This window comes from Acinetobacter calcoaceticus, assembly GCF_051947995.1.
Lineage (GTDB): Bacteria > Pseudomonadota > Gammaproteobacteria > Pseudomonadales > Moraxellaceae > Acinetobacter.
This window is the reverse complement of the sequence record NZ_JBLVVH010000003.1, coordinates 521,577-574,928: the sequence shown is the minus strand read 5'-3', so window position 1 is coordinate 574,928 and position 53,352 is coordinate 521,577. Positions and strand designations below refer to the sequence as shown.

The window sequence follows — 53,352 nt, the reverse complement described above, 5'->3', positions numbered from 1 at the left end:
GTGATGGCAGCGTGGACCTGATTCCGGTGACTGCAGGTGCGGCCTCAAATAAAGTCGTGTTAGGGCGCTTGCCAAACGGTCCGCTTAAGTTGAATCCAGAGGATTACATCAACACGACGTATATCGTGGTGAGCGATGATACCAAAGGCTCGTTACCTTATCTGGTGGCCAAGAAGGAACCAGTGGGCAAGACGAGCAATAAAATCACCGCCATCAATTACGATGATCGGTATTACATGAATGACAAGGACTATACCGATACCCCGATTGATGATAGCCCGATCTATATCCGTTATGACCAGCTCGATATCAATCTGGCTCGGTTATATCAGATGCAGAGAGGCGAGTTGCCAGTCTCTGGAGTCATTAACTTCGTGGTTGAGCCTGGCGTACTGGTGTGCAGTTCAAGTGCTTATCGACCATTAACAGAGCTCATTTACAGGCACTGGATGGATCAACCCTCAGTTAAATATGTTGTGAATGGATTACCTGATATCCCGGCTATTGATACTGGAGAGTTTCCACCAGATCTGGTAGTGAATCTCACCATTAAAGGTGCGGCTGTGGGCCGTGGTGGTGAGGGCGGTATTGCACATGCCGCTTATTATGGTGAAAGTGATTTTGAAAATGCATTCACGAAAACACGGCGTGATGGCGGTATTGGTGCACCTGGCTTACTGGTTCGTCATAACAAAGTAAACCTGATCATCGATGGTGGTATTGTTGCGCGTGGTGGATCCGGTGGTGGTGCCACTCCAAGTGGACGTAGTACACGATATAGCTATGCAATGCAGGGTACATGTGGTGGCGGCGGTGCACCGTTTGGCATGGCGCTGAGTTTTGTTCCAACGTCCAGCGAAGTACCGCAATTCAGGGGCTATTTTAACAACAATTACCAGACCGATAAGGTGTCTGACGCCCAGAGAGATATTCCAGGAAGAGGTTATCAAAGAGTGACTGGCGATTATGGATCACCGTTTTCTGGTAATGGTGGTGGCTGGGGCCAACGCGGTACCAAGTCAGTTAATACCGGGACTTGGAACTGGAACTATCACGGAACACTTGAGGGTGAGCCTGGACCAGGTGCACCGGCCATTATTGGTGCACCGCTATTGACCTTACAGATAATCAATGGAGGACAAATTTTACAAACGCTTTAACAGTCTTAAATCTTTTATAAGCACCCAAACGGGTGCTTTTTTATTGTCTATTGGAGACAGGAAATGCAAGAACAGGCAGCAAGCGCGGTTGAAGCTGCTACAAACACAATCGCAGCAACAGCATCCAAGGTTTCATATACATCAGCGGGGTTATCAGTGGCAGCGTATGCAGCAAGCATTGATTGGGCGGTATGGGCCTCAGTCTTTATCGGTGTGATTACTTTTTTCACGACACTGTATTTTAAACGGCGAGATGACAAGCGGGCCCAGGAGATCCATGAATTGCGGAAGAAGCAATATGAGCAGACCAAAGAACGGTTAAAAGGGGATTTTGATGACAAGTGAACAGACCCGGGCTTATCTGGCCTTTGCATTGGTTGGGCTGATGTTCGTCCTGGTGATTGCTCTTTTTTTTGTGGATATGCCACGGGAAAATAGCAACCTGATTAATACCGCCTTAGGTTTTATTGCTGGAGCAATGACAACGGCCTGTGGTTTCTATTTTGGTAGTTCAGAGCAGGAGAAGAAAAAAGAAAAAGATATCGAGATTTGATATTCAATAAACAGCCGCCTTCGGGCGGTTTTTAATTTTAACATCTCATGGTTTTTAACTAAAAAGTAAAATAAACTATCTGAAAATAAGGGGGAATAAATGAAAAAAATACTTTTATTAGCAATATTGTTGGGCTTAACGGGGTGTGGTGATAATAACCAAAGCAACACAACTCAAACTGGTACCCAAGCAAGTACATTACAGAAAGTGGAAGCGTCTCCAGCAGTAGCAAATTACAGTTTGGCAGCATCACCACGCGCAATGAATACTGTGGCACCAATGCAGGGTTGGTCAATTACTCAATCTTTTGTTGAGGGCGCTTCAACTTTAATAAATGCTGTTAAAAACTCTAAAGTATCAGCTGCATTGGTTTCACCAAACGCAAAACAGGTTGCAGAGGTTTTGCGAGGTGGTGCAGCAGGAATTGCTTTAACTATCGCAGTTGATCAATTGCTTGGAGCAGTTGATTGGGTGATGGATCCGGCAAATAATCAAATTAGGTATAAACCTAAACCAAAAGTTGGAGAACCACCTGAAGGCAAATATTTATGGCATGTCTCAACGACTGAATATGCTCAAACATATGCATATTCAGCTTCTGAATCATGCACAAAATGGGCATCGATTATAGGGCAGTTTTATTATGATAAACCTGCACATTTTGTTCGCGTAGAAGATATTAAAGAAGCGCCAAATTATACTGATGCATATGGTTATTGCATAACTTATCCGGAAGGTTATGGCAAAGAGCATAAAGTGTTTATGGTAGGTGATCTAGTTGATATAAATGCCCCTAAAGAAAAAACAATCCCACTCGAAACTGTAGCTGAACAAGTAATCTCCAATGCAGATGCAGATAGTTTAGATGCTCAGGTAGCGACTAATATTGCAGCTCAGAACATTCTTAATGATGTGGAGTTAGCTAAACCTGTTGTTCAGGAGTTGGAGAATAATGCTAAAAATAATTGTCCTAGTGGAATTATCAAAAATGGTAGTTGTTGGGTGTGTGAAAAAGAACTGTATTATCCAATGAGCAGGGCAACTCGTGATGCCAAAACAGCCACGAGAGGAAAGAGCTGTAAAGATGTAATAGATACAACGATTAAATCAGCTAATGCAACTCTATTTAGAAATTTGATAAATGCAAGAATCCAAGAAAATGCATGCTGGTCCCCTCCTGATCCAAACCATGCTACAGCACTTGTTGATGCTCAAAATGCATTACGTTTATGTGAAAACTAGTTATGAATGTAAATATTAAAGATCTTCTCGAAAAAATATTCCCTCCATTTCAATTAGGGGAAATTCGTTCATTATTTGAATGTGATTTTTATGATACTCATTATAGATATTTTGACCAAATTGATGAAGACTATTTATCTGCAACAGGGTTCTCAGCCGAAGATTTACTCCTTGAATATAGCTTTGATTGGCCTGATAGTTACCTTCAAATGGGACTAGAAGCAGCTCGTTCACGTTGTAGACCACAAGAAGGTATACAGACTTGGATGGATGTAAGTTATGAGTACTTATATTATTTTGGAGTTGATTGTAGCTACCTAAGCTCGAATGGTTTTAAATTCTTTTTACCCGCTGCTGTTTATCACTTCCTAACAACAGATGGAAATAAAGCTTTTATAGATAGCTTTGTTTTTCGATTACAAACACGATGGGAAGAAGATAATCACGTTTTTAGTGATGATCAAAAAGAATTTATTGAAGAGTTCTTGAGAGTAAATTGTTAAACCATAAAAGCCCTTCGGGGCTTTTTTTTACACCAAAATTTTACATAGCGCCTTTTGGCGCTTTTTTATTGCCTAGAGGAAAGCAAAATGGATAGAAAACCTTTTTTTGATGAAGCACGTAAATTGGCTGGCGGTAAACTAACACAGGCTCAGGTGGATGACTTAAACAAAGTGGTTGATGGTCTTAGTTCTTCAAAAGGGAAGACCACAAGCCAAGTTGGTATCAACCTGATTGTTAGTTTTGAAGATTTGAAACTTGATGCCTATGATGATGGTGTGGGTGTTTGGACGATCGGCTATGGTACCACTGTGTATCCAAACGGCGTAAAGGTAAAGCAAGGAGATACCTGTACCTTAGGCCAAGCCAAGGAATATTTTGCGCATGACTTAAACCGTTTTGAAAAAGCAGTAAATCAAAGTGTGAAGGTATCCATTAATCAAAACCAGTTTGATGCATTGGTCAGCTTAACTTACAACATTGGTGAGCAGGCCTTTAAAGATTCAACTTTGTTGGCCAAACTGAACAAGGGCGATTATATTGGTGCAGCTGACCAGTTCCCACGTTGGAATAAAGGTGATGGGCAGGTAATGAAGGGCTTGGTCCGTCGCCGTGCTGCAGAGCGTGAGATATTCTTAAAAAAGTAACACATCACTGCAGGCGCTCAGTGCTTTCATTATTATTTAGCGCCTGTATTCTTGTTTTGATACCAGGTTGCACTGCTCACACGATCAATAACAATATTCATGTAGGGATATGTGTAAAAGCCCTCTGAGGAGGGCTTTAATTTACTTTATCAAACCTTTAATATTATCGGCCAATTTTTTTAACTCCTCAGTATATTTGCTAATTTCAGACATTTTGTTATCAGTAGTATCAATATTTTGAATTTCTTTCTTCCCATTAAAATATGTACGAGCTAGCTCTTTTATAAGTTCTCTTCTTTCTTCTGATGTTAATTCACTTATGAATTCTGGTAACGCATTTAGTTCAAGATATCTTTGTTTGTAAAAGTCGTACAACTTTACATTCCGAGCTCTTTCTTTTATAACATATGTTAATAGGCCAGTCATTGATATAATGATTGTGATGAAAATGAAAATATTATAAATATCTCTAAATGCGTATTCAAAGATTATGGCTAATACCCCTTTCATAAATAATGTAAGAATAATAATACAGAATAAGATGATAATTATGTAGTTTAAATTTTCAATTTCATTTTTTAATTCCGATGCTTCGTCTTCAAATGCTTTAAGGATTTCTTTATTATTTCTTTCGCTAATACTAATATTAATATTTTGAGCAGTGTTTTCAATATTTTGCACAATCTCATTAGCTTTTTTAATATTTTCTTGTTGAGTAAATTGCTCAGCAATAGAGTATATTATTTGGTCTTTTTGAGTGTCGTCATAGTCATCTTTTACAATAAGATTTCTTAGAACAATCAGCTTCCTATATACTATGGTTTTTAAGTTTTTTGGAAGTGAGCTGAATTTTCTAAGATCTAAAATATCTTTATCTTTTTTAGATAGTTTATTGTTAATTTCACCAATTAATGTATTTAAGTAATTCTCATCATTAAAATCAATTAAAATAGGTATGGGTTTCTTAAAAAAATTTTCAAAATCAAATAGTTTATTGTTGATTATATCTAGTGCATTTGTTATTTTTTCAAATGGTTGATCATTCTCTATTAGCATCATAGTGCTTTGAATGTTGTCAATAATTTCTTCTAACCTATTGCTCATTAAATCATTGTAAGAATTATTGCTTAAGTTGATAAAGTTAATAAGTTTTGGAGATAGATTTATAATTTTAAGTCTTAATTCATCTAATCTTTTTTTAATTTTAAGCTGGCTTGGATGAAGTTGTTTTATTGCTTTGGGAATGTATACTAATGCTAAATCCTCCAATTCACCAAAAAACTCAGTAGTTGTTTTTGAATGTAAATTTGACATATAGTTTTTAAGTTTTGGTAAGTAATATTGGGCTTAATTTATATTCAATAATCCCTCCCATGTAAAGGGATTTTTACTCAGTTTATCACGAGACATAGACCAATTTCGATTCGGTACAAAGCATGGGCCAATTCCTATCTTTTTCTTCCCAAATTTCTGGTGAACGCATCCCATTGCTTTCATCAGCCATTCCTATTTTTTTATCTTATTGGGAAGAGAGGTTCAGTCAATCCTGAATCAACCTGATAAATGAGGTGGGCAGGTAATCAAAGGCTCGGTTCGTTCTCGCGCAGCAGTGCGAGAACTCTTCTTAAAAAAGTAAACCATATGTACCAACGACCTACTTGGTAAGAATCATTTGTATATTTTTAGACCGTACATGATCTTGGTATTAGACTCAAAAATTTATTAATTATCATGGTTTATGAATTTAAGATTGTGATAATCTTTATCCATTAATGAAGGGGGGATTATGAGATTTATTTTATTTTTTATATTAACTACAACAGCTTTCTTGAGCTATGGCGCAGAAACAAAAGTTGATGAGGAGTTGCTAAGTTTGGGAATAATAGATAAAAATTATAAGTATAAAAATATTGCTGAAGCAGCAACTTTCTTCAGGAACTTAGCAAATAGAGAGTCATTAAGTTTGCCAGTAATGCTTAATAGTGATGAAGAAGTGGTATCAATGATAGCGACACCTTTTCAAGTAATCTACTCTTATAGAATTCACAGAAAGTTTGATAACAATAGCTTGAAAGTTGTTGCGCAACTGTATAATAACCCTAAGAGAATTTCTGAATTATGTCAGCAAAATTATATTCATGAATTTCAAAGGGCAAATGGCTACGTTATCAAATTTATCTATTCAGATCTCAATGGAAAAATTATCACAGAAGCCAGGTTAGATAATGAAGTTTGCAATAAGTAATTAAATAATTCATAAAAAAGCACCTATAGGTGCTTTTTAAATGCCAAGAGCTATCCCTATTTTCTTCTAGTAATGCTTAACTAATTTTCAGGTTGCACAGCATATTCAATTAAAACCAATGTCAGTATTTCGGTTTGCTTGCAGTGTGTTCAAGGTTAATTCACTATTAGCAAATCATCCCATCTAAATGGGTTTTTGCTTAATTTGTCCCGAGACATGGACCAGTTCCTGTTAGGCACAAAGCAGGGGCCTATTCCTATCTTTTTCTTTCCAAACTTCTGGTGAACACATTCCATAGCTTTCATCAGCCTTTCTTTTTTCTTTATCTCATCGAAATCTGTTAATAGATCGTATGTATGGCCACTTTTGGGCTCTAAACAGGTCAACAACACACCGCACTTCTTGTATTTGATTCCTTCCTTAAAAATATGATTCAGCATCAATGTGGCTGCTTTCGCTAAATCTGGCGCAAAGTCTGTAGGTTCTGGAAACGTATAGCTGACCGACTTATTGTAAAATGGCACATTCGGATCAAATGGATTGGATTGCACAAAGGCGATAATGCTCCCACAAAGTAATTCCTCACTTCTCAACCGGGTGCATGCATCTTGAGCATACATTGAAATGGCTTCTTTTAAATCTGTTAGCTCAGTTACTCGAGATCCAAATGATCGGCTGGCAACAATCTGTTTTTTACTCGGTGGAGTATGTTCAATCTCAATACATGAGATACCTTGAAGCTCTGCAACTGTTCGCGCCATCACAATAGAAAATCGCTTTTGCATCTCACGTGGATCTGAGCTTGCCAGGTCAAGGACAGTATTAACGCCCATCGTCTGAAGCTTCTTCGATATTTTGCGTCCGACACCCCAAACTTCAGAAACATCGATATTCGCAAGGTAATCCTCTTTATTGCACAGATCCATATTCACCAGATCACACACACCATCAAAGCTGGAGTTTTTCTTTGCTATGTGATTTGCAATCTTTGCTTCGGTTTTTGACCGTCCTATGCCAACACATACTGGAAGGCCAATCCATTTTAAGATCTTCTGTCGCATGTCTTGACCATACTCGGTCATATCATAATTTTTATAATAGGCCGTTAGATCAAGGAAGCACTCATCTATTGAATAAATCTCTTGCTCGGCTTCTGTGACATATTGGCCAAGAATCTTGTGAAAACGGCGAGACATTTCAGCATAGAGAGCATAGTTACTGGAAAGCACTTGGACATTGTGCTTTTGAACAATATCTCTGATCTGAAATAGGGGAACACCCATCTTAATACCTAAAGCCTTGGCCTCATTGGATCTAGCCACGGCGCAACCATCGTTGTTGCTCAAGACAATAACCGGCTTATCACGTAAGCTTGGATTAAACATACGTTCGCAGCTGACGTAGCAATTGTTCACATCTACGAGTGCAAATACTTTATTTTCGGATTTCATGACTTTCTTGTATTCTTCAATACAAAAGTAACGACACCCCAGATTTCTAATTGTTGTCCATCGTTTAAATATATATTGCTGTATTCTGGATTTTCAGCTTTTAACCAGATTCCAGTTTCATCGATCATCAATCGTTTGACTGTGAAATCGTTATCAACCAATGCGACAATGATATCTCTATGCTTGGCTTCAAGACTGCGGTCTACAATGAGCTCATCATCAATATCAATACCAGCGTTTATCATCGATAGTGATGCTACTTTGACAATGAAAGTGGCGCACTCGTTCTGTATCAAGTGCTCGTTCATATCTATTTTTTTATCGATGTAGTCTTGTGCGGGTGATGGAAAGCCTGCCGAAACTTTCTCGATTGCAACAGAAATCTGCATTCGCATAGAGGGCTCAATAAGTGAAATAGACCCTATATCAGAGAAGTACTCACGCCTAAAATGGTTCTTGATTTCGATGATTTGGGATGAAGAGCTCATAGATACCTCTTGAATTTGTTACGTAATCAAGATGATAGACTATGGCCTACAAAGTTAACAAATTTTAAATTTTGTGCTTAAACAAAGGGAAGTCATAACTTGTCGCTTAAAAATGTGCATTTGGTCGGAATTTATTCATTTCATTTTTAGGTGCAGCGGTGTATTCATCGGGTGGCAGATCTACTAAAAAGTTACGTGCTTGATCATGACTGCAGGTAAGCCAATCTTTGCGACAACCCTTTGGAATCACAACAATAGACCTCTTTTCGTCTTCAGGTGCATGGAATTGCTTCATGAATGGATGCATATCAGCATTGATTGTTAACATGCTCATCGATACGACTGGTTCGCCGTTAACAACTGCATATTCATAAATACCGGCCACAGTGAAGGGCATATGATCCTGACGATAGATTCCATACCAATGCGATTTTCCAGCGATGTACTTTGGCTCGAAAATAGTCTCAACTGGAATCAAGCAAAACTGATTTTTAGACCATGCATGGCGAAAGCTTGGCTTTGTAGCCACAGTCTCGGAACGGGCGTTATATGTATTTTTTACTTTCTTAATATCACTCGCCCAGTTTGGTACCAAACCAAAGCGGGCAGATCTCCATTCAATCCCGTGCGCGGTCGAAATAAGAATAGGCCCGCCGTAGCCGGGATATAGATCCGCTTTGTAATCGAAAGTAGGTTCAAGCAGATTAAGTAGCTGTGCTCGACTTCTAGCTATAGGTTCGTAGTTAGCGCACATCTTAGGCCCTTTGTTATTGATTGTTATCGATCCTATTTATATTACTCTTAAGAATACACTAACAAAGTTTAATAATTTTGGTTTGTGGTTACATCTGTGGATAATTTTAAATTTACGCCATTTATTACGCCAAGAAAAAAATAAATATATGTAAATTGTTGAATATAAATAACTAATTAGGTTAATCAAAACAACGCAGCATTTCTTTTTCCTCTATTCTAAAGTACTAATTCAGCTTGTTCTGTAGCATAGCAGAAAATCAGCAATAGAGATGAGAAAAGCTCAACTGCAAGGATGGGGGATATGATGTATCGGTTATATAAAAGCAGGTATCTTGATCTAAATGCTAGGCGTATACTAGTGAGGTGTACTCGAATCACATAGGATCAAAAATGCTGATAAAATTTGCAGTTCGATTCATGGGTGTATTGCTGAGTGTATTGGCTTTGGTGGCCATTGTTATCCATTTTTTCTTTTCAAGTCATATAACGACGGATTTATGGATTATCATGGTGCCGGTGATCTTGGGCATTCCGATGCTCACTTCGGTCGTGATTGCCAGAGATGAAGAGTTAAGCCTGCACTAGCCATAACAATTTAATACCTTAAAAGTCCATCAAAAGGTGGGCTTTTGCTGTTTTCTATGCGATAACAGGATTTCCAATAATAAAGGAGTCAGAAGTGGTTATTTCCCAAATCATGACACGTTTAGATCAAGAATATGATGTATTCATTCAATCTCAGAGCTATCAGTTGCACAAAAATAGTGAGCTACCGCTTAAAGCCTTATTCTTTAGTGAAGCGCTAAAATCACTCAAATATCCGCATAACCATGTGGTTCCTTTAGGTGGTGGTCGCTATAAATTTTTGAGTTTTAATCATTTTGAATTAAATATAAATTTATTCGATACGCCACAATTTAAGAATAAAACAGGCTTTATCCATTGGCTTTCAAGCACATTACATAAAAATATTTATGAGCACTAATTAATTCTCATAGATTGATCACGCTTAAAGATAAAGCGCTCATCTTCATGTTGATTTTGAGCGTTTTTTTATGCGCATAAATAAAATAAACCAAGAAAAAAATGCTCGGACTATTCTTCATTTTTTCCGCAGATTTCTATTGCATACAGCGACTGCTTCTTTCGCTGAAAAGTCAGATCGAGTTCATTCGATTACTTAAAAAAAACATGGCTTACTTTTCATAACCGAACCGTTCTGTTTTGCATCTGTTTATCTGGTTAGCTTATTCATTAATCACTTTTGATGATGTGGCAAAGGAGAAAAATATGGACTCTATCCAGTTCTCGGATTGTGCGAAAGCTTGTCTGGTTTGCTCGTTGACCTGTACCACTTGTGCATCGGCCTGTTTACAAGAGGAAAAGGTCGAGATGATGCGGGAATGCATTAGCCGATGTCTCGAATGTTCGGATATTTGTATGCTATGTGCCAAAGCACTTCAGCAAGAATCACTTTTTCTGGCTGAGCTGTGTCAGGTTTGTGCGAAAATATGTGATCGCTGTACCGAGGAGTGTATCAAACACGCCTCTGAACATTGTCAGCAGTGTGCCGAAACCTGCCATCAATGTGCCATAGAATGTAGAAGGATGGCAGTAGCCTGAATTTATTCGGGCTTGAAGCTTGGATCAGACAAAGACTGGATCAGATTTAAAAAAATTGAGCAGGAGGTGAAGGGTCTGTCATGATTCTCTATGACAAGAAATGTTCTATCTAAAAGCTAAAAGATTGTCACCTTGAATGTTAAAAAACACTGTAAATTTCATGAAGCAAATGCGGATTGGTTAAAAGGCTTATCAATAGATAGGCTTTTTTTATGCATTCAAAAATTCAAGTTACATAAACTCCATGAAAGTGCTTGGTTTTTGATCAAAGATTACCTATGCAAACAGCCAAAAATAACAAGAATACTTAAGATAAAAACTTAATTATTAAACGAGAGCATTATCAAATGACGAATAACTTTGAAAAAAACTTTAAAAAATCTCCTGGCTTAACTGTTACAACTTCGATCATTGATCGTTTTAGTCCAAAGTTTTGGCGTGTTGATGGCCCGCAAACCATGTCTTTTGCCATTACCAATTTTGGTAACGGTTTTGAAGCATGTTTCCGTTCCCGTACCACTACTGATCTGGTGGGGATTAGCTGGGACTCTTATGATGCAAAAGATCATCAGTTTCTTGCCTACGAGACCAAATATGACTACAGCGGTACAATCTGGGATTTTGATATTGAACTTTCGGCAAGCATGCCTGCTTTAAATAATCCGGCTTTAACTCCGACATTGACTGTGCAATATCACGACAACGGGGTAGATAAAGTCGCCTATATCGTGTTGTTTAATTATGCTGATCAACCAGCCTCAAGATCAGCACATATTCATATCAACTGGGATACGGTCAAGGCGGGATTCTCTGCAACGGACCAGTTTCCTGTGAGTAACATTCAGCGTATTTCTTTTTCCGGTTTTACAATGAGTTACAACGGACACTCAACGCTTCCCTTGGCGCAGGCAGAGGATGGTTATATTCGGGTAACCAACTCCGTTACCACAGGTCCGAATGCCAAGCAGACTTTAAATCGGGTCTCAGTCCCTGCACATGAGTATGGCATTTGTACCAGTTATGATGATCATTATGATCTCAATCCGCAGCGACTGGTGGATAATATGGCGGCTTTGGGATATCACGGTCTGATCAACCATTATTGCGGTATGTCGAAATATCCTGAAATGTCATGGAAAGCTGATCTGAACAAATGGCAGATCCCGGATCCATTACTAAGCAATGCAGATGTAGTCAATCCATGTACCCGTAAATGGCATGAGCATTTTTCCCAGGCACTCCATTGTGCAGCGATGCAGCCGATATTTGGCGTAAGCTTTGAAATGTATTCATTAGGTGCAAATGAGTTCTGGGCTCAGCGGGACTGGAATAATAATCTGGGACGTACAGGTTATGAGCCACCAAGCTATTTTTTTAGTCCATGTGACCAAAATGCACAGGCTTATTTACATAAAGCCTTTATTGAGTTTGCAGATACCATGGCTGCTGGTGGGTGCGACGTCAATATGCAGATTGGCGAACCGTGGTGGTGGTATAACCAAGGCACCGATCTTCCATGCGTCTATGATTATCCGACCAAACTGGCCTTTAATGCGGATACCGGTTTATATGCACCCAATTTAGGTACCATTTATGAAGCGATGAATAAGACCGGAACGCCGTATGATCAGTTTAAAAGCTGGCTAAGAAACAAGTTAGGGCAAACCTGTCAGGATATTCGTTCTGTACTTAAGGCAAAATATCCTCAGGCAAAAGTATGTCCATTAATTTTCTTTCCGACCATTCGCACTCCAATTGAAACTCTGGTAACGGATATCAATTATCCGCGTGAACATTATGCCTATCCGAATTTTGATTATCTGATGACGGAAGCCTATGACTGGATTTTAGAAGCACGTTTGGGATTGGCACATAAGGCGGTGGCAGAGATTCCGACTCAGGATCTAAACTATCCGGAAGATAAGGTCGCGTATTTGGCTGGATTCGTGCCTGACTCGTCCATTGCACATTTATATGGATTTGACGCAAGCAAACCTTATCGCACACCGATCTGGCAGCGAGTTTTTGGGGATATGCAAAATAATCAATCCTTGGGACTCATGAAACAATTTATCTGGGCCTATCCTCAAGTTATGGCAGATTCCGTTACGATTGATATTGCCCAGGCGCCAAGCGTTTTCTTTGTAGGGCAGAGCTTATATACCCCAATTAGTGACGATACGCCGTATCCACCTGAAATTTATTTATAAAGTTAAGCTTATAACGAAAAAGGCTTTGTGACCCAAAGCCTTTTTTGACTTATATGACTCACAAAGATGAATGGCATTGAACCATCTAATGTCGAAGACTGAACTTTACGAAATAGACAAGAAACTGAAAAAGAAATTGTCACTTATTCAAATGAAAACTGGTATACACTCACTTGTATTACTTTCCAGAATTTAAACGATCCTTATGAAAAACAAGATTCTATTCTTTGGTTTGATTGCAATCCTTTTTACAGGTTGTAATAAGCAGCCTGAAGTAAAGAGTGAAAAGGCTCAGGAAAGCTTCGAAACAGTTGATAATAAAATTTCTGAGTATATGGATATCTTGGATAATCCTGATACGCCAAAAGAACAGCAGACCCAAGTACTTTGTGAGGATTATCCAAAGTTGTATGAATCGAAATATATTCCAGCCTTGTTAAAGGTCGCGCCAAAAGATTATACCAAAGAGAAATTGATGAATGATTTAAAAATATCGACAGATTACTATGCTGAAAAGCTGGATATTATCTGTAAATAAACAATAACGAACTGCAATAAAAAAGCTCCAATTTGGGGCTTTTTCTCTGTACAAAATTTGATATATTCAGCTCATAACTAGAAATCAAGCCTATTGAGGGGACAGTATGAGTGAAACCCAACACCATCTGAAAGAAAGTACCACCAATACATTTGTGGCATGGGTTGTGATGATATTGGGATGTATTGCTGGCATTGCTTTTATTGTACTTTTCGGCCAAACAGAAGTTAGAGATGATAATCTTGATATCGTTCAAGTCTGGTCTGGAAAAATTATTGCAGTCGGTATCGGCATTATTATGAATGGACTATTGTTCGGTTATCTGCTTTTAAAGGTAAGTAGTATTTTGCAATATTATGAGCAAAGAAAAATAACAAATATTGCAGACTAAGTGCGATCCGCATACAAACAACAGAAATTTCTTGTTATTTAAGCGTGTTATATCTACCTCTAAATACTTGGGGCGATATTTCTATGTGGACGATCATTATTACGCTGGTCATTGGCTTATTGATCATATTATTTGCCAGAAAATTCCAAAATAATGAAAGTTTATCGACCTCAGCTTCAGAGGATGCTTCTTTCGCGGATAATGTTTTATATACTTTCGAGATTACTGGTGAACAATCTTATCAACATCATCTCACAGAAATTGCGCGCGTCGCAGATCCGGCTTCTAAATTGATTGAAGTAACCGCGAATGTTCGATCTGAGCAATCAAAGCAATTGGACTGTCATAGCATTCGGGTTGAGATTCAAGGTTTGCTGGTGGGCTATCTTAAACAACAGGATGCAAAGCAACTGGCTGGTCATACTATTGATAAGAAAGTTTCGGCCGTGATCAGTCGGGGAAAATTAGATGACGATAATGAAGAGCATTTTGGCGTAAAGCTCGCCCTAAAACGGTTAGACGATTTACGTTAAGTGGCTCTAATCAATCAATCTGGTCCATAATTTTCATGTTATGCGCCAAAATATGTCGTTTAGTTGAATTTGATGACTTGAAAAAGTGGAAATAGAACATATTATATTTTTTTCTTATTCTGATATCACAGGCGGAATACAGTGAACGAAGAAATTTTGTTACCTGCATCACGAGCTACTGCAATTTCTAATGCCAATGTTAAAAAATTAACTGTAGATAAAATTCTCTCCAAGATTTCAAGTACCATTAAATTAAGAGCCAATGATGGCGACCGCGATGCCTTACAACAATTCTCAAAACATGAAGTCAGTAGTGAGGACGCAGATATCGTTGTGACTGAATTAAAGGCTGCAGGTTATCGAGTTTTCCTGAATCCGAACTTTACCAATACCAATATCCAGTTCCAGCTTGAGTGGGACTGATAGAAAAGTTAAAAAAGCCCTAACTGTTTAGGGCTTTTTTTATGTGATTTAGGAAATATTTATTTCTATTTTATGTCCACTCAATTATGACGTGGTGGTGAAAAGATAAGCACATTATATCCCAAAGTGTTTAGTTAATATGTTTATAATGTTGAAAACTAGGCCATAGAGTAGAAAAATGAGCTTAAAAGGGGTGATGCTTGTAATTTTAGGGATCATGTTATTATGTATGGGCCATCTGTATCTGGACTATAGACAAACAGGAGGCTATCAGCGCAATAGTGATGGTTATTATGGTTATACTTTTCCAGCGGACAATGGCTTAAAGAAGGTAGAAGATTGTAAGCTGGCAAATACCGAATACCCCCGTGAAGCATCTGTGTCTAAAGAATGGATGGAAGGGTGTAAGAAGTACTTCGAAATCCATTAAAAAAGCACCCGAAGGTGCTTTTTTAATATTTTATTTAAACTTTGTTTTCGTGTTCTGACGTAAGTAATTGAAAATCATGACCTGATGGCGCTTGATAAATTCTTAGCCCAAACTCCGGAATAATCGCAATCAGATGATCGAAAATATCTGACTGGATGGCTTCATAAGAGGCCCAGGCAATGGTATTGGTAAATGCATAAATCTCTAATGGCAGGCCTTCGCTTGTTGGCTGCATTTGACGTACCAGAATGGTCTGGTTTTGTGCAATGCCTTGATGCTGACGTAAATAAAATTCAACATAAGCACGGAATGTTCCGAGGTTGGTTAAGCGGCGCTGGTTATAGCGTGACTGGTTACTTAAGTGATTATTGAACTCTTCAATTTCAGATTTCTTTGCATCCAGATATTGATCAAGTAATAGAAAATCTTTCAGCTTTTGCTGTTCTTCATCACTCATAAAATGAACGCTACTTTGATCGAGGAAAAGAGAGCGTTTAATACGACGACAGCCTGACTCACTCATACCACGCCAGTTTCTAAAGGTATCCGTCACCAGTTTATTGGTTGGGATAGTGGTAAAAGTCTTGTCAAAGTTCTGTACGGTCACCGTATGTAATGACATATCAATTACATCGCCATCCGCATTTAACGATGGCATTTCAATCCAGTCCCCGATACGTACCATGTCATAAGAAGCAATTTGTACGCTGGCCACTAACGAAAGGATTGTATTCTGGAATACCAGCATCAGGACTGCGGCCATCGCACCAAAACCGGCAAGCAATGTAAACACATCTTTCTTGAGGAAAGTCCCTAAGATCATCAAGCCACAAACGACAAACAGGATCAGTTTAACCAGCTGTAAATAGCCTTTAATGGGCTTGTTTCTGGATTTTGGATTGCGCTGATAAATCAGGTTGAAAATATTTAAAGCTTCACTCACGGTCAGTGCAAGTGTGAGGAAGATGAATGCCTGTGCACCCATTTGAACCAAGCTGACGACTTTCTCGGGTAAGTGAGGAACGGTGCTAATCCCATTCATGATGACGATAGCTGGAACAATATTTGCAAAACGGCGGCTAACACTATGTTGGGCAAATATAGACTGGTTCGGAGACTTAAATTTTGTAATTAAATGGCGAATCCCACGAACAATAATTCTTTTGGCAATAAAGTTTGCAAGCGCTGCAAATAAAATTAAAACAATTAAGGCCAATACCATCTCAAGCCAGGGATAATGACTTAACTCAACCCGAATATCACGGATAAAACCTAAATAATCCAAACGAATACACCTTACAATTCTTTTAAGACAGGATTGTAAGGTGTATTTGATATTTATAAAAATCTGATCACAGTTTATATACGTTTTGTAAGGCGTTTTTACATAACGCCGTGGTGTTTTACCACATTAAGTCATCAGGAATGACATAAGCTGCGTATGGATCTTCCTCATCCGTAGCCTGGTCATTGTTCTCGGTATTGTTGTTCACCAAGATAAAACCTGACATCTTTTGATCAATCTTGTCCGCCAGCGCTTTAGGCAGGTAAGCATAACTGTCCTGATCTTTGGCAATCACCAACGACCCTGTAACAAGTGCGTTATAAACCTGCTGTGAAAGATAGACTTTCTTGATTTTCCCTTCATCAATGAATTGATAGGTGACGTCGCCGCTAATGTCTTTCACTTTATGCTGTTTAATCATCTGGATGATGGATGCTTTTAATGCTTTCTCTTCCAGGATCTTCTGCTTTTCCAGATTCAACGCCTGATCTTTGGCTAATTTTTCTTGTTTGGCGCGATCAATTTCAGCCTTCAAAGTCGCATCATCATTTTGTCCGGTCCTTTGCCCGTGTTGAGCCTGTTTAGTCAGTTTTTTCGCTTTTTTATTATCCACCAAACCTGCTTTTAATAATTGGGCCTGCAATGCATTTTTAACCATAATTCAATCCAAATGTGAGCTTGATGAAGAACGAAAATAGAAAATCCAGTATGTCATACTCATCCCCAGACTTAAGCCGGCCGGAATGAGAAAACTATTTAATTTTAAATAAGGATAAAGCGCACTCGCAATGAGTCCACCTAATAAAAAACCGATAAAAATGAGTAGATGTAGAAAAATCCGACGTTTTTCCACATTTAAGCCGCGGGCTTTATATCCCAAAGACAAGCCGATATCGGTCAGAACACCTGAAAGATGCGTTGTTCGGATAATCGCACCTTTGTAATGGCTTACCATGGCATTCTGAACACCCATTGCTACACAAGCCCACAGCAAGCCATAACGGGGGAAATAAGGCAATAACAACCAGGTCAGCAACAGGAAAATGGCGACCAGACTGAGAGGGAGTCCATAACGACGACCGAAAGCGACATTGCCATTACCCAAGATCAGACCGCTATAGAATGAACCTGTGATAAAGCAAAGAATGACGAAGCTGAGATAGATAAAGTGTTCAGGCTGCCATTCCAGCAAACTCATGGCCAGAATGCTGACATTGCCTGTCATGTGTGAAACAGATTGGTGTAAGACGGTAAATAAGCCTAAAACGTTTACCATCCCTGCATTCAGTGCAAGTAAGAAGGCACCAAGTTGAATCCAGTTGGGTAAACGTTGAAGTGGCATATCAACCTATGAATTTGGACGGTCTCTGAAATCAACGGCAGCAGTAAAAAGGACATCAGTTGATGAGTTTAGTGCTGTTTCTGTTGAGTCTTGCAATACGCTGATAATCATACCAATCGCAACGATTTGCATTGCAACTTCAGATGATATACCAAACAGGCTACAAGCAACAGGGATCAAGAGCAAAGAGCCACCCGCAACGCCTGATGCACCACAGGCTGAAATAGCGGCAACTACCGATAAAATGATCATGGTACTTAAATCAACTGGAATACCTAGCGTATGTACAGCTGCAAGCGTCAATACGGTAATCGTGACTGCTGCGCCAGCCATGTTAATAGTCGCACCGAGTGGAATAGATACACTTGCAGTGGCTTCATGTACACCCAAACGGTGAGCCAGATCCAGATTCACCGGAATATTGGCTGCCGAGCTACGCGTAAAGAATGCGGTAATGCCACTTTCTTTCAAGCAGGTAAATACTAATGGATATGGGTTTGCTTTCATGGTAATCGCGACCAGAATCGGGTTGATTACAAGTGCAACAAAAGCCATGGTGCCAATTAAGACGAACAAGAGATGGGCATAGCTTTTTAATGTCGCTAAGCCTGCATCGGCAAAGGTGACGGCAACTAGGCCGAAAATACCGATTGGTGCAAAGCCAATGACGGTATGAATGATTTTGTTCACCGCATCGGCAACATCTGTTAAAACCTGTTTGGTTGTATCTGAGCTATGACGTAATGCCAGACCTAAACCGATTGCCCATGCCAAAATACCGATAAAGTTAGCTTCGCCAATCGCTTGTACAGGGTTTGCAATAAAACTTAACAGTAAGTTTTTCAGGATTTCTGCAAGACTACCCGGTGCCTGAAGTCCGCTTTCAGCAGGTAAGTGTAAAAACAGCTGGCTTGGAAACATGATACTGGCAGCTACTGCACTAAATGCAGCCAGAAGCATGCCCACGATATACAACACCAGAACGGGTCTGATATTTGAGCTTTGACCAATCTGGAAATTTGCAATCGATGAAAGAACTAAAACAAAAACCAGAATTGGCGCAACAGACTTTAATGCTTTAATGAATAATTCACCCAATAAACTTAAGTAGGGTGTAAAGTTAGGAAAGAGCAGAGCTACTCCAATCCCTAGAAAAATAGCGATAATAATTTTGCTAACTAAACTCAAGCGAGATAATACATTAAACATATAAAGGCCTTATAAACCTATGCACGGTTTAAGGTTAAACAAGCGCGGTATTCTATACCTAAGAACCGTGAATAATAAAATTTTTTTTGCAATTCAATAACTTTAAAAATATCGTAAAAATTAAGACAATGTTTTTAAAAAAAAATTAAGAAAACATGACACATCCTTTTGTCTAAAAAACAATCTGGTAAAACTGCTCATTCTGCAAGCATATCAGGCGAAAGTGTTTGTATTGCTTGATAATGTGATAAAAAGATCTGACCCGTCAGTTGCTTCGTCAGTTCTGATTTAATCAATCTGTCCATCACAAAACTCTTTACTTCTGACAAATGCAATTGAATGTTTAACTGTGCCAATTCACGGTTAAGCTCCTCCAGCATTTCTAAAGCACTCAGGTCAATATTACTAATACTTGAGCAGTTAATCACGACATGCTGTAGCTGATTATTTTGGCTGACTTCAGTAATCACATGACCTTTTAACACATGCGCGTTTAAAAAAGTCAGATTTTCATCCACACGAAATGCAACTACAGTTGGGGTCGTAATGACATCATAGCGTGATACATTTCTAAAATGCTGTGTCCCTTCAATCAGACCAATCACGGCAATATGCGGACGGCTAATTTTCCACAGCAGTAAAACAAAGGTTAAAATAATACCAATAAGCAATCCTGTCGAGATATCTATACAGGTTACACCAAAAAAAGTTGCCCACATGGCAAGGCCATCTGCTTTTGAATACTTCCAGGTTTCAATAAAAGGAGTAATGGTCACCAGTTTCCAGATGGAGACAAAAATTGTTGCTGCCAGTACCGCCAAGGGGAGATTTTGGAAAAACCCCGTAAAATATAAGCTGACCGCAATCATAAACAATGAAGAAAGTACACCTGAAATTGGAGTCTTCGCGCCAGCATCCGCATTGACCACGGTACGAGATAAACTGCCCGATACCGCAAAACCTGAATTGATCCCTGCTGCAATATTTGCCAGACCTAAAGCTATCAGCTCCTGATTGCTATTTAAATCGTCACGTTTCTGCAAAGCGGTTGCCTGAGCAATCGCGAGTGATTCAACAAAGCTGATCATGGCGATCATAAATGCACTGGGTAAAAGCTGCTGGACTAAACTCAGGTTCCATGTGGGGAAATGTAAACTTGGGAGGCCTGTCGGAATGACACCGACCGTTTGAATACCCAGATTATTTTCATTCCAGAAGCTGAGCAGGACTATAGAAAAGATGACCAGCAGCAGAGGAAGAACTTTATTTAAAAATTCAGAACCTATAAATTTTGGAAGTAGAACAAGTAATAAAACCGAGATCAGGCCAAAGCCTACCCCTGATAGGGTAATCAGATGAAAATTTTGAGATAAGCTGACGATAAATTCTGGAATGTTGGTGGCTTTTAAGGGAATGTCGAGTAGAAACTTGAATTGTCCCAAAGCGATTAACAGTGCCGAAGCAATAATAAAACTCTGAATCACAGGATGGCTAATCAGCTGGATTAAAAACCCGAAACGCAGTATGCCCAGAACCATCGAAATGATACCTACCAAAAGTGCCAGTAGGCATGCAGCTTCAATATAAGGCGCGGAGCCGACCGGAAATAATGGATTTAATGCAGCAAAGACCATCATAGAGATAATAGCGACCGGCCCTATGGACAGGGTTGTGCTACTGCCCGTAAAGGCATAGATAATCATGGGCAATATACTGGCGTATACCCCCATTACTGGTGGCAGCCCGGCCAGCATGGCATAAGCCATACCTTGGGGCACGAGCATTGCCAGTACGATAAGTGCAGCGATTAAGTCTGACTTAAAGCTTGAAAAATGATATTCACTTAGCCACTTACGTGCAGGAAATAGTCTGGAAACATTTGGAGAGAACAATTTCATGCATCATAGTCTAAATCATAAATTCATATATATTATGCAGAAAAAATGCTAAAGAGTGTGATGATGATTGTAATTTCTTCAATACTTACGATTGAGGACAATAGTGCTCATATAAAGTATTTAAAATAGCTTTTAGTTTGGGGTCGAGGATCGAATAGAAAATCTGTTTACCGTCACGACGGGTAGATACCGCATTGCTTTTCCGTAGCATCATCAGCTGTTGAGAAAGGGTAGGTTGGAAGATTTGTGTAATTTCTTCAATCTGTGAAACATTCAGCTCTTGCTTTGCTAAATGGCACAAAATAATTAACCGATCGGTATTAGCCAGAGATTTTAGTACATTGACAATTGTACCTGCAGACTCTCTCATTGCGTCGATCTCAAAATCCTTTTGCATACTTATACTCGTTACATTACAGCCGTGGCTAGTATAAAGTCAGCGCAAGGGAAAATTGTAGTAAAACTGCATAATTGCAATGGTTTTTAATGAAAATACATATAAGAAAAATTGATAAATAAAGATAAAATGTTGCCTGTTTGTTGATTTTAATTGAAATTGTGCTGTAGTTACTTTTATTGGGTTTTTAATGTGCTTTCTATCTCATTTTGAATATGGAAGGCATCTTTTTAGGCTACTCTATTCTTTAGTTAAACTGAAGAATAAAATTAAGTACTTAATATATTTAATAAATATAAAAAACTAGAAAAAAAGATTGTGCTTTGCTGAAAAGTATATATAATGAAAAACAAGACAGAACGATCTGTCTGCATAAGAAGGATCGGGAGTGCGAAAGTACAACCGCCAGAGGGTAATAATATTTATTATTCTTTTTACACTCAGACGCAAGCGTGAGCCACAATAATAATTATAAATCACGCTTTATTTTTTTCAATTCTTTATTCAAGTTTTACTTCACTTTATCGCATTATTATCCCTCTAGTCATAAAGGGATAACATGATTTACGCAAACTCTTTTTCGAAGTTGATCAAATGTTCAACGCGTTTCCAGTATTCATCCATTTCTACTGAATGCTTGTTGACATGAGCCTGAATCGTCATACCATCCAGGATACTCACAATCAAAGTGGCCAGATGAGTCGGATTATGAATTTCCAGATGGATCAGCAAATTTTGAACCAGTGCAGTTAACCATATCTTATATTGCGTTGCAGGTTGCAAAGTCGATGGATAGATCTTGATCACTTCTTCTAAAGCTTTCTGGAACATACATCCATTGAAGTCTGCACTATTAAACCATGCTGCATACCATTGAAAAATTGCTTTAAGCTGGCTTAGGTGATCTGTCTGGTCACATTCTGCTAACGTTGCATTAAGAGAAGTCTGAAGGTTAATATTACGTTGTATCAGGCATTCTTCGATAAGCTTTTCCTTTGAAGGGAAGTATTTATAAAAGGTCATCTTTGCAACGCCAGATTCACTGATAATACGGTCAACACCGATCGAGTTATAACTGTGCGAATTAAAAAGTCTTAATGCAGTGTTAATAATATCTTCTTTTTTTGACATATAACGCCTCAAGTTAGCCCATCACCAAGAGCACCAGGTTGCATTTCATCATGCAATTTTCGCTGGGATTCTACATGGTATTTAAAAAATATCATAGGGGAAAATAATATTATTTATTTAATTGATGCTTTGAGCTTTGATTTCAAGGGTAGTATAAAAATTAAAGATATGAATAACGAGGAAATAATCAGAAAACGGTTTATTAAATCGAATTGTTGAATGAATTCATTGTTGAGAATCAATGGATGATAATTCATCTAATTGTTTTTGCAGGATATGTATTTTTATTCAAATAATCTTGAACATTTGGAAAATAATGATAGGGCTTTAATTCCTGTTTGCTATGAATTATTTATTTTCCAGAAAAGGATTTTTGAAAAAACATTCAAAAATTGAGTTTTTAATAAAACTGTAATATTTAAAAAGTCAGTTATTTTTAGTTAAAATAAATAACTGACTTTAATCGCATAATTTTCTTTTTTACGATTTTTTAGATTGTGCTGGCATGCTGGCGATCAGCTTGACAAAATTCTGATAGAGCATGGATGGTTGGTTAGGTGTATAGACTGATCGCTTAATATTACCCTTGTCTGTTTCTATTGAGAGCTCAACATTCTGGGCTTTGCTTAGCTCATATAGGAACAAGCTCGGCACAATAAAGCTATTTGAGGAGCGTCTTGGAATCAGACGGTTAATATTTTTTTGCTGGGTTGGGCCAGCAGCCGGATAGGAGAATGCTTTGCCATCGATCAGGAAGGTAATCGCTTTAATGTCATAGTAGTCATAACTGCTATTGAGCACCGTTTCAACTCTTAATTGCTGTTTCTGTTGCTGATCCCATTCCACAAAGACATTGGGGCAAAGTTCGTTTGCTTTACAGTTTAAAGAGCCTGCTGTGGCTAAATTGCCTGTTGCGTTTGTAGATGAGTCGGGCAAAGTCGAGCACCCACTCATCACAATACAAAGGCTCAGTAAACTTAAGGTTTTTTTCATCTTTTCGACTCTCTAGGATGACTCAATATTTTTCAGTGTCAATGATGTAGTTGTGGACCAAGAAATTCAAATGGTTTTGATACTTTAAATTGATTGGTTGCATCGCCAGCAAAGGTATTTTGCTGATCTTTGCCAAGATCAAGTTTACGCGTTAAACCATCTTTGAAGTTGATTTTCTTTAAATCCACCCAGAACACATTGGGTGAAACTGCCGATTCAAAGAAGTAAAGCTGCTGCTTATGGTCCGCAACCGTTCTCCAGCGGGTTGAAGAAATATTCGGCTCTTCTGCTGTATTTAATCCATAAGGTACGGAGGCATTGCGGATAACGCTAAATACCGAGGCCAGTGCATCTTTGGGATTGTCATTTTTGGGAATGGCATTGATATAAAAAGAGGCACGGGCAAAACGGTCAGCCGCACGGTTGGTACCCGGTAGCATCACGGTTCCACCAATTTGCTGCCAGTATGTATTCAATGCAAGTTGTTGATCAAAGACGGGGGAATTGGTCATGACCTGATATTTTTTATTATGATGAATCACTTGCTTGCCGCCAATGTACTCAATGATTGCACTGTCTCCAGTTTTATCTGAAATGGATAAATGTAAGGTCGTGAGGCGTTGTTCACCCGGGACACTGTCAGTAATCAGGTCAAATGGTTCTTTTTCTAGCGCATTAACAGCTTCGGCGACGGTCGCATAATTATCCAGGACATATTGCGCCCAGGCAGAAATACTCAGTTGCGGTTTATTCGATTTCTTGGTGTCTGGATATTGAGATTCAACCAGCCATAAAACATTGGCGACCAATCCGGCTTCATTCATGCCGTCTGTTGTTGAAATATCATAGCCTGTGGCAATTACACTGCCATACTTTGCTTTCCATTTTAAAGATTTTGGGCCTGCATTGCTGTCTCGAACTACGCCGCTGGGTAAAATCCAGAGATTGGTGCCGACATCCACTTTCCAGTCCATCGATCGGGCAGTAATAATATGATCATTATTTCCGAGATAAACTGCACGGGTACAGGCATGGCTGGTTTGCAGGATCAGGGAAGTGGCGAGAAAAGAAAAACCTAATATTTTTTTAAACACAAGTGTTACTCCTTGCAGTTATATAAGCGTGATTTCTATTCAATGTTTTTGTAATGAATTAAATTTAGTCTATTAAAAAAATGATTTTATTCAAGCAATAAAATGTAATCAATATGAAAAGTAGGGAATTGTTTTTCTTGGCCCTAATTGGCAGGGCACGATATAGAAAAAGCCTTCTTTATCGTGCCAGAATGTTAGGGGCGGTATGAGTTAATTGGGCGGTAATAGCATTACAATGGCATTGTTAAGTAACAATGCGAGGTCTTCCAGAATTTCCGCTTGATTAAAACGTTCATCCAGTAATAGGCTTTCCCCATCTGCAATCTGTTTTAAATAAGGCATGCATGCTGCAGAGATACAAACTGTATCGCCATTGGCCCAGAACTCAAAAGAATCACCCTGTTTTCGGTAAAGTAATCTTGAGGCAGGCTCTAAAATAATCTGGTAATCTGCACCAATCACTTCCGCCACATCATTTGCATCTACTTCTTCAGGTTCCGGAATATTGTTTGGATAGCTTGCTTCACTCATGTAGGCCATGATGGCTGCATCAAACTCGGGTGCTTGAGTGAGGTAGTCTAGGAGTTGGGTTTTTAAATAAGCAAACTCAGTGCTATTAATTTCACCTAGATGTGCTGTCTGTTGACGGGCGATATCTGCCAATGGATTCTTGAGCAGAGTGTTTTCTGCAAATTTATCACTGACCTGATCAATCATTTCAGAAAGATTTGGCATACGGAAGCCAAAGGAGAAGGTTAAGCAATCATCTTCAGCAACGCCGTAATGTGACAAGCCTGGTGGTACATAAAGTAAGTCGCCTGGTGCGAGTACCTCATCAAAATGCACATCCATTTCAGCTAAAAGTTTTAATGGCTGGTCAGCAATGAACTGGGTAGATTCGTCACACATTTGTCCAAGTTGCCAGCGACGGTGACCGTGACCCTGGATCAGAAACACATCATAAAAATCGAAGTGTTTTCCAACTGAACCGCCTTTGGGCGCATAAGACACCATGATGTCATCACGACGCCATTGCGGGATAAACGGAAATTTTTTCCATAACTCTGCGATATCGAAGGAGTAATGGTCAACGGCTTGAACCAGTAAAGTCCATAGATTAGGCAATTTCTGGAAGTCACCTTTGGTGAGTGGTGAAGACTTGACATGCCATTCATTTGGATTCTTGTTTTTTTGACGAATCAGACGGGCAGTGACATGTTCTTCCAGAGCCAGCTCTTGTACGTCTGCTGGTTCTAATAGGCCAATAATTTCAGGCATGGCATTACGAACCAGTAAAGGTTTTTTTTGCCAATATTCATTAAGAAATTGTTCTGCGGTAATGCCGCCGAGTACCGCTAAAGATTGAGACATGGGAAATGAAACCAACAACATTTAAATTGGTGTGTATTGTCCCTTGAGTTGAATGTTGGTGCAAGTCTTGTGTCAAGCTTCTAAAAACACTGCAAAACGGTAATAAAAGTCCAAGAATGTACTTAATCTTGATCAATTGAATGCGTATTCATTCACAGTCTTTCAAAAAAACAGTATGCTTAACAGGCGAAAAGGAGCATACATGTATCAAGTACTGGCAAGAAAATACCGTCCACGTAATTTCAATGAGTTAGTGGGGCAAAACCATGTTTCTCGTGCGTTAACCAGCGCATTGGAACGCGGTCGTTTGCATCATGCTTACTTGTTTACAGGAACGCGTGGCGTGGGTAAAACCACAATTGCCCGTATTTTAGCCAAATGCTTAAACTGTGAAACAGGGGTAACCTCAACGCCGTGTGAAGTATGCACCACATGTAAGGCTGTAAATGAAGGCCGATTCATTGATCTAATCGAAATCGATGCGGCCTCACGGACCAAAGTGGAAGATACCCGAGAGTTACTCGACAATGTTCCTTATGCCCCAACGCAAGGTCGTTTCAAGGTTTACCTGATCGATGAAGTGCACATGCTTTCGACGCATTCGTTCAATGCCTTGTTAAAGACCTTGGAAGAACCACCTGAGCATGTCAAATTCCTGTTTGCAACGACAGATCCACAAAAATTACCGATCACCGTGATTTCACGTTGCCTGCAATTTACCTTGCGTCCTTTAGCCGTCGATGAAATCACCGAGCATTTAACCGCGATTCTGAATAAAGAACAGATTGAAGCGGATCAGGATGCGATTTGGCAAATTGCTGAGTCTGCCCAAGGTTCTTTACGTGATGCATTGTCATTAACAGATCAGGCAATTGCCTATGGACAAGGCGCCGTACATCACCAAGATGTCAAAGACATGTTGGGCCTGATTGACCGGACCATTATTTACGATCTGATTCTGGCCATTCATCACAACCAGCAAGCGCGTGTCAGTCAGCTACTTCTACAATTTAGACAGCAAGCCCTTGATGTGTCTCTGGTGCTGGATCAACTGGTTTCAACCTTACATGAACTGGCTTTGTTGCAATATTTACCAGATCTTGCGCTGAAATATAGTGAAGAAATCAATCAGAAAATTTTGCAGCTTTCCAAGTCCATTTCTGCTCAGGACTTACAGCTTTATTATCAAATTGCATGCAAAGGGCGTACCGAGCTACAGCTGGCGGTGACGCAAGAGCAAGGCTTTGAAATGACAGTGTTACGCTTATTGGCATTTAGACCGATGAGCTTGAATGAAGTCACTGTAAGTGCAACGCCTGTTACCCAGATTGCAGCAACAGAAGTTCAGCAACATATACAACATGTAAATACAGAAAATCAATTTGCAGTTCCGCAACAAGCAGCTAGTGTTGAACCTGAACCTGAACCTGAACCTGAACCTGAACCTGAACCTGAACCTGTTGTGCAAAAACCAGATAGTAATCTGAAACCAGATAGCAACTTGATGGTATTTGATGCGGAAGCGGGTCAGTTGATCGGTCTGGAAACTTCAGTACAGACAGAAATCGTTCAATCAAGTATTACAGATTCGGAAGAAGTTTTAATTTTTCCGGTTGAAGACAATATTGAAGTTTCTGCTCCCGTAGATCAGCCGCAACCTGTAGTGGAAGCAGAGCCTTCAGTTGCTGTTATCAAGCAACAGGTTGTAGACACTGTGGTTGCAACAACCACAAGCGTAGTGACTGCTGCTTCAGCAATATCAGACGATTTAATGCCACAAGATATTCTCAAGTTGCGTGAGCAGACTTTGGAGGGCGAGTGGAATCTGGAAAAATGGGAATACTGGTTTAGAACCAGCCAGCTTTCACCCGCCGTGCAGGAGCTGGCACAGCATGGGGTGATGCAAGGGCAAATTAACGGGACCTGTGTTCTTGTGATTCCTCAGGAGTATGAAGGCATGCTGTCACAATTACAGCATGGTCTGGAAGATGCTTTAAAAGCGCAATGGCCTCAAACGCATTTTAATGTCCAATATGGCGCGGTTGATTCTAATACACCGTTATTGATGCAGCATCAACGTAAGCAAAAAGCCTTTAATCGTGCTGTCGAGTTGTTACATCAAGAACCGACGATTAAAAGTCTGGTAGAAAGCTTTGATGCGGAATTGCACAATATTCAATTGAAGCCTTAAGTTTTAATAAAAAGGCAAAGTCTAATCGCTTTGCCTTTTTTATATTAACTTTATTCATCAGGCAGCAAATATTGCTCAAGAACTTCCCGCATTTTCTCCGGAATGGCGGTACTTTTCCGATATTTACGATCAACAAATACATGCACAAAATGACCTTGTGCCGCTGCTTGCGGCTGACCCTGTTTAAAAATCGCCAATTCATATCTAAGAGATGAATTGCCAATTTTTCCGATCGCTACACCGACTTCAATCATTTCCGGAAATGACAGCTCCTGTAGAAAGCTACAGGCTGAATCTACCACCAGACCAATAATTTCACTGTTGTGAATATCAAATCCGGTTTTTTGTATCAGCAATGAATTGGCAGCGGTATCGAAATAACTATAGTAAGTGACATTATTGACGTGACCATAGATATCATTATCAGCCCAACGGGTCTGGATCGGGAAAAAGAATTTAAATTGTTCTCGTGTTTTTAAAATGGGTTTACTCATGCATAAATCGCCTGATAAATCTGTAAAGCATCTTGTTCGGTCATTTCTCTTGGATTATTTTGCAAGAGGCGGGTTTGTAGCATGGCATCTTTCGCCAATTGGGCAAGTTTAGTCTCAGGGACATCCAGATGCTTTAATTTCAGGGTGAGGCCACTTTGATCCAGATGATTTTGCATATGATCAATAAACAAATCACATAAGCCATCGGTACAACCTGTACTTCGTGGATCTAACAGTTGCATGAGCTCGGCATAATGTTGCTTGGCTTTGGGGGCGTTGAATTTTAATACTTCTACCAGTACTAAGGCATTGGTATGCCCATGTGAAAGATGGAAATGTCCACCCAAGGGATAGGCGAGTGCATGTACTGCACCCACGGGTGCATTGGCAAAAGCCTGACCTGCCAGCATTGAACCTACCAGCATATTCTGGCGTGCCTCCAGATCAGCACCATTCTTGAGGACTTTAGCCAGATTCTGATTCAGTAATTTGAGTGCATTTTTCGCCAGCATATCTGCATAAAAGTTTTTCTTAATATTCGAGGTATACGCTTCAATCGCATGAACCATGGCATCGATACCTGTTGCCGCCGTGATATGGGCAGGGAGCCCTTGTGTAAAAGTAGCATCTAAAATGGCAACATCGGCATACAGAATCGGAGAAACCACGCCCATTTTAGTGGTGGCTCCTGTGGTGACAATCGAGATTGGAGTCACTTCTGAACCTGTACCTGCGGTGGTTGGAATCAAGATAAGAGGTAAGCGCGGCGCTTTTGCTTGGTTCACACCATAGATTTCACTCAGTTGCTGTTGTTGCTCTGGGTGTGCAAGTAAGGCGATGATCTTGGCAACATCCATGGAACTACCGCCGCCAAAGCCTAGAATGACATCAATCTTTTCCTGTTTGGCAAAATCTACTGCTTCTAAAACGATATGTTCGGGTGGATCGGCCTGAATATCTGAATAGATGAGATGTGCCAGATCAATTTCTTTTAAAATCTCAAGAATAGGTTGATGCAACTGATGCTGAATCATGCCGGCATCGGTCACGATCAGGGCTTTATGATAGTTGTGTTGGGTTAAAATGTTTTTAAGTTCTTGTATCGAACCTAGGCCCGCAATGATATTGGGAACGGTTTGAAATTGAAACTGGTTCATACATACATCCTTATTTTTCATCATTAATACAACATTTTTTATAATGTAACGATAACTCATTGCTCAAATAAATTAACATAAGATGTTCTTGAACAGTGTAATTTTGAGCTCTTTATAGCAGCCCGAATATTGTATGGTCTATCTATTTTTTACTTTAACTTTATAAAATTAAATGAATTTATTATTTTTGTTTCAACAACGCGAGCTGTTTAAGGGCTCCTTGTAACTTTTAATCCAAACATTCTGCATCCAGAATTTCTTTAAATTCATCTAATGAATGCGGTGTTATTTCTCATGAGTATCGATTAGTTACTTGATATTCCATGAGCAGTACGATGAGGGGGAAGTAGAAGACTTCAAATGCAGGTTAAGCCTGTTCTAGCTGTAATAACTTACAGCCACAGGAAAGTGAATCATGAATACGGGCAACCGATCGACCACCAAGCTGGGTCGTGACATCACCGGTGATGATAATAGAAACACCACTATGCTTAGGACAGGTTGCTTCATCTCCAATACACGCGATCGCTTTTCCGTTAACTAAAAAATTATTATTGCCTGTGATGACTTCACCACCACCAGTTGTGGGACACCCTACAACAATATATCGCGTTGGCATAATAAGATTTACTCACGGTATCAATTTACCGCACCATATTAGCAAAGAAATATAGACAGTTCTGTCTACTGACCAGCCAGTCTAAAATGTTATACCAAAGTTTAAGGGAGCTGAGTAAATGGTTTGATTTTTATGTCCTAGATTGTGAGAAAAGATATAGATTAAAAAAATGCCAATCTAAACAACTGGCATTTTTGCACATCTTTGTTTGGATGATTTTGTTTTTCAATTGCTGGAACATTACCACTCAGAGTTTCACCTAGGTCATGTACCAAACACATCTTTAGCACTCTTGGAAAATCTAAAGCTTTTAATTCCTCTTCAAAAACTAAAGCGAGTAGCGAATGGACTGTTGCTTGGGAGGGCTTGTATGAGTGTAAAAAATAACGGTTTCTAAGCATGCTAGATTTCAAGGTTTCGATGATGAGCAATTATCCGTTGATAGGTATTCCATCCCATCCTTAATTCCAAAAAAGTACATATTCATACAGAATATTCAATAGAGATCAACACTATTTCCTTTCAAATCAAAGCAAGTTTTGACAAAATACGTGATGTCACTATGGTCAATTCATGCATAATGACATTTACTTGTTTTACCTCTATTGGTGCAGAAATTTTGCATACAATCTTTGGGTCTCCTAAAATACGAATCGTTGGAATTGTTTGGTAATGAAAGCACAATATAAGGTGTTATGTGTTTGTTTGGGCAATATTTGCCGATCTCCAACTGCAGAGGCAATTCTCAGACATTACTGTGATACACATGGTTTGGATGTGTTTGTCGATTCGGCAGGAACCAGTAATTATCATCCCAACAAGGCGCCTGATGCACGCAGTCAACAACATGCAATGCAACGTGGTTATGATTTGTCCGCATTACGTGCAAGACAAATCAACCTGAATGATTTCATGGAGTTTGATCTGATTCTGGCAATGGACCATGAGAATTTTGATGATATTCAGGTTCTCATGCGAAAAGCAATTCAACAATTTGGTGCAGCACAGATTCGGGCAAAAATTGCCTTGATGAGTGAACATGATCCTCAATTTAACCAGCAAGCAGTTCCTGATCCTTATTATGGTGGAGCAGAGGGTTTTGACCGGGTACTGGATCAGTGCGAATCAAGCAGTCAAGCATGGGTTGATATTTTTAAAAAGCAGATAAAAGCAGGGTCATAGGATTTAATTTAACATGCAAGTACAAGAGCAGGTTTCGCTTAAAAGTTTAAATACATTAAATCTTAATGCTATTGCTTCACATTATGTACAGATCAATCAGGCAAATGAGGTGATTGCAGCGCTAGATTTTGCAGAACAACATCAACTCAATGTGCTGGTATTGTCTGGCGGAAGCAATGTGTTATTGCCACAGCATATACAGGCCTTGGTGGTTCATTTAAATATTCAGGGTATTGAAGTTGTTGCTCAGGATGCCGACACGGTTAGCGTTAAAGTGGGTGCAGGTCAGGTCTGGCACGACTTTGTTTTATATAGTACCCGCCAGCAATGGTTCGGTTTACAAAATCTGGCTTTGATACCGGGGTTGGTTGGGGCCTCGCCAGTCCAGAATATTGGTGCCTATGGCGTTGAAGCAGGAGAGTTTATTGACTCTGTTCAGGTATATGATCGTCAACTGAAGCAGTTTGATTCGATTCCGGCTCAGGCATGCCAGTTTGCCTATCGTCATAGCATTTTCAAGGATGATCCTAACCGTTACATCATTGTGAGTGTGACTTTTAAATTACTGAAAAAAGCAGATCTCAGATTGAATTATGGGGATTTAAAACAAGCAGTAGGTGATCAGCTCAGTGCAGAAAATTTGCAAAATCAGGTCATCCTGATTCGTCAAAGCAAGTTACCCGACCCTAAAGAATTTCCTAATGTGGGGAGCTTTTTCAAAAACCCGATCTTGTCTCAAACTGAATTTGACAAAATTACTCAACAATTTCCAAACATACCGCATTATCCGCAGCCGAATAGCAATGTTAAAGTGGCAGCAGGCTGGTTGATTGACCAAACAGGCTGGAAAGGTAAACAATTAGGGCCAGTTGGCATGTTTCATAAACAGGCCTTGGTTCTGGTCAATTATGCCGATGCAGCACTGACTGATGTAAAAAATACCTATCAGGCCGTACAAAGTGATGTAAAACAAAAGTTTAGTATTCAGCTTGAACCTGAACCTGTGTTATATAGTGAACATGGTTTAATTCAAGCCCATCGTGGATGAGGAGATTTATGGCTAAAGTGCATTGGATGGTCAGTTTAGTACGCGTAATTACCATATTATTCGTGCTATTGGGCTGTTTTGTACTTTTTTTATATTCCCCTTTTTATTCCCAACTGGTTGTCAAAGGGCTTAACCGCTTTGTGCCTGTAGATGTGAATGAGGTTGCAGCACAAAGCCAGAAGCCAGCAGCTTTGAGTGAGCATGAAACTTTGGAACCGGGTTCGAATCTGTGGATTGCTCGTCAGGCTTACCTTAAGTTGATGGAAAGATCCTTTCAGTCAGAGCATTCTGAAGATTTAAGATTGATTCAGGCACGTTATAAATTACTGCAAGCATTGATTGTTGAAGAGCAGGAAAAAGAAAGTGCTGAAGAAAAGAAGCAAGCGAATATTCCATTGATGGGTGAGCGAGTTGATCAGGATCAGGCCAGTTCAGCGGTCACCATTACAACGCCATTAGATTTTCTACAGTGGAATACACCGGATAATCAGGCTTTGATGGGTAAATATATTGCTTTTTTAGAAACGTATCCCATCGAATTGCCTGTGAATGAAGACGATAAAGACGAGACCAATAAAGACCTGATTGAGCTGAAAAAGAATAAAGATGGTGCACCGGAATCACAAAATATTTCCCAGCCAAATGCCATTGTGGTGCTGGGTGGCGGTTTAACACTCGGCGCGAACGGTAAGGATATCGTGGTTAACAATTATACCCGCTTACGTTTGGAGAAAACGCTTCAGGTCGAGAAGCAATATGCGTTACCCATTGTCTTGAGCGGCGTTGAAGCGCCTTATATGCAAGCGTGGTTAAAAGAGCGGGGTATAGAGGCAAAACTCCTTGAAAATAGGAGTATGAACACCTGCGAAAACACCAGATTCAGCTCGTTATTGCTTCAAAAGAAAGGCGGAGCGCCAACGGTAATTCTGATTACCGATGAATATCATATGCCGCGTACCCGCCGTTTATTTGCCTTAAGCGGTATTGAAACGGTTCCTGTGATTGCACCTATGCCAACGACCTTAACAGACTGGCGTCCGAGCGAACAAAACTATGATCACAGTCGCCGAGCGAACTACGAAATGCTGGCCACAATTCGTGATATGTTGATTGGTTCAAGTGATTGTCGAGAGATACCCTAATGTCCAATATTCCTTTTTTAAATCCGACAATTCTAAAACAACTGGATTTACCTGTTCCAAATCGTGAAACCACGCCGCAAGTGCTGGAACCCTTGGATTTATCGGCCATAGTTGAACCATCTAAACCATTACAGGCCTATCGTAAACTCTATGGTTTAAATGTACTGGATTGCGAGCATTGGCAGGGGTATGTGGAAATGCCGTTGTACCGTTTGCATGTACAGGTGTTCCAGCCGAAGCAACAAAAGATTCAGGGTACCGTTTGCCTGTTGCATGGTTATCTGGAACATAGCGGCATCTATCAGCCGATTATCAAGGAAATTCTTGAGCAGGGTTTTAGCGTGCTGACCTATGATCTTCCTGGACATGGTCTGAGTAATGGCTCACCGGCCAGTATTCAAAACTTTGATCATTATCAGCAAGTCTTGCATGCGGTTTATGATGCAGTGCGTGGCGCCAGACAATTACCGAAACCGTGGCTGGGAATCGGGCAAAGTACGGGCGGTGCCATCTGGATGCATCATTTACTCGAATTTGCTGAACGTCGCGAAGATCCGATTGTTGATCGGGTATTATTGCTCTCTCCATTGATCAGGCCTGCAAAAACGGCATGGTGGCATAACTCGGTCGGGCTGGGCATCATTCGCCGTATCAAGAGTCAGGTACCACGACATTTCCGTCGTAATAATCACAATCCCGAGTTTCTGCGTTTTATCCGTTTAACCGATCCTTTACAGCCTCGTATGATGGGTATGGACTGGATTCTGGCGATGTCGAAATGGATGCTGGAAATGGAACAGCGTCCGGCTTGCCGTATTCCGGTATGGCTCGCACAGGGTGCGCTCGATCAAACGGTGGACTGGCGTTATAACATTGAATACATCCGCCGTAAGTTTAGACTACAGACCTTGTTGATGTTGGAGGAAGGCTCACATCAGCTGATCAATGAACGTGCAGATATTCGTGCCGCGCTCACAGGGCTGATTCCGGCATTTTTGCATGCCAAACCTAACCATTATTATTATTGATTTCGCTTTTTTAGCCATTATTTAAGTGATAGAATCTCGAATATTATAAAAAATATCAATGAATTAGATATTCGGGGAAATCATGAAAAAAGGTACATTAAGGGGTTTTTGTGTCTTGATTCTGCTCGGTGCGACCTTTCCGGTTTGTGCTGAAGAGCTCTATAAATGTGTAACCAGTCAGGGTACAGCCTATCAAAGTCGGCCATGTGCGATTCAGTCAGGCCAGAAAACAGCGTGTACAGGTTCGGCGGCTGATGGCTTTACCGGCGATTGCCGTCAGCTGGAGCAACAACGGCAGCAGGCCATCATGCATGAGAAAAATGCTTATACGCAGGATCTGGCAAGCAACAAGACCAGAACAGTGACGTCGAGATCCGAATTTCAAAAAATCATACTTGAGTTCAGCCAATGTAAACAACGGATTCAGGCATTGCAGAGATTCGCCCGTTATACAGATCGGCCAGCGCAATTACTGGAAAATAATCCTCAGCGGTATGCCGCAAGAGTGTGTACTGAAGATGGCGGAATTTATCTCAGTTGCAATGCCGCTACCAATACTTTGGTGACTCAGACCAGTTCCACCTGTTCATTTAAGCGTTAATGACGGGTCATCTTAACGTTATTCATTTTCAAATACTAAAATAACAAGGAAATGCGCAATGAGAGCAGCATTGATGGTCATCGGGGTAATTTTCGCCGTTTTCTTATTGTTAAATCGTTGCTCACAGCACGAGTTAACATCAGGACAGGTTGCACAGAACAATCCAGTTGAACAACGTCAGACCCTTTTGGATCAAATTGTTTTACTGCAGCCACTGAAGCAACATGCGATTAAAGATTACGAAACGATTCAGCAAACGGCGAATGCAACTGTTCAGCCCGAAGAAATGCTGGCTACAGTCAGCAGCACGTTGTGGTGGAAGCTTCGGGAGATCGTCGAAAAGCAGGCTGATGATGAAGGGCAACGGTTATGGACAAAAGCTTATTTACAGCAACTTTATGATGCTAAACGGAAAGGCAATTGTTTCCCTATCGCATTTCCTTTGTATGGTAAGACGACGATAGATGAACGAAGAAATTTACTCAGTATTGCTACGCAGCAACAGACCGCTGCCGCACTGAATTATATGTTAACCCATCAAGGTTCACGTTCAGTGGTGGAGCGTATGCAAGCCCCGCCAGCATGGAATCAAATCGCAGATAAATTAAGACAGGATTACGCGGCTGATGCCGATCTACTCAATGCCGGTGAAACTGCGCCAGACAAAAATAAACAGTGTGACGTTGTGATACGAACGTTTGAATATATTTTATCTCTGCCTGTGGAGCAGCAAGGTCCGGTGATTCGCTGGATGCTGGATCGTCATATTGCGGTGAGTGTTTTTTAAATGAAACGATTGAATAAAAACGCTCAGCTTGGGGTTAGCATGAACTGGATTCGAGTTGTATTCATGTTTGCTGTAAGTACGATGTTAATTGCGTGTGGTCAGGTGAAGCATGTGCCTAAAGCTGGAGAATATGGCGAAAATCTGGTCAATTCGATCCTACTCACCCCGAGTGAGATTCAGGCCTTGAACAAGGCAGTCATTGATCCTCCAAAAGATACCTTTCAGCGACCCAATGTGGGGATTAGCTTTCAGGCTGATGCAGCCCAAAATCCTTATCGTTTTGTACTTGTGGTGAAAGGGACCACGCTGCAAGCCGGAAAAACCGAGTTAAAGTGGATAGGGGGTGTTCAAAGTGAAACCTCAAATGGCTATCATCCCGAAGTTTTTCAGAGCAATGATTCGCATCGTTATGATGCCAATGAATCCATATTATTGGTGATTAGCTCAGATCCATTTTCAGTAAGTGAGGCAAATAACGGAATCAATTATGCGGTGCATGCCGAATTGATGGAAGCCTCGAATCTTCAGTTCCAGTCTGTAGAAGTACAAATCTGGCAGGGTAAGGGCTCACAATACAACTGGACTGCTTATCTGAAATTTCTGCTGATCCTGATGCTTGCAATCTTTGGCATTTATCGCTTGATTAGCCGGTAATTGATTTTTTATACAAGCCATAAAAAAGCCACTTTACAGTGGCTTTTTTACATAAATTAGAAATGATTTGGGTCGGCAAGTTTCCACATGCGATAGTAGAAATTGTCTTCATCTTTTAAATCGCCCAGCAACAACTCATTTTCTTTTAAGAAGAAATGGATCTGTGCATAGTTTTTAATTTCACGATCATTCATACGTTGGGCTAAATGATGTGCCTTAATTTCCGAAGGGTGATTTAAGCCAGCAGCTGCAATCATTTCAGAAAGTGCATGTAAGGTGTTCTTATGGAAGTTAAAGACCCGTTCAGCCTTGGTTGGGACATCAATCGCTTTCTGACGGTCTTTATCTTGGGTCGCAACACCGACCGGGCATTGATTGGTATGACAGCTTTGCGCCTGAATACAGCCTACCGCAAACATAAAGCCACGTGCTGAATTGACCCAATCGGCACCTAATGCAAAAGTACTGGCAATATCGAAGGCACTGATCATTTTACCACTGGCACCAATCTTGATCTGATCACGTAAACCGGCACCGACTAGGGTATTATGTACAAAACGCAAACCTTCTCTTAAAGGCGTACCAATATAGTCACTGAACTCGATTGGTGCAGCGCCGGTACCACCTTCTGAGCCATCAACCACCACAAAATCAGGAATAATTTTTGTTTCCAGCATGGCTTTGACAATGCTCATAAATTGCCACGGCTGACCAATACATAACTTGAAGCCCACCGGTTTACCGCCAGAAAGTTCACGCAACTGCTGGATAAAATGCATCATTTCAATCGGGGTATTAAAGCTTGGATGCTTAGACGGTGAAATACAATCATGGTCACGCGAAATACCACGAATCGCAGCAATTTCTTCAGTAATCTTATGCTTTGGCAAAATACCGCCATGACCCGGTTTTGCACCTTGAGACAGTTTCACCTCAATCATTTTAATTTTCGGGTTTTTTGCCTGTTCAGCAAACTTTTCCGGTGAAAACAGGCCATCAGGGGTACGGCAACCGAAGTAGCCACTGGCGATTTGCCAGACAATGTCGCCGCCATTTTCTAAATGATAAGGACTTAAGCTGCCTTCGCCTGTGTCGTGATAAAAATGACCCAAAGCTGCACCTTTATTGAGTGCACGAATGGCATTTGCACTTAAACTGCCGAAACTCATCGCAGAGATATTCATAATCGAGGCACTATAAGGCTGGCTACACTGTGTATTACCAATCTGTACGCGGAATGTCGCAGGGTCGGAAGGCGGACAAGGTGCGATCGAATGAACAATAAAACGGTAATTTGGATCATATACATCAATAATTGAACCAAAAGGTTTATCTGCATTTTCATTCTTGGCACGTTGATAGACCAGACTACGTTGCATGCGTGAAAAGGGTAATGCATCCTGATCAGATTCAATGAAGTACTGACGGATTTCCGGACGGACATCCTCAAAGATAAAGCGGAAATGTCCAAGAATTGGATAGTTTCTTAAAATGGCATGTTTCTTTTGCAATAAATCATAAAGACCTAGCAAGCTGAGTAAACTAGTTACTAACCATAGACTATTGAGTAAGGTGTCTGAAAGAAAATAATAAATACTGTGTGGTGTATAAATTGTTTTGAACCAGGTAATACTTAAAGCAATGAAAATACAAAGAAACCAAACAGAATGTCTTGAAAAGAAAGTGTTAAGTAGTTTATGTCTTATCGCTTGTGCTGGACTAGCCATCGGCAGGAGATTCCTAAAAATAAAGCAATGGACAAACGATGCCAAGAACCAGCCTGAACCACAAGTAACGAATTGTTAGATATGAGAATTATTCTCTTATGAAGGGTATTTTATCGGTTTAAATGTGAGCAAAAAAACACAATTTAAAAATGAAATTTAGCGACTATAAGTATTACAAAATATGAAATTATTATCATAAAAATAGTATATAACACAATAAAAGTAAGAATGATTACAAATAGAAAAACTAAATTTTAGATAATAAACATGCATACAAAAAAGTGGAGGACGCTCGAAATGCCACAATATTTGCGTATTGCTGAAAAAGTTTATAAAAACCTTAAAGACGAAAATAAGTTTACGCAAGCCCCAGTCGAATATATCAATGATTTACTCAAACAAATTCGTAAAGCGCTGAAGGGTACTGATATGAAGCTTATTTATAATTTTATTGAGTTTAATTCTGGCTTTAAGAACCAGCTTATAGAGGGTTACCTGAATATCGATGTCAGTCTAATTCCAAATTATAAATATCAGGATGAATATGTGCTCTGGCTCGCAGGATTTATTGAAAAAATTACCGTCGGTGGTAAAAAAAGGATTCCTCCTATTGTCGACAATATTCCGCCCGAATTTACCGTGACTAGTGATCTCAGGCAGATTGATGTGATGAGCACAGATAAAAATAGTGAGCAAATTATCTCCTCTTTTAAGCGTGGAGATTTTCTAAATGGCTTCAATCAACACTAACTTAAGTGTTACGATCATGAAGGAGGATTGGATCCGTTCAATACTCCTTTCATACATAAAAATCAGTTGCAGATAAGAAATAAAGTAAACTTGTAGAATTTATATCTGTCTGATTTTTAGTGTAAATTTTTCACTGTAGCCCAAAGAGACCAACAATGCCAAAACGTGAAAAAGTATTAACCATATTTGAAGCTTTACGAGAAAGCCATCAAAAGCAAAGAGAGCTTTCAGAGAAATTAGTCAAAACTTCGGGTGATAGTCCCGAAAGAAGAGAGTTGTTTGATTTATTAAAAAACGAACTATTTGCACATGCGGTCGCTGAGGATCGTTTTCTGTATATTCCGTTAATGATGACAGATGCGGGGCTGAATATTACCCGTCATGCTTTAGCAGAGCACCATGAAATGGATGAGTTACTCGAACAACTGACAGAAACTGAGTTTAGTAATCCGGGTTGGCTGGCAATTGCCAAGAAATTATCTGAAGTGGTTCATCATCATCTTCAAGAGGAAGAACATAGTTTCTTCCAGCAAGCGGGTAAGATTTTAGCAGATGATCAGAAACTGGAATTGGCACAAAAATATCAGACCGAATACATAAAGTATTTAAATAAAGACAAAGATAGCCTGACCTAAATGTAAAAAGTTAATATATTTAGACCCTCTTTATGAGGGTTTTTATTTGAATAAATTTCTCGATCTATTTCAATATATTTCCCGCTTTACTTTAAACCAGTGCCATTAACTTAAAAAAAATTCTTATAACGGTTTTTAACAAAGAAGTTATCTAATCTGAAAATGTAAATAGTTCAATGATTGAAACTTCTATCAAAGTATAAAGTTTCAAATAAATTATTTTTTAAGGAGAATAACCATGATAAATAATGACCAATATGATCGTGAACGTATTAAAAACGCATCTGACGAAGTAAAAAAAGAGCTTAATGCAGATCCAATCACCGGAGAACCGGGGTCGCATCCTGTTGGAACCGGTGTCGGTGCAGCAGGTGGGGCAGTCGCAGGTGCAACCATTGGGAGTGCGGGTGGTCCCGTCGGTACATTGGTCGGTGGCGCCGTGGGTGCTTTCGTTGGTGGATTAGCAGGTAATGCCGTAGGTGAGGCAATTGACCCGACTGTAGAAGATGCCTATTGGCGTGAAAATTATCTGAACCAGCCTTATTATAATGAAGCAAAAGCCAAATATCCTGATCTGGATTATGACCGAGATTACCGCGGGGCTTACCGTGTTGGATATGAAAAGCGTTATGGTTATGATCCAGATGTGGCTTTTGAAGACGTTGAACCCGAGTTAAGAACCCATTGGGACCGAGAAGGAAAAGCGGATTCCCGTTTGTCATGGGATGAAGCGCGCCATGCATCGCGAGATGCCTGGAACCGGACGACAGATCTGTCCAAATAAGAATGTAGAGTTGAAGTCTCTAAGCCTTGTTCTTTATGAACAGGGCTTTTTAGTTAAATTGCAAATAGTACAGTTAAAAGAAAACCGCCCGTACAGGCGGCGGCTGAATCATTTCAGCTAATCATAGAAGTGTGAACGGTCAAGAGCCCACTTCTATTTTCCTGAATCAATGGCTTTTATTATAGGATTCCATAAATTCGTCTGACTTAAAGTAAGAGTTAATTAATTCTCCACTTTTAGAATATTCGGGTTGTACAGGCACGATTTTCTTGGCTTCTTTAGGCTGGGTATATTTGAATTCTGGCGGGATTTCTTTACGAATAGGTGGAAGCTTTTTCTTACCGTCCGTGGTAATTCTTTGGATAAAACCTGCTAACCAGAGGATAAATTCACCCTCATTCTTAATCGTCGGTATCAGGCTAATATCTAGCTGAATCTTACATTCAGCATTCGGCTTGTTCAGGCATTCTTCAAAGTCAATAAAGTTATATAGTAATTTTAATTTAGAACCTTTTAGCTCTTTACGGATTTCGATCATTAAGTTGTTTAAATTTTCTAAAGGATCCTGATTAAAGTCTTTATTTTCCTTTACTTGTCTATAAACTTTTTCAGCTATACGTAAATATTGTGGCATATCTTACTCTCCCTAAGCCCAAGCTATTTAGTAATTATGAAGAATTTTAGGTTTCTTATTGTATCGGTTAACCATGTTATTGTGAGTAATAAGCGCTTTATGCAACAGCAGCGTCTCATTAACTAAGGAAATAAATTTAAATTGGTTTAAATACGGGAAGAGTCTTTTATGTAATTAATTATGTTTTTATAATTTATGAAGAAACAAGGCCTAATACGATTACTGCTCATATTAGACCTGTTGATTATATTGATTCAGCAATATTCATACACCAGTAATGCCGTAAATTTTTGCTCTTTTTCACTTCCATATGCGTGGCTCATAAATTTTATATTGACTTGATTATTCTGGCTGAGCTCATTCCTAAGCCAATTGTTAATATTATGTTCTAGATCTTGAATGGAAGCCGATTCAAAGGATTTTACCTTTGCCATAATTTTTCTCCTTTCTAAAATATTATTAAAGTATCAGCATAAGAGACGTGGAATTAATTTGTTTATATCATTTGTTTTGGTTTTGAAATTTGTTATAGGTTTCTATTAACTTGTTTCGAGATATATGCTTCGAGATGTTTAATTTTTATAAAGACAGGGAATGGTTATATTTTTTAATGGGTTAGGTTTGTTGTGAATGGCTGGTTAAATTTTTTATAATTACATAAGATTGCATTTCTTAAGAAAAGTAAAAAAAGTAACAGGGAAATTTACATGAATATTGTTCAGTATAGAGGTTGCTTAAATACATTAAGAGGTGCCACATGTTAAAAACGATTCTGACTTTAGGAACCGGTGTTGCTTTAGGTTGTTATTATAAATCTCATAAAGATAAAAATAAGTTGTCTGATGAGAAAAAAGATGATCTGAATTTAGGTGATGATGTGAAAGGCAAGAAAGTGCTGAGTAAGTTCCTAAAATAATCTGAATAAGAAGCTTGTGATCAAGCTTCTTTTATATTAAACCTAAAATTTTAATAAATATGAAGTTGAGTATAAATATAAGGAAATAGTATGAGTGCTAAAGAAAATCAATTAATCGGTTCTAAGTCCCATTATCGCTCTGAATATGTGTTGGACAGCATGATAGATATCGATGAATGGGAGCGAGATTCAACCAAACATCACAAATCTTTATCTGAGCGTCGAAAAAGCCGATTGGAGCATGAACGTAAAAAGAAGAGTGCGTGGATGAAGGATGAATAGAGCGGTTTCTTTGAATTTCATCTAGTCACTCAGTCAACCAAGTGAGAGGTAATGATAATGAAGAATTTATGCGTGAAAAGTCTAGCATTATGTTGTGTATTTGCTTTTGCAGGCTGTGAAAAAAAACGGGATGCCGATGATCCAATGACCAAAGGTGAAACAACGACTCCACATTCTATGGAGGCGGCACCTGTGAGTCCTAATACTGAAATCCATGATGACATGCAACACACCTCAGCGCCAGCGCTGATTGAAGAGCAGGCATCAGGAGTTCAGACCGGGAATGCCACTTCTCATTCAGGTCAAACCCCGGCATCCTAAATCAAATACGCGGGCTGGAAAAATGGCTAAAGTAGAAAATGCTACTTTAGCTATTTTTAATCTTTATATTTAATCAAAATTAGCTAAAGCATGAATAATGTATTTTATTGTGATTTCATTCGCATTAAACCTTGTTAATGCTGTATTGCTCACTTATTGTGTAGTGTTTATGTATATGAAATTTAAGGGCTATTTCACAAGTTAAAACAATATTAACAATTGATTACTGTAAATGCTGCAAAATTCCTAAATAGAATATAAAGGAATAATGTCATGCATCAATATTTAAAAATAGCAGAACAAATTTATGAACAAGTTCAATCAAAATATGGCTTCACAGATGATCATGTAGAAGATCTTAATAATTTAATGATTGAGTTAAGAAGTGTGGTTAAAGGTTCAAATTTTAAAATGCTTTACAATTACATTAATTTTGAAGACTTGTTAATGAAGTCAAAAGCATTATCTATCAATCTGGATGTGAGTATTTTACCCAAAAGTAAAAATAAAGGTGAATATATATTGTGGTTATCAGGTTTTGTAGGGAAGATTATTGTTTCCACTAAAAAATCAGAGTCAAAATTAAAAAATAAGGTGGTTATGCCTAGCTACTATTATGATGAACAAGGAAATATTGTAACCAAGACTAAAAATAGTGGTGAAGAAATTATTTCATATTTTAAGCATAAAGAAACAAGTTAATGCTATAGAGGAATCTTTCGTATTTTGCCCCGATTATTTTGAAACAGGAGTTTTTAAGATGTCGAAACAATATATGTTAAAAGAAGTGGATGCCAGTAGTGAAGCGGGTGACAAGATTATTGTAGAGCAGATTTATGAGAAGTTGCCCGCAATGGAGGCGAATAGAAATGAGTTTTCCTGGTCGCCGATGTTTAAAGTGGTCATTACAGATAAAGTGATCCAGCTAAATGATGACCTGACTTTTACGCATCCGCGCACAGGAAAAGTTTTCCGTTTAAGCCCTTAGGATGACCCGCTTTAGCGGCTTAGAAATTTGGCGCCAAGTTTATAAGCGAATTGAATACTTCAGCATTAATTGATGTGTGGTGTGTTTAAAGATTCTGCCCAATCTTTGCCTTTACATCGTGGACATTCTTCTGCAAGATGCTTTAAGTGCTGGGTTCTACCACAATACATACAAGAATAAAAAAGCGTTGGGTTTAAATAATCTGTTTTTTTATAGTGATTTGGGAAGAGCGGTAAACCCCATTTTGTTTCTTCGGTGGCATAAAACAAAATACTTAAGCAGCCATCGGTCTCAAGTAAAGCGACTTTCACTTGGCCGAGATGCTCAACACTTTGCTGGCGCAATTCCGCAAAAAATTCATCATGAGAATATTTTTCTTTTCTCATATCCTGTATCACCATTAAACCATTTTCCACAATACAAAGCGGTTTTCCTTCTAGAAGAATTTCGATTTTTTTGCTTTTCATCATGGCCCAGGTCACAAGCCGATATAAGATAATAATGGTACACATGACCACAAATGCCTGAGCAATCGGCGCATCATCTATAAACATTGGATCGCCAGCAGCGCTGCCTAGACTGAGAATGATGGCGACTTCGAAGATTGAAAGTTGTCTGATGCCGCGTTTACCAGAGAGTTTTAAGAAAATCAGGATAAGCAGAAACATGACACAACAGCGAATGATGATTTCTATCACCAAACTCCACGTTGTGTCGTGGATGAAAACACCGATAAGATCCATTTTTATATACTCTTTCTTATAATTTGTAAGTGATTAATATTCTATGCAATAAAAATGAGCTTATATTTTAAATAAGCTCATTTGTTGGGTAGCGGAGGGCGTTATATTTTATCCCAGGCATCTTTGATCGCTTGCTTGGCCTGTTCCCATTTTAATCTTGACTCAGCTTTCAACTCTTCCCAAGATTCTTTGAGATTGCCCTCAACATCTTCAAATTGCGTGTTACGGTCGTGCTCAGCGCGTGCGCGACTACCTAGCTCATAAGCTTTAGAAAAATCCCGGTCATAATCGAGGTCTGGTGTATCCAACGAAGCTTCTTGATAATAAGGTCGAGTCACATAGCTTTCGCGCCAATGATCATTTGGATCAATACTGACACGTGAAGCTTGGTTATTCTGATCGGTAATATTCTGATTTGTCATTATCGTTCTCCAGCAAAATTTCCAATGTATATAAAATTTAGGAGAATATTAATTTATTCTCCTAAATATTTATGGATCTCAAAATAATCAACGTTTATTTCTGCTGATTATTTTGGTTTGATCCTTGATGGTTAGAATCTTTTTGGTTAGATCCTTGTTGCTGACGGTTGTCATTTTGCTGCTGTTGCTGCTGACGGTTGTCATTATTTTGGTTTTGCTGATTTTGTTGGTTTTGCTGTTGCTGCTGTTGATTATTGCGTTCTTGATTGCCTTGATTATTTGTATTACTCATGATCGTACACCTCATTTGGTTGTTGATATTATCTGAGTAAATCAGATGGTTTAATTAAAACATATTTTTATTGGAACAAAAGCCGGAGCCTGTTTCACTATATTTAAATGTAATACACTCTTATGAGTTAACTCATGTTTTTTTAAGAAGTTAAAGCTTTTAATCTATTTTTGTTGAAAACAGTCTTAATATAAGTTGATATTAAAGTAACATAATGCAACATAAAACTGAGTCCCTGCTTTCTTATTTATCTTTTTCTTTGATAATTTTAACAATATTAGTGCATATGTCATTAAGTAATTTTTCTAGCTTTTTCTCAGGTGTGCCTTTATATAGCTGTTTGAAAGTATAGGTTTTATTTTTATATTCGATACAGTAAAAGAAACTCCCTACAGGTTTCTCTTTGGTTTCAGAGCCTCCCGGCTTAAGTAATCCAGTACACGAAATATAAATATCGGATTTAAAGATTTTCTTTCCTTTTCTAATCATTTCCTTGGTTACTTGAGTTGATTCAGCACTATATTTTTTGATCATTGCTGGCGAAATTTTAAGTACTTTCTCTTTTACTTTTAGGTTATAACAAACTAGGCTGCCCATTAGAATGTCACCTGAAAATGGACTCAAAGAAAATTGATAAGATAAATAACCTGCGGAAGCACTTTCCAGAAAGAAAATAGAAAGTTTTTTTTGGGCGAGTAATTGACATGACTGCTTAAACATAGCGTTCTCGAATAAAAGTAATACTTTAAATTATTAATTATTTTTGAATCTTTTTTTGATTAAATAATTCAAAATATTGAAATGTAAACCTGTGGTTTTTCTATTTGGTTGATATAAAAAGTTTTTTATATTCCTTTGTTTCAATATTAACCTGATTTAACAAAATGCAGGTAGGAATAATGGATGAGCATCGTAAGGTGGATTTATATTTTCAATTCGGAGAATGGAAATGTCAGTTGTCGTAAAAAAAAGATTACTTGATTTGTTGCAGGACGATCATAAAAATTATTACGAGTTAGTTTCTTTCTTCCTTGATGGGGATATATCTAACTTTGAAAAAGAGAAAAAAGCAGTTAATTTTTTAACACAAGAATTTGAGACGATGAAGCCCAACAAGATTTCCTTACCGAGTGAAGTGGAGGAAATCCGTAAATGGTATAACAATGAAAATCGAAAAGTATGCCTGCAATATCAAGAATATTTAAGTCAGCGCGAAGCAGGTGGCGAGCGAGAATATTTTAAAAATATCGGGCAGGCGTTTGAATTTTTACTCAAAGTCGCACCAGTCAAAAAGGTGGATGGTTCCTGGCTATACAGCATTGTCAATTATTGGAATGATCCGGTTTTTCATGATCTGATCTTGATCTATCTGGAAGAGCTAGGTCTGGGTCAGGCAAAATCCAATCATGTTTGTATCTATGATGATTTGCTGCGTGTATTGGGACTGGATGATTTTGAGCTGTTTCTGGATGATGAATACTACCATCAATCTGCAGTTCAACTTGCGCTAGGGTATGCTCCGCCAGAGTATATTCCAGAAATTATTGGTTTTAATCTCGGCTATGAACAACTTCCGTTACATCTTCTAATCACCAACTATGAGCTTAGAGAGCTGGGAATTGAAGCCAAGTATTTTAACTTACATATTACCATTGATAACTTAGATAATGGTCATGCACATAAGTCACTGAAAGTATTTGAAAATGTATATAAAAAATATAAAGATAAAGATGTTTTTATGCAAAAAGTAAAACGGGGTTATGCGCTTAACCAGCAGGGTATATCTTCTCCACAAATTATTAAAAATCTGAATCTTGAAAACTTCGTTCATAAAATCTTAAAACGTAAGGCATTAATTGGACAACTGGTACATAACGAAAAACAGTTTATTGGATGTAAATCTATTAATCAGTGGTTGGCCAATCCTCAAGAAATTGGCAACTTCATCAATCAACTGGTCGAAAAGCGATGGATTAAATTTAATTGTGATCCGGAAGAAAGCGTGTTCTGGCGCATGATCAGCCATGAAGATGGAAAAATGTATGGGGTGTTTACCCCGGCCGAAAGACAGATTATTCACGACTGGATTGCAGGCGAACAATACTCAACTCATGTATTGCCGTATAAGAATAGCCTAAGTAAAGAACAACCCTTACATGACTATTTATTTAGTTATATCTCGGATGGCGAACTGGAGCATTTACAAAGCAGAGTCAGCCAGACAGACAATTTTGCACTCAAGCTTTGTAAATTGACGCCTTTTCTCGCCCCCGAATCTCATCACAAAAGCATCGGTTTATGGAGTACGCAGAAATATGCAGAACTTTTATTTCCTTACTTAACGGCTTCGCCGCGTTAACTGAGGAAACTTTAGCAAAACATCTCATCATTTTTATTTAGCCAACAATAAACAGGGTAGCCCAATGAATGACGATCTTAAAGATAACAATAGCCAAAGTGCTTTAGCTGGGAATACACCAGACAAAAACAATCAAACTGAAAAGACCAGACAGCTTGACCAGGTGAGAAGTGATGCAACCAACGAAGCGCTCACCACCAATCAAGGCGTCAAGATTGCAGATAACCAGAACAGTTTAAAAGCGGGCGTACGTGGCTCGACTTTACTCGAAGACTTCATTTTACGTGAAAAAATTACCCACTTTGACCATGAGCGCATTCCGGAACGGATTGTACATGCACGTGGTGTGGGTGCGCATGGCTATTTTCAGGCTTATAAAGGTAATGAACGTTTTACCAAAGCCGGCTTTTTAACGGATCCAACGATACAAACACCGATTTTTGTGCGTTTTTCTACCGTTCAGGGACCTCGTGGTTCAGCTGATACGGTACGTGATATTCGCGGTTTCGCCATCAAGTTCTATACACAAGAAGGCAACTTCGATCTGGTGGGAAATAATGCTCCCGTCTTTTTTGTTCAGGACGGAATTAAATTTCCGGATTTTGTTCATGCGGTTAAACCGGAACCGCATAGAGAAATTCCGACTGGCGCCACTGCCCATGACACTTTCTGGGATTTTGTCTCACTGGTGCCTGAATCTGCGCATGCCGTCATGTGGGCCATGTCAGACCGTGCGATCCCGCGGAATTTACGCTCGATACAGGGCTTTGGTGTGCATACTTTCCGTTTTGTAGATGCCCATGAAAAAGCACGCTTTGTGAAATTTCACTGGACGCCGAAACAAGGTTTAAGCGCACTGGTCTGGGATGAAGCACAAAAACTGGCAGGTAAAGATCCGGATTTCCATCGACGGGATCTGTATGAAGCCATTGAGCAGGGCCTGTATCCTGAATGGGAACTGGGCGTGCAGATAGTTGAAGAAGAAGATGAAATGAGCTTCGATTTCGACCTGCTGGACCCGACCAAAATTATTCCAGAAGAACTGGTCCCGATTACCCCGATTGGAAAGTTCGTATTGAATCGTAATGTCGACAACTTTTTTGCGGAGACCGAGCAGATCGCATTTTGCCCGGGTCACATTGTGCCAGGACTTGATTTTACCAATGATCCGTTGTTACAGGCGCGTTTATTCTCTTATACCGATACCCAGTTAAGTCGTTTGGGTGGACCGAATTTCCATCAGATCCCGATCAATAAGCCAGTATGTCCATTCCATAATAACCAGCGTGATGGCATACACCAGCATCAAATCCATAAAGGCCAAGCCTCTTATCAACCCAATTCGATTGATAATAACTGGCCCATTGAGATTCCGCCTGCTGCGCAGAATGGAGGCTTTGAAAGTTATCAGGAACGTATTGACGGGCATAAAATTCGCCAGCGCAGTGAATCTTTCTCGGATCACTTCTCACAAGCCCGTTTGTACTATCAAAGCTTGGCACCGCATGAGCAAAAACATGTGGTAGATGCCTATACCTTTGAATTGAGCAAGGTACAGCGCCCACACATCCGTGAGCGTGAAGTACAGGAAGTGCTGGCCAATATTGATACTGATCTTGCCAAGCAAGTCGGAGAAAATCTTGGGATTGAAGTGCCCGACTTAAAAGAAAACTTCAAGCATGCCAGCATTGAAAAATCTGAAAAATTGTCTATGCAGGCATTTATTCCAGAGGATATCAAGGGTCGTAAAATAGCTGTACTGATTCATGATAAAGTCCATGCCGAGAGCTTACGTACCATTATCAACTGGTCAATTCAGGAAAATGCCATTGTGCATTTACTTACCCCAATGCTGGCGCCTGTAAAAGGCTCACGTGATGAAGTGATTCCTTCAGACGGTATGCAGAAAGCCGAACCCTCCATTATCTATGATGCGGTGGTGATTGCTGATGGTGATAATCTGGATGCGGTTCTGGCCGACGGGGTAAGCAAACATTATCTGCTGGAAGCTTATAAGCACTTGAAACCAATTGTGTTGTTGGGTGATAAAGCGGAATTACTTGATCAGCTGGGTTTAAAACCGGATGAGGGTACGTTGCTCCAAGATGATTTTCGCCATGTGGCCGAGAAGCTTAAACAGTTATTGCGTCACCATCGGGTTTGGGCGCGGGAAGCTATGGCTGAAGCCATACCTGCCTAATGCTAAAAAAGCTCCATCATGGAGCTTTTTTATATCTGTTTTAAAGGACTCAGGCAGCGGAAAGTTTGACCAAGACTAGGGCTATGCGTTCAATATGCTGATAGGCAGGCTGTTCAAGCTCTTCTCCAAACACATCTGGATCAATTTCTTCATAACTATATTTAAAGTCAGGATAATGTTGCATCAAGTGATCGACCGATTCTAAAAATTTATTGCCGTCATAGCTGATGGCAATGCCTGTATATAAAAATAAAGCTCCTTCAGGCCTAAGTCTTTTTATGCCTTCTTTAAGGATGTTTAAGGATAGATCTGTTCCATCCAGTGCATTGCCACCTTGCCGATATTGGCGTTCATGCAGGTCCATCAGATAAGGAGGGTTGGCAAAAATCAAATCAAAATCACCATCCAGAGCAGAGAACAAATTACTGTGTTTGGGAAAAATATTATCAATACCCCTAAACTTTTTATTTATCTGGCTATACAACAGTGCTTTAGGATTGATGTCAGCTGTGAAAATTTCTGCACTTTCAGGAAATACACAGGCAATTGCAATGGCAACTGCAGAAGTACCACAACACAGTTCTACACTGCGTTTTACTGGTTGGGAGCGGGTGAGCAAGTATTGTTTAAGATGATAATAAAAACGGTAAGTGTCTGGCCCGAAGAACACTGCATCGGTCTCAACAGTTGGAAAGGCGGAATGGATGAATAGCTGATCTTCCAGAGAGGCGACCCGAACATAGCTTAACCATTGCTGGCCTTGCAGATGGATCAATTCGGCATTTTTTAAGATCAGAAAAAGTGATTGATCCAGATCTTGTTGATAAAAAGGTAAATTCCAGCCAAAAATATCCCTTAAACTCCTCGGTGTATCCGATATGTTTTGCTTCCGGATAAATACCCGCTCATGAGTAAGAGGGGTAATGACGGTAAAACGGTAATGCTGTTCTACTAGAAAATTAAGTAAATCGTGCAAAGCCCTTTGCTGTATAAGCTCCATATCGACATGCTGATTCATTTTTAGCCTCTTGTTGTTATGAAAAAACCTCCCAAAGGAGGTTTTGTTCTGTCTCAGCCATTGACGATTTCACCACCGTTCACGTGGATGACCTGTCCGGTGATATAACTGGCATCATCCGAAGCCAAGAATAGGTAGGCGGGCGCAACCTCACTCGGTTGTCCCATTCGTCCCATTGGCGTGTCCTGACCGAATTTTGCGACAGTTTCTAGATCGAAACTACTTGGAATCAGGGGTGTCCAGATCGGGCCAGGGGCAACGCCATTAACACGAATGCCTTTTTTCTGCTTCATCAGATTATTGGATAAACTACGGGTAAATGTGGTAATTGCGCCTTTGGTACTGGCATAGTCCATTAATTCATCATGTCCATGATAACTGGTAATACTGGTGGTATTAATAATACTGTCTCCTTCTTTTAAATGAGGCAGCACGGCTTTGGTTAAATGAAATATTGAAAATATATTGGTTTTAAATGTTTTTTCCAGCTGTTCGGTACTAATATCGCCAAGATCTTTTTGTTGATACTGTACACCGGCATTATTAATCAGGATATTAATCTTTCCAAAGACCTTAAGGGTTTCTGCGACACATTTTTCTGAACTTTGGGGATCGCTAATATCTTCCTTGAGCAGTAAACAATGCTGACCTTCTTGTTCAACGAGTTGTTTGGTTTTTTCAGCATCTTGTTGTTCTTCAAGATAAATAATTGCGACGTCTGCACCTTCACGGGCAAATAACACCGCGACGGAACGGCCTATACCGCTATCGCCACCACTAATCAGCACCACTTTATCTTTAAGTTTATGACTGCCCAGATGGGTGGATTTAATGATTTCAGGTTCTGGATGCATGACCTGCTGCTTTCCAGGCTGGTGTGGTTGTTCTTGCGCCGGTGCAGCTGTTGGATATTGATTCGGATTATTGCTCATCTCTAACGTCCTTTGCTTCGATTATTTTTCATCATCTTGGAAAAAGATGTTATTTTCGGTAAGGACAATGTTTTGATTAGTTGGAATTGTATTTTTTCCGTAGAAGGTAGTAAAAAAATATAAATTTTAACGATTATAAAATGACATTTAGACAATCGCTAAAATCTTAATATGGTTACTGGCAATAATATCTTCAACAAGTGTTCTGTTTTCTGTATCTTGAGTCCAGTTTTCAATGGGTGTGGTATCTGCCAGGTTGAGGATTGCTCGGATTATTTTTTCAGCTGCCACTAAAGTGCTGCTACTGACAGTAGCCTGTTGAGTGTCTAATGCGTTGGAATACTCCTGTTCATTATTTAAAATTTCTATATTTTTCATATTATTGGTTATGTACACGATACGCTGGAAGGGCAAGGCAATATCTTTTTTTTCTACTTTGTAAAACCAGTCCGAGTCATAGGCAACCCAGTCATTATGATTGATGTCGAGATGAGCCAGCAAAATTTCAGGACTGAGCAAACTTATAAAGCTGGATTGCAGTTCTATCACTGAATCTGTCTCTTGTTCTTTACTCATTTTAATTCTCCTAAATTTTTTCTCTGTCCAATTTTTAATGTCTTCAATTCAATTGTTTTTTTAAACATATGCTTTGTATTTTTTTATGTAAACTTTAATTATTTAGATGTGGGTTGTAAATGAATGTTTATTTGTTGACTTTATTAATGCTTTTATCTCGATGTGATTTAATGCGTAAAAATCATGGTGTAATTTTAAAAAATATAAATTAAAAAAATTACAGATAACATGGGGATATAACTTTAAGAAAAAAATATCGGAGAAACATTTAAAAGTATTGAAACATAGCAGGGTTAGAGCAAAAGCATTTTATCTCTTATGGTGAATATAGCCGCTATATAACGGCCTATATATAATTTTAATAGAGGAAGAGATAATCATGGCTAATCAAGATTCTAGAAACGATGATCAAGATAATAACTCAGGTATCTCAAACCGTGGATTCGCCAGCATGGATCCAGATCGATTACGGGAAATCGCAAGTAAGGGCGGACGTGCAGCCCATGCAAGCGGCAATGCGCATGAATTTACCACAGAGGAAGCACGGGAGGCAGGGCGTATTGCCCATTCCCGCGGCAATGCGCACGAATTTACCTCTGAAGAAGCACGTGAAGCAGGCTCTCTAAGCCATAGAAATGGTCGTCGTTCTAGCAGTCGTGACGATGAGGATGACGATTATGATGATCGCGGTGGTCGCGGCCGAGGTCGCAGCCGCAATGACGATGACGACGATGATTATGATGATCGCGGCGGTAACCGCTCCGGTGGTCGTGGTCGCAGCCGTCATGATGACGACGATGAAGATGATCGTCGCGGTAACCGTTCAGGTGGCCGAGGTCGCAGCCGTCGTGATGACGACGATGAAGATGATCGTGGTGGCAGCCGTTCAGGTGGTCGTGGCCGTAGCCGTCATGATGACGACGATGAAGATGATCGTCGCGGTAACCGTTCAGGTGGCC

At 39.5% G+C, this 53,352-nt stretch carries 60 protein-coding genes and 4 pseudogenes; 35 read left to right on the top strand and 29 right to left on the bottom strand.

The window, feature by feature from the left end:
- From ACNQO6_RS08690 to ACNQO6_RS08665, 6 genes and pseudogenes are all read left to right on the top strand, one after another.
- Nucleotides 1-1,160, top strand: a pseudogene (locus ACNQO6_RS08690) (host specificity factor TipJ family phage tail protein); the annotation flags it as partial.
- A 63-nt stretch (nucleotides 1,161-1,223) separates the two neighbouring features.
- Nucleotides 1,224-1,505 (top strand): phage holin, encoded by a 282-nt coding sequence (locus ACNQO6_RS08685; RefSeq protein WP_005231293.1) that lies wholly within the window; start codon nucleotides 1,224-1,226, stop codon nucleotides 1,503-1,505.
- Entirely contained in the window at nucleotides 1,495-1,713 is a 219-nt protein-coding gene (locus tag ACNQO6_RS08680) for a hypothetical protein (RefSeq protein ID WP_440208708.1), read from the top strand. Before ACNQO6_RS08685 ends, ACNQO6_RS08680 begins: the two co-directional genes overlap by 11 nt.
- 99 nt (nucleotides 1,714-1,812) lie before the next feature.
- On the top strand, nucleotides 1,813-2,955 hold the full coding sequence (locus ACNQO6_RS08675) for a hypothetical protein (RefSeq protein WP_440208707.1): 1,143 nt from the start codon (nucleotides 1,813-1,815) through the stop codon (nucleotides 2,953-2,955).
- Between the two features lie 2 nt (nucleotides 2,956-2,957).
- Nucleotides 2,958-3,458: a hypothetical protein gene (locus ACNQO6_RS08670; protein ID WP_440208706.1), complete on the top strand. Its 501-nt coding sequence runs from the start codon at nucleotides 2,958-2,960 to the stop codon at nucleotides 3,456-3,458.
- An 87-nt stretch (nucleotides 3,459-3,545) separates the two neighbouring features.
- Complete coding sequence (locus ACNQO6_RS08665) at nucleotides 3,546-4,103, top strand: lysozyme (RefSeq protein ID WP_440208705.1); 558 nt, start codon at nucleotides 3,546-3,548, stop codon at nucleotides 4,101-4,103.
- A 141-nt stretch (nucleotides 4,104-4,244) separates the two neighbouring features.
- On the opposite strand, the gene ACNQO6_RS08660 is transcribed toward ACNQO6_RS08665, so the two are convergent.
- Both ACNQO6_RS08660 and ACNQO6_RS08655 read right to left on the bottom strand, forming a co-directional pair.
- Nucleotides 4,245-5,417, bottom strand: a complete 1,173-nt coding sequence (locus ACNQO6_RS08660) for a hypothetical protein (protein ID WP_440208704.1) — start codon at nucleotides 5,415-5,417, stop codon at nucleotides 4,245-4,247.
- A gap of 33 nt (nucleotides 5,418-5,450) precedes the next feature.
- Nucleotides 5,451-5,609: pseudogene (locus tag ACNQO6_RS08655) on the bottom strand (DUF4113 domain-containing protein); the annotation flags it as partial.
- Between the two features lie 280 nt (nucleotides 5,610-5,889).
- Here ACNQO6_RS08655 and ACNQO6_RS08650 point away from each other — a divergent pair.
- Nucleotides 5,890-6,348 carry a hypothetical protein gene (locus tag ACNQO6_RS08650; RefSeq protein ID WP_440208703.1) on the top strand — a complete coding sequence of 153 codons (459 nt, stop codon included), beginning with the start codon at nucleotides 5,890-5,892 and terminating at the stop codon, nucleotides 6,346-6,348.
- A 155-nt stretch (nucleotides 6,349-6,503) separates the two neighbouring features.
- Here the strand turns inward: ACNQO6_RS08650 and ACNQO6_RS08645 are convergent, their stop codons facing one another.
- The 3 genes from ACNQO6_RS08645 to ACNQO6_RS08635 form a co-directional block, all read right to left on the bottom strand.
- Entirely contained in the window at nucleotides 6,504-7,799 is a 1,296-nt protein-coding gene (locus ACNQO6_RS08645; protein ID WP_440208702.1) for a Y-family DNA polymerase, read from the bottom strand.
- Nucleotides 7,796-8,287, bottom strand: a complete 492-nt coding sequence (locus tag ACNQO6_RS08640; protein ID WP_440208701.1) for a LexA family protein — start codon at nucleotides 8,285-8,287, stop codon at nucleotides 7,796-7,798. The genes ACNQO6_RS08645 and ACNQO6_RS08640 overlap by 4 nt, the downstream gene beginning before the upstream one ends.
- Before the next feature lie 106 nt (nucleotides 8,288-8,393).
- Nucleotides 8,394-9,041, bottom strand: coding sequence for an SOS response-associated peptidase (locus ACNQO6_RS08635; protein WP_440208700.1), 648 nt, complete (start codon nucleotides 9,039-9,041; stop codon nucleotides 8,394-8,396).
- Between the two features lie 392 nt (nucleotides 9,042-9,433).
- On the opposite strand from ACNQO6_RS08635, the gene ACNQO6_RS08630 reads away from it, so the two are divergent.
- From ACNQO6_RS08630 to ACNQO6_RS08590, 9 genes are all read left to right on the top strand, one after another.
- On the top strand, nucleotides 9,434-9,628 hold the full coding sequence (locus tag ACNQO6_RS08630) for a hypothetical protein (protein WP_343579110.1): 195 nt from the start codon (nucleotides 9,434-9,436) through the stop codon (nucleotides 9,626-9,628).
- Nucleotides 9,629-9,722: 94 nt separating this feature from the next.
- The gene (locus ACNQO6_RS08625) at nucleotides 9,723-10,028 is read left to right on the top strand and encodes a hypothetical protein (protein ID WP_440208699.1); all 306 of its coding nucleotides are present in this window, start codon (nucleotides 9,723-9,725) and stop codon (nucleotides 10,026-10,028) included.
- A gap of 305 nt (nucleotides 10,029-10,333) precedes the next feature.
- Nucleotides 10,334-10,666 (top strand): four-helix bundle copper-binding protein, encoded by a 333-nt coding sequence (locus ACNQO6_RS08620; protein WP_343579112.1) that lies wholly within the window; start codon nucleotides 10,334-10,336, stop codon nucleotides 10,664-10,666.
- Nucleotides 10,667-11,013: 347 nt separating this feature from the next.
- Complete coding sequence (locus ACNQO6_RS08615) at nucleotides 11,014-12,876, top strand: non-contractile tail sheath protein (RefSeq protein WP_440208698.1); 1,863 nt, start codon at nucleotides 11,014-11,016, stop codon at nucleotides 12,874-12,876.
- Nucleotides 12,877-13,081: 205 nt separating this feature from the next.
- Nucleotides 13,082-13,414: a hypothetical protein gene (locus ACNQO6_RS08610; RefSeq protein ID WP_343579114.1), complete on the top strand. Its 333-nt coding sequence runs from the start codon at nucleotides 13,082-13,084 to the stop codon at nucleotides 13,412-13,414.
- Nucleotides 13,415-13,520: 106 nt separating this feature from the next.
- The gene (locus ACNQO6_RS08605) at nucleotides 13,521-13,805 is read left to right on the top strand and encodes a hypothetical protein (protein WP_440208697.1); all 285 of its coding nucleotides are present in this window, start codon (nucleotides 13,521-13,523) and stop codon (nucleotides 13,803-13,805) included.
- An 83-nt stretch (nucleotides 13,806-13,888) separates the two neighbouring features.
- Complete coding sequence (locus tag ACNQO6_RS08600) at nucleotides 13,889-14,338, top strand: hypothetical protein (protein WP_440208696.1); 450 nt, start codon at nucleotides 13,889-13,891, stop codon at nucleotides 14,336-14,338.
- A 141-nt stretch (nucleotides 14,339-14,479) separates the two neighbouring features.
- On the top strand, nucleotides 14,480-14,761 hold the full coding sequence (locus tag ACNQO6_RS08595) for a hypothetical protein (protein ID WP_004771852.1): 282 nt from the start codon (nucleotides 14,480-14,482) through the stop codon (nucleotides 14,759-14,761).
- A gap of 178 nt (nucleotides 14,762-14,939) precedes the next feature.
- Nucleotides 14,940-15,191, top strand: a complete 252-nt coding sequence (locus tag ACNQO6_RS08590) for a hypothetical protein (RefSeq protein ID WP_440208695.1) — start codon at nucleotides 14,940-14,942, stop codon at nucleotides 15,189-15,191.
- Between the two features lie 34 nt (nucleotides 15,192-15,225).
- On the opposite strand, the gene ACNQO6_RS08585 is transcribed toward ACNQO6_RS08590, so the two are convergent.
- From ACNQO6_RS08585 to ACNQO6_RS08540, 10 genes are all read right to left on the bottom strand, one after another.
- Nucleotides 15,226-16,476: a mechanosensitive ion channel family protein gene (locus tag ACNQO6_RS08585; RefSeq protein WP_440208694.1), complete on the bottom strand. Its 1,251-nt coding sequence runs from the start codon at nucleotides 16,474-16,476 to the stop codon at nucleotides 15,226-15,228.
- 118 nt (nucleotides 16,477-16,594) lie between these two features.
- Nucleotides 16,595-17,134, bottom strand: a complete 540-nt coding sequence (locus tag ACNQO6_RS08580) for a DUF2058 domain-containing protein (RefSeq protein WP_440208693.1) — start codon at nucleotides 17,132-17,134, stop codon at nucleotides 16,595-16,597.
- Between the two features lie 3 nt (nucleotides 17,135-17,137).
- The gene (locus tag ACNQO6_RS08575; protein ID WP_440208692.1) at nucleotides 17,138-17,818 is read right to left on the bottom strand and encodes a YoaK family protein; all 681 of its coding nucleotides are present in this window, start codon (nucleotides 17,816-17,818) and stop codon (nucleotides 17,138-17,140) included.
- Between the two features lie 6 nt (nucleotides 17,819-17,824).
- Nucleotides 17,825-19,027, bottom strand: a complete 1,203-nt coding sequence (gene sstT / locus ACNQO6_RS08570; protein ID WP_440208691.1) for a serine/threonine transporter SstT — start codon at nucleotides 19,025-19,027, stop codon at nucleotides 17,825-17,827.
- Between the two features lie 197 nt (nucleotides 19,028-19,224).
- On the bottom strand, nucleotides 19,225-20,925 hold the full coding sequence (locus ACNQO6_RS08565; RefSeq protein WP_440208690.1) for a SulP family inorganic anion transporter: 1,701 nt from the start codon (nucleotides 20,923-20,925) through the stop codon (nucleotides 19,225-19,227).
- Between the two features lie 85 nt (nucleotides 20,926-21,010).
- The gene (locus tag ACNQO6_RS08560) at nucleotides 21,011-21,322 is read right to left on the bottom strand and encodes a metalloregulator ArsR/SmtB family transcription factor (protein WP_343579123.1); all 312 of its coding nucleotides are present in this window, start codon (nucleotides 21,320-21,322) and stop codon (nucleotides 21,011-21,013) included.
- A 564-nt stretch (nucleotides 21,323-21,886) separates the two neighbouring features.
- Nucleotides 21,887-22,453, bottom strand: coding sequence for a TetR/AcrR family transcriptional regulator (locus tag ACNQO6_RS08555; RefSeq protein ID WP_440208689.1), 567 nt, complete (start codon nucleotides 22,451-22,453; stop codon nucleotides 21,887-21,889).
- A 480-nt stretch (nucleotides 22,454-22,933) separates the two neighbouring features.
- Entirely contained in the window at nucleotides 22,934-23,446 is a 513-nt protein-coding gene (locus ACNQO6_RS08550; RefSeq protein WP_343579125.1) for a hypothetical protein, read from the bottom strand.
- Between the two features lie 38 nt (nucleotides 23,447-23,484).
- On the bottom strand, nucleotides 23,485-24,540 hold the full coding sequence (locus tag ACNQO6_RS08545; protein ID WP_440208688.1) for a linear amide C-N hydrolase: 1,056 nt from the start codon (nucleotides 24,538-24,540) through the stop codon (nucleotides 23,485-23,487).
- A gap of 210 nt (nucleotides 24,541-24,750) precedes the next feature.
- Nucleotides 24,751-25,911 (bottom strand): cupin domain-containing protein, encoded by a 1,161-nt coding sequence (locus ACNQO6_RS08540; protein ID WP_343579127.1) that lies wholly within the window; start codon nucleotides 25,909-25,911, stop codon nucleotides 24,751-24,753.
- Between the two features lie 202 nt (nucleotides 25,912-26,113).
- Here ACNQO6_RS08540 and dnaX point away from each other — a divergent pair, with 202 nt between their 5' ends.
- Nucleotides 26,114-28,102 (top strand): DNA polymerase III subunit gamma/tau, encoded by a 1,989-nt coding sequence (gene dnaX, locus ACNQO6_RS08535; RefSeq protein ID WP_440208687.1) that lies wholly within the window; start codon nucleotides 26,114-26,116, stop codon nucleotides 28,100-28,102.
- A 50-nt stretch (nucleotides 28,103-28,152) separates the two neighbouring features.
- Here the strand turns inward: dnaX and ACNQO6_RS08530 are convergent, their stop codons facing one another.
- From ACNQO6_RS08530 to ACNQO6_RS08515, 4 genes and pseudogenes are all read right to left on the bottom strand, one after another.
- Nucleotides 28,153-28,596: an acyl-CoA thioesterase gene (locus ACNQO6_RS08530; RefSeq protein WP_440208686.1), complete on the bottom strand. Its 444-nt coding sequence runs from the start codon at nucleotides 28,594-28,596 to the stop codon at nucleotides 28,153-28,155.
- Entirely contained in the window at nucleotides 28,593-29,753 is a 1,161-nt protein-coding gene (locus ACNQO6_RS08525) for an iron-containing alcohol dehydrogenase (RefSeq protein ID WP_440208685.1), read from the bottom strand. Before ACNQO6_RS08525 ends, ACNQO6_RS08530 begins: the two co-directional genes overlap by 4 nt.
- Before the next feature lie 367 nt (nucleotides 29,754-30,120).
- Nucleotides 30,121-30,372, bottom strand: a complete 252-nt coding sequence (locus tag ACNQO6_RS08520; protein WP_343579131.1) for a PAAR domain-containing protein — start codon at nucleotides 30,370-30,372, stop codon at nucleotides 30,121-30,123.
- A gap of 191 nt (nucleotides 30,373-30,563) precedes the next feature.
- Nucleotides 30,564-30,716 (bottom strand): annotated as a pseudogene (locus ACNQO6_RS08515) (HD domain-containing protein); the annotation flags it as partial.
- Nucleotides 30,717-31,044: 328 nt separating this feature from the next.
- Between ACNQO6_RS08515 and ACNQO6_RS08510 the strand changes: the two are divergent.
- The 7 genes from ACNQO6_RS08510 (at nucleotide 31,045) to ACNQO6_RS08480 (ending at nucleotide 36,814) form a co-directional block, all read left to right on the top strand.
- Nucleotides 31,045-31,554: a low molecular weight protein-tyrosine-phosphatase gene (locus tag ACNQO6_RS08510; protein WP_440208684.1), complete on the top strand. Its 510-nt coding sequence runs from the start codon at nucleotides 31,045-31,047 to the stop codon at nucleotides 31,552-31,554.
- A 13-nt stretch (nucleotides 31,555-31,567) separates the two neighbouring features.
- The gene (gene murB, locus ACNQO6_RS08505; protein WP_440208683.1) at nucleotides 31,568-32,602 is read left to right on the top strand and encodes a UDP-N-acetylmuramate dehydrogenase; all 1,035 of its coding nucleotides are present in this window, start codon (nucleotides 31,568-31,570) and stop codon (nucleotides 32,600-32,602) included.
- An 8-nt stretch (nucleotides 32,603-32,610) separates the two neighbouring features.
- Nucleotides 32,611-33,744: a YdcF family protein gene (locus ACNQO6_RS08500; protein ID WP_440208682.1), complete on the top strand. Its 1,134-nt coding sequence runs from the start codon at nucleotides 32,611-32,613 to the stop codon at nucleotides 33,742-33,744.
- Nucleotides 33,744-34,772, top strand: coding sequence for an alpha/beta hydrolase (locus ACNQO6_RS08495; RefSeq protein WP_343579149.1), 1,029 nt, complete (start codon nucleotides 33,744-33,746; stop codon nucleotides 34,770-34,772). The genes ACNQO6_RS08500 and ACNQO6_RS08495 overlap by 1 nt, the downstream gene beginning before the upstream one ends.
- 82 nt (nucleotides 34,773-34,854) lie before the next feature.
- Nucleotides 34,855-35,373: a DUF4124 domain-containing protein gene (locus tag ACNQO6_RS08490; RefSeq protein ID WP_440208681.1), complete on the top strand. Its 519-nt coding sequence runs from the start codon at nucleotides 34,855-34,857 to the stop codon at nucleotides 35,371-35,373.
- A 58-nt stretch (nucleotides 35,374-35,431) separates the two neighbouring features.
- Nucleotides 35,432-36,160, top strand: coding sequence for a hypothetical protein (locus tag ACNQO6_RS08485; protein ID WP_440208680.1), 729 nt, complete (start codon nucleotides 35,432-35,434; stop codon nucleotides 36,158-36,160).
- Entirely contained in the window at nucleotides 36,161-36,814 is a 654-nt protein-coding gene (locus ACNQO6_RS08480; protein WP_440208679.1) for a hypothetical protein, read from the top strand. It abuts the gene before it with no gap.
- A gap of 56 nt (nucleotides 36,815-36,870) precedes the next feature.
- Here the strand turns inward: ACNQO6_RS08480 and ACNQO6_RS08475 are convergent, their stop codons facing one another.
- Nucleotides 36,871-38,541, bottom strand: a complete 1,671-nt coding sequence (locus ACNQO6_RS08475) for an FMN-binding glutamate synthase family protein (protein WP_440208678.1) — start codon at nucleotides 38,539-38,541, stop codon at nucleotides 36,871-36,873.
- A gap of 297 nt (nucleotides 38,542-38,838) precedes the next feature.
- On the opposite strand from ACNQO6_RS08475, the gene ACNQO6_RS08470 reads away from it, so the two are divergent.
- The 3 genes from ACNQO6_RS08470 (at nucleotide 38,839) to ACNQO6_RS08460 (ending at nucleotide 40,710) form a co-directional block, all read left to right on the top strand.
- Nucleotides 38,839-39,291 (top strand): hypothetical protein, encoded by a 453-nt coding sequence (locus ACNQO6_RS08470; RefSeq protein WP_343579162.1) that lies wholly within the window; start codon nucleotides 38,839-38,841, stop codon nucleotides 39,289-39,291.
- Nucleotides 39,292-39,446: 155 nt separating this feature from the next.
- Nucleotides 39,447-39,926 (top strand): hemerythrin domain-containing protein, encoded by a 480-nt coding sequence (locus ACNQO6_RS08465; protein ID WP_440208677.1) that lies wholly within the window; start codon nucleotides 39,447-39,449, stop codon nucleotides 39,924-39,926.
- A 238-nt stretch (nucleotides 39,927-40,164) separates the two neighbouring features.
- Nucleotides 40,165-40,710 carry a glycine zipper domain-containing protein gene (locus ACNQO6_RS08460; RefSeq protein ID WP_343579155.1) on the top strand — a complete coding sequence of 182 codons (546 nt, stop codon included), beginning with the start codon at nucleotides 40,165-40,167 and terminating at the stop codon, nucleotides 40,708-40,710.
- 166 nt (nucleotides 40,711-40,876) lie between these two features.
- Here ACNQO6_RS08460 and ACNQO6_RS08455 read toward each other — a convergent pair whose 3' ends face one another.
- Nucleotides 40,877-41,344, bottom strand: coding sequence for a hypothetical protein (locus ACNQO6_RS08455; protein WP_440208676.1), 468 nt, complete (start codon nucleotides 41,342-41,344; stop codon nucleotides 40,877-40,879).
- A gap of 254 nt (nucleotides 41,345-41,598) precedes the next feature.
- Nucleotides 41,599-41,778, bottom strand: a complete 180-nt coding sequence (locus ACNQO6_RS08450) for a sporulation protein Cse60 (protein WP_440208675.1) — start codon at nucleotides 41,776-41,778, stop codon at nucleotides 41,599-41,601.
- Nucleotides 41,779-42,101: 323 nt separating this feature from the next.
- Here ACNQO6_RS08450 and ACNQO6_RS08445 point away from each other — a divergent pair, with 323 nt between their 5' ends.
- From ACNQO6_RS08445 to ACNQO6_RS08425, 5 genes are all read left to right on the top strand, one after another.
- Complete coding sequence (locus ACNQO6_RS08445) at nucleotides 42,102-42,260, top strand: hypothetical protein (RefSeq protein ID WP_440208674.1); 159 nt, start codon at nucleotides 42,102-42,104, stop codon at nucleotides 42,258-42,260.
- A 90-nt stretch (nucleotides 42,261-42,350) separates the two neighbouring features.
- Complete coding sequence (locus ACNQO6_RS08440) at nucleotides 42,351-42,542, top strand: hypothetical protein (protein WP_440208673.1); 192 nt, start codon at nucleotides 42,351-42,353, stop codon at nucleotides 42,540-42,542.
- A 57-nt stretch (nucleotides 42,543-42,599) separates the two neighbouring features.
- Nucleotides 42,600-42,863: a hypothetical protein gene (locus ACNQO6_RS08435; RefSeq protein WP_440208672.1), complete on the top strand. Its 264-nt coding sequence runs from the start codon at nucleotides 42,600-42,602 to the stop codon at nucleotides 42,861-42,863.
- A gap of 273 nt (nucleotides 42,864-43,136) precedes the next feature.
- The gene (locus ACNQO6_RS08430; protein ID WP_440208671.1) at nucleotides 43,137-43,565 is read left to right on the top strand and encodes a hypothetical protein; all 429 of its coding nucleotides are present in this window, start codon (nucleotides 43,137-43,139) and stop codon (nucleotides 43,563-43,565) included.
- A gap of 58 nt (nucleotides 43,566-43,623) precedes the next feature.
- Nucleotides 43,624-43,851, top strand: coding sequence for a hypothetical protein (locus ACNQO6_RS08425; RefSeq protein WP_440208670.1), 228 nt, complete (start codon nucleotides 43,624-43,626; stop codon nucleotides 43,849-43,851).
- 65 nt (nucleotides 43,852-43,916) lie between these two features.
- Here the strand turns inward: ACNQO6_RS08425 and ACNQO6_RS08420 are convergent, their stop codons facing one another.
- The 4 genes from ACNQO6_RS08420 to ACNQO6_RS08405 all read right to left on the bottom strand — a co-directional run bounded on the left by ACNQO6_RS08420 (nucleotide 43,917) and on the right by ACNQO6_RS08405 (nucleotide 46,028).
- Entirely contained in the window at nucleotides 43,917-44,594 is a 678-nt protein-coding gene (locus ACNQO6_RS08420) for a DUF421 domain-containing protein (RefSeq protein ID WP_440208669.1), read from the bottom strand.
- A gap of 101 nt (nucleotides 44,595-44,695) precedes the next feature.
- Nucleotides 44,696-45,001 carry a hypothetical protein gene (locus ACNQO6_RS08415; protein ID WP_440208728.1) on the bottom strand — a complete coding sequence of 102 codons (306 nt, stop codon included), beginning with the start codon at nucleotides 44,999-45,001 and terminating at the stop codon, nucleotides 44,696-44,698.
- A gap of 109 nt (nucleotides 45,002-45,110) precedes the next feature.
- Complete coding sequence (locus ACNQO6_RS08410) at nucleotides 45,111-45,308, bottom strand: hypothetical protein (protein ID WP_440208668.1); 198 nt, start codon at nucleotides 45,306-45,308, stop codon at nucleotides 45,111-45,113.
- A gap of 243 nt (nucleotides 45,309-45,551) precedes the next feature.
- Nucleotides 45,552-46,028 (bottom strand): CinA family protein, encoded by a 477-nt coding sequence (locus tag ACNQO6_RS08405; RefSeq protein WP_440208667.1) that lies wholly within the window; start codon nucleotides 46,026-46,028, stop codon nucleotides 45,552-45,554.
- A 229-nt stretch (nucleotides 46,029-46,257) separates the two neighbouring features.
- On the opposite strand from ACNQO6_RS08405, the gene ACNQO6_RS08400 reads away from it, so the two are divergent.
- Complete coding sequence (locus ACNQO6_RS08400) at nucleotides 46,258-47,667, top strand: iron-containing redox enzyme family protein (RefSeq protein WP_440208666.1); 1,410 nt, start codon at nucleotides 46,258-46,260, stop codon at nucleotides 47,665-47,667.
- Between the two features lie 58 nt (nucleotides 47,668-47,725).
- Nucleotides 47,726-49,867, top strand: a pseudogene (gene katE, locus ACNQO6_RS08395) (catalase HPII); the annotation flags it as partial.
- Nucleotides 49,868-49,916: 49 nt separating this feature from the next.
- On the opposite strand, the gene ACNQO6_RS08390 reads toward katE, so the two are convergent.
- From ACNQO6_RS08390 to ACNQO6_RS08380, 3 genes are all read right to left on the bottom strand, one after another.
- A complete protein-coding gene (locus ACNQO6_RS08390) occupies nucleotides 49,917-50,885 on the bottom strand; it encodes a methyltransferase (protein ID WP_440208665.1) in 969 nt (322 codons plus the stop codon).
- 53 nt (nucleotides 50,886-50,938) lie between these two features.
- The gene (locus ACNQO6_RS08385) at nucleotides 50,939-51,817 is read right to left on the bottom strand and encodes an SDR family oxidoreductase (RefSeq protein WP_440208664.1); all 879 of its coding nucleotides are present in this window, start codon (nucleotides 51,815-51,817) and stop codon (nucleotides 50,939-50,941) included.
- 147 nt (nucleotides 51,818-51,964) lie between these two features.
- Nucleotides 51,965-52,393, bottom strand: coding sequence for a hypothetical protein (locus tag ACNQO6_RS08380; protein ID WP_440208663.1), 429 nt, complete (start codon nucleotides 52,391-52,393; stop codon nucleotides 51,965-51,967).
- 379 nt (nucleotides 52,394-52,772) lie between these two features.
- Between ACNQO6_RS08380 and ACNQO6_RS08375 the strand changes: the two genes are divergently transcribed.
- A partial coding sequence (locus tag ACNQO6_RS08375) for a KGG domain-containing protein (protein ID WP_440208662.1) occupies nucleotides 52,773-53,352 on the top strand: 580 nt, incomplete at its 3' end.

Coding starts and splice junctions, on each gene's coding strand:
- ACNQO6_RS08420 (WP_440208669.1), bottom strand. CDS start 44,594: ATGGATCTTATCGGTGTTTTCATCCACGACACAACGTGGAGTTTGGTG.
- ACNQO6_RS08510 (WP_440208684.1), top strand. CDS start 31,045: ATGAAAGCACAATATAAGGTGTTATGTGTTTGTTTGGGCAATATTTGC.
- ACNQO6_RS08650 (WP_440208703.1), top strand. CDS start 5,890: ATGAGATTTATTTTATTTTTTATATTAACTACAACAGCTTTCTTGAGC.
- ACNQO6_RS08400 (WP_440208666.1), top strand. CDS start 46,258: ATGTCAGTTGTCGTAAAAAAAAGATTACTTGATTTGTTGCAGGACGAT.
- ACNQO6_RS08440 (WP_440208673.1), top strand. CDS start 42,351: ATGAGTGCTAAAGAAAATCAATTAATCGGTTCTAAGTCCCATTATCGC.
- ACNQO6_RS08430 (WP_440208671.1), top strand. CDS start 43,137: ATGCATCAATATTTAAAAATAGCAGAACAAATTTATGAACAAGTTCAA.
- ACNQO6_RS08670 (WP_440208706.1), top strand. CDS start 2,958: ATGAATGTAAATATTAAAGATCTTCTCGAAAAAATATTCCCTCCATTT.
- ACNQO6_RS08560 (WP_343579123.1), bottom strand. CDS start 21,322: ATGCAAAAGGATTTTGAGATCGACGCAATGAGAGAGTCTGCAGGTACA.
- ACNQO6_RS08635 (WP_440208700.1), bottom strand. CDS start 9,041: ATGTGCGCTAACTACGAACCTATAGCTAGAAGTCGAGCACAGCTACTT.
- ACNQO6_RS08680 (WP_440208708.1), top strand. CDS start 1,495: ATGACAAGTGAACAGACCCGGGCTTATCTGGCCTTTGCATTGGTTGGG.
- ACNQO6_RS08565 (WP_440208690.1), bottom strand. CDS start 20,925: ATGAAATTGTTCTCTCCAAATGTTTCCAGACTATTTCCTGCACGTAAG.
- sstT (WP_440208691.1), bottom strand. CDS start 19,027: ATGTTTAATGTATTATCTCGCTTGAGTTTAGTTAGCAAAATTATTATC.
- ACNQO6_RS08475 (WP_440208678.1), bottom strand. CDS start 38,541: ATGGCTAGTCCAGCACAAGCGATAAGACATAAACTACTTAACACTTTC.
- ACNQO6_RS08645 (WP_440208702.1), bottom strand. CDS start 7,799: ATGAAATCCGAAAATAAAGTATTTGCACTCGTAGATGTGAACAATTGC.
- ACNQO6_RS08555 (WP_440208689.1), bottom strand. CDS start 22,453: ATGTCAAAAAAAGAAGATATTATTAACACTGCATTAAGACTTTTTAAT.
- ACNQO6_RS08530 (WP_440208686.1), bottom strand. CDS start 28,596: ATGAGTAAACCCATTTTAAAAACACGAGAACAATTTAAATTCTTTTTC.
- murB (WP_440208683.1), top strand. CDS start 31,568: ATGCAAGTACAAGAGCAGGTTTCGCTTAAAAGTTTAAATACATTAAAT.
- ACNQO6_RS08450 (WP_440208675.1), bottom strand. CDS start 41,778: ATGGCAAAGGTAAAATCCTTTGAATCGGCTTCCATTCAAGATCTAGAA.
- ACNQO6_RS08660 (WP_440208704.1), bottom strand. CDS start 5,417: ATGTCAAATTTACATTCAAAAACAACTACTGAGTTTTTTGGTGAATTG.
- ACNQO6_RS08380 (WP_440208663.1), bottom strand. CDS start 52,393: ATGAGTAAAGAACAAGAGACAGATTCAGTGATAGAACTGCAATCCAGC.
- ACNQO6_RS08550 (WP_343579125.1), bottom strand. CDS start 23,446: ATGAAAAAAACCTTAAGTTTACTGAGCCTTTGTATTGTGATGAGTGGG.
- ACNQO6_RS08495 (WP_343579149.1), top strand. CDS start 33,744: ATGTCCAATATTCCTTTTTTAAATCCGACAATTCTAAAACAACTGGAT.
- ACNQO6_RS08540 (WP_343579127.1), bottom strand. CDS start 25,911: ATGTCTCAATCTTTAGCGGTACTCGGCGGCATTACCGCAGAACAATTT.
- ACNQO6_RS08410 (WP_440208668.1), bottom strand. CDS start 45,308: ATGAGTAATACAAATAATCAAGGCAATCAAGAACGCAATAATCAACAG.
- ACNQO6_RS08500 (WP_440208682.1), top strand. CDS start 32,611: ATGGCTAAAGTGCATTGGATGGTCAGTTTAGTACGCGTAATTACCATA.
- ACNQO6_RS08465 (WP_440208677.1), top strand. CDS start 39,447: ATGCCAAAACGTGAAAAAGTATTAACCATATTTGAAGCTTTACGAGAA.
- ACNQO6_RS08665 (WP_440208705.1), top strand. CDS start 3,546: ATGGATAGAAAACCTTTTTTTGATGAAGCACGTAAATTGGCTGGCGGT.
- ACNQO6_RS08480 (WP_440208679.1), top strand. CDS start 36,161: ATGAAACGATTGAATAAAAACGCTCAGCTTGGGGTTAGCATGAACTGG.
- ACNQO6_RS08490 (WP_440208681.1), top strand. CDS start 34,855: ATGAAAAAAGGTACATTAAGGGGTTTTTGTGTCTTGATTCTGCTCGGT.
- dnaX (WP_440208687.1), top strand. CDS start 26,114: ATGTATCAAGTACTGGCAAGAAAATACCGTCCACGTAATTTCAATGAG.
- ACNQO6_RS08435 (WP_440208672.1), top strand. CDS start 42,600: ATGAAGAATTTATGCGTGAAAAGTCTAGCATTATGTTGTGTATTTGCT.
- ACNQO6_RS08610 (WP_343579114.1), top strand. CDS start 13,082: ATGAAAAACAAGATTCTATTCTTTGGTTTGATTGCAATCCTTTTTACA.
- ACNQO6_RS08575 (WP_440208692.1), bottom strand. CDS start 17,818: ATGCCACTTCAACGTTTACCCAACTGGATTCAACTTGGTGCCTTCTTA.
- ACNQO6_RS08630 (WP_343579110.1), top strand. CDS start 9,434: ATGCTGATAAAATTTGCAGTTCGATTCATGGGTGTATTGCTGAGTGTA.
- ACNQO6_RS08590 (WP_440208695.1), top strand. CDS start 14,940: ATGAGCTTAAAAGGGGTGATGCTTGTAATTTTAGGGATCATGTTATTA.
- ACNQO6_RS08615 (WP_440208698.1), top strand. CDS start 11,014: ATGACGAATAACTTTGAAAAAAACTTTAAAAAATCTCCTGGCTTAACT.
- ACNQO6_RS08390 (WP_440208665.1), bottom strand. CDS start 50,885: ATGAATCAGCATGTCGATATGGAGCTTATACAGCAAAGGGCTTTGCAC.
- ACNQO6_RS08485 (WP_440208680.1), top strand. CDS start 35,432: ATGAGAGCAGCATTGATGGTCATCGGGGTAATTTTCGCCGTTTTCTTA.
- ACNQO6_RS08470 (WP_343579162.1), top strand. CDS start 38,839: ATGCCACAATATTTGCGTATTGCTGAAAAAGTTTATAAAAACCTTAAA.
- ACNQO6_RS08640 (WP_440208701.1), bottom strand. CDS start 8,287: ATGAGCTCTTCATCCCAAATCATCGAAATCAAGAACCATTTTAGGCGT.
- ACNQO6_RS08580 (WP_440208693.1), bottom strand. CDS start 17,134: ATGGTTAAAAATGCATTGCAGGCCCAATTATTAAAAGCAGGTTTGGTG.
- ACNQO6_RS08685 (WP_005231293.1), top strand. CDS start 1,224: ATGCAAGAACAGGCAGCAAGCGCGGTTGAAGCTGCTACAAACACAATC.
- ACNQO6_RS08385 (WP_440208664.1), bottom strand. CDS start 51,817: ATGAGCAATAATCCGAATCAATATCCAACAGCTGCACCGGCGCAAGAA.
- ACNQO6_RS08425 (WP_440208670.1), top strand. CDS start 43,624: ATGTCGAAACAATATATGTTAAAAGAAGTGGATGCCAGTAGTGAAGCG.
- ACNQO6_RS08445 (WP_440208674.1), top strand. CDS start 42,102: ATGTTAAAAACGATTCTGACTTTAGGAACCGGTGTTGCTTTAGGTTGT.
- ACNQO6_RS08600 (WP_440208696.1), top strand. CDS start 13,889: ATGTGGACGATCATTATTACGCTGGTCATTGGCTTATTGATCATATTA.
- ACNQO6_RS08525 (WP_440208685.1), bottom strand. CDS start 29,753: ATGAACCAGTTTCAATTTCAAACCGTTCCCAATATCATTGCGGGCCTA.
- ACNQO6_RS08460 (WP_343579155.1), top strand. CDS start 40,165: ATGATAAATAATGACCAATATGATCGTGAACGTATTAAAAACGCATCT.
- ACNQO6_RS08455 (WP_440208676.1), bottom strand. CDS start 41,344: ATGCCACAATATTTACGTATAGCTGAAAAAGTTTATAGACAAGTAAAG.
- ACNQO6_RS08675 (WP_440208707.1), top strand. CDS start 1,813: ATGAAAAAAATACTTTTATTAGCAATATTGTTGGGCTTAACGGGGTGT.
- ACNQO6_RS08405 (WP_440208667.1), bottom strand. CDS start 46,028: ATGTTTAAGCAGTCATGTCAATTACTCGCCCAAAAAAAACTTTCTATT.
- ACNQO6_RS08620 (WP_343579112.1), top strand. CDS start 10,334: ATGGACTCTATCCAGTTCTCGGATTGTGCGAAAGCTTGTCTGGTTTGC.
- ACNQO6_RS08520 (WP_343579131.1), bottom strand. CDS start 30,372: ATGCCAACGCGATATATTGTTGTAGGGTGTCCCACAACTGGTGGTGGT.
- ACNQO6_RS08605 (WP_440208697.1), top strand. CDS start 13,521: ATGAGTGAAACCCAACACCATCTGAAAGAAAGTACCACCAATACATTT.